Below are 56,264 nucleotides of genomic sequence, written 5' to 3' on the forward strand. Positions count from 1 at the left end.
TCGCCATCGGCAATGTCCAGCGACACCTGTCGCAGAACCTCGGTCTCGCCGAAGCGCTTGGTGATCTTGTCGATGCTCAGCCCGGCCATCATGATTCTCCTGCTGGTCAGGTGGTCATCTAAGGGGGCGGGCTTTCAGTTTTGTGACGACATATTAGTGAGATTAATGGCCGCTATCCTTTCGCCGGAAGGACCCGACAGAATGCGACCAAATCATCATCAGTTCATCGCCTTTGCCTATGTCGTGCGCGAAGGCAGCTTCTCGGGCGCGGCGGCGCGTCTGGGCGTCACGCAGTCGACCATCACCCAGCATGTGGCAAAGCTGGAACGGCAGGTGGGCACGCCGCTGCTGCTGCGCACCCGCGAGGGGGTATCGCTGACGCGCACGGGCCAGGAATTCTATGACCTGGCCGACCGGCTGGTGGCGCTGGACGCCGCGATTGCCGAGCGCGTCGAAGGGTTCGAGACCATGGAGCGCGGCCACCTGCAGATCATCGCCAACGCCCCCCTGCCCGCGCTGCGGATCATCGGCCGGTTCAGCCGCGCCTTTCCCGATGTCACCATCGAATTCGCCCTGCACGACTGGACCACCGCCCACCGGATCCTGCGCGACCGCCGCGCCGATGTGGGGGTGATCACCGACCCGCCCGAGGTCGAGGGCTGGGAAAAGGTGCCGCTTCAGGCGACACGCTATGTCGCCTATGTCCTGCCGGGGTCGGACAGCGCGCAAATGGCGGACATCCACCTGCGCGATCTGGCGCGGGACACGATCATCCTGCCCGAACACGGGTCGCTGACCGAACGCGTGCTGGCACGGGCGCGCCGCAAGCACGGCGTCGATTTCGCGCGGACCATCCGGATGGCAAGCTTTCCGCTGATGTGCGAGGCGGTGCTGCAAGGCGCGGGAACGGCCATTTTCCTGAGCGACAGCGGGCTGGTCGCGCGCGATCTGGTCGAGGTTCCGATCGTCGAGCTGGACCGCTATCACGAAACGGCCATCGTGGCGCCGCGGGACCGGGCCCGGCTGCGGCTTGTCGAAGCCTTTATCGCCGCGGCGGGGCAGCCGGCGCCGGGGGCTGGCGAAACCGTCAGCCGTCCCAGGTCATGGTCGTGAAATCCTCGCGAAAAGCGAAGCGTTCCAGATGCTTGTCGATCACGCTTTGCCCGGCGGGCACACGCTCGGGATCGTCGATATCCAGCCGCACGGTCAGGGCGGTGTCGTCCGCCTCGATCACGGCGACGCCCATCGGGAACTGACAGACCCCCTTGCTGGCGTCGTATTCAACTTCGATCTTGTGGGCGAAATGCTTGCACAATTGCTGCAGGTATTTCGAGGCATTGGGCGTTTCGAATCGCCCCTGAGAGACAGGCATCGCGTTCCCCTGTTGCGGTTGATCCGTGGCCTGTGTGCCGTGCGGCTGACAAAAAGGCAACAAAAACACTCGGATTTTGTCACACATCCCGAAATAGCGGCCCGGACCCGCCCGTGTGCCCTTGGATCGGCCGGTCACCATCGCTAGGGTCGCGCCATCCCTGCGGGCCGGGCCCGCACGAGACACTGCCAGACAGCCCGTTCCCCGAACCAGCTCTCCAGCCGAAAACCGAATACCTAGCTGGGGAAAAGCATGACACTGACAACCAAAACCAGGCTTTTGATGGCCGTATCCTGTCTGACCGTGACGGCTGCGCAGGCGCAAGAGGCCGCGCCGGTCGACCTGGGAACCATCCGCATCGAAGCCGCCGACGCGCAGGCGCTGCTGGGCAACGACACCGTCACCGAGGACGAGATCGAACAGCGCAACCCGAACTCCGTCGCCGATGTCTTCGTCGGTGAAAGCTCGGTCACCGTCAGCGGCGGCGCGGCCATCGCGCAAAAGGTCATCGTGAACGGGATCGAGGAAAGCCAGCTGTCGGTCACCATCGACGGCGCGCGCCAGAACAAGGGCGCGTTTCACCACACCGGCAACGTGCTGATCGACCCCGCGCTGCTGAAGAAGGTCGAGATCAGCAAGGGCCTGGCGCCCGCCGATGCCGGTCCGGGCGCGCTGGCCGGGGCCATCGCATATGAGACCAAGGATGCCGGCGACCTGCTGGAACCGGGCGACGATTTCGGCGGTCAGTTGACCCTGGGCACGGATACAAATGCCGGGGGCCTGCGGTCGACCCTGTCGATCTTTGGCCGCCAGGGGGGCTTTGAATACGTGCTGAGCGGCACCCGCCACGACAGCGACGATTACGAGGATGGCGACGGCACCACGATCCAGGGCACCGGCGCCGATCTGACCGACTATATCGCCAAGCTGGCCTATGAAAGCCCGACGGGCCACCGGTTCAGCTTTGCCTCGTCCAAGACCGAGGATACCGGCGAGCGCATCGGCCAGACGCGCGGCGGGCTGACCTTCATCCGTCCCGACTTTGCCAGCGTCGTCGGGTTGGACAGTGAACTGGTCGAGGCGCTGGCGCGGCGCACCTCGCACACGCTGAGCTATCGCAACACCCGCCCCGAGGGCTGGTTCGCCCCCGAGGTACAGCTGACCTGGAACGAGCAGAAGGTCGATGTGATCGGCTCGGTCGGGACCAACACCAGCTTCAGCGGGACGTTCAAGAACGAATTCCAGCTGGGCAACGGCACGCTGACCGCCGGGCTCGACTTTTTCCGCGACACCGCGGAAAGCGATGCCTCGACCGGCGACAGCGGCAAGGAAACGCACAAGAATGTCGGCCTGTTCGCACAGGCGCGGCAGGACCTCAGCGACCGGGTCTCGGTGTCCTATGGCGCGCGCTATGACGTGCAGGATTTCGAAGGCGCCGATGGCAGCGATTTCGATGACAGCGGTGTCAGCGTGAATGGCGCGGTCGATGTCATCCTGACCGACACGCTGACCTTCAACGCCGGTATCGCGTCCAGCTGGGGCGGGTACGAGCTGGGCGAGGCCGCGCTGGTCAATTTCCGCACGCCCTGGTCCTATGACGGGTTCGGCACCGCGCGGGCGCGCGCGGGCCGGGTCGGGCTGCGGTTCGACAATGGCACCTGGCAGGCATCGGGCGCGGTCTTCCGGACCGAGGTCGACAATATCCACAACGTCTTCGGCTCGGACCGGTCCGAGACCCAGAACCTCGTCTCGCGCGGGTATGAGGCATCGCTGGGCTATCGCACCGACCGCGGCTTCGCGCGGCTGAACTATACCTATGCCGATGTCGATCTGGATGACGAAACGATCACGACCACGTCCTATTACCTGGGCCGTCCGATCGGGCATCTGTTCGCGCTGGAAACCGGCTGGGACATGCAGAACGGCTGGATGGTCGGCGGCTCGGCCGAGCTGGCGCTGGACAATGACGACACCGAGATCGAGCTGGACGGCTACGAGGTGTTCAACGCCTATGTCAGCTACACCCCGCCCAGCATGGAAAACCTCGAGGTGCGGTTCGATGTCCGCAACATCTTCGACGAAACCTATGCCAAGCGCAGCTCGGACGGGCTGGATGCGACCAATGTCGTCGCCCTGACCGAGCCCGGCCGGACCTTTGCCCTGACGGCCAAGATCCGCTTCTGAGCGATCTCGCGGGGGCGGCGATCCGTGCCGCCCCCGCAACCCCACGGCCCCGGCGGCAGGCGTCCCAGATTGGGGTTGCACCCGCCCCCGCACGCATCCTAATCAGGAACAGAGTTTCCACAGCCACTCCGTTCCGGATCAGCCAGCTCTTTCAACTGAATCGGGACGTCCACCATGAAATCCGCCCTTTTCGCAGGCTGCATCGTGGCCCTTGCCGCAACAGCCACCTTTGCCGAAATCACCGTCACCACCGCAACCGGCGCCGTCACGCTGGCCGCGCCGCCGCAGACGGTTGCGGCCTATGACGTTGCGGCCATCGACACGATGACCGCGCTTGATATCGCGGTGACGGGCGCGCCCGCGACGCTTTATGTCAGCTATCTGGACAGCGTGGCGCAGGATGCCGCGCCGGTCGGCACGCTGTTCGAACCCGATTACGAGAAACTGGCGATCCTGGCGCCCGACCTGATCGTGGTCGGTTCGCGCAGTTCGGAACTGGCCGACCCGCTGTCGCGCGTGGCGCCGGTGATCGACATGTCGATCGCGGGCACCGGCATCCTGGACCAGACCCGCGCCCGCATCGCAGCCTTTGGCACGCTCTTCGGCAAAGAGGACCGCGCCACCGCGCTTGCCGCCACGCTGGACCAGAAGCTCGGCGATGCAAGGGCGGCTGTCCATGGCAAGGGCAACGCGCTGATCGTCCTGACCAACGGAAACAAGATTTCCGCATTCGGCGAAGGCTCGCGCTTTGGCTGGCTGCACACCGATTTGGGCCTGCCGATGGCGGCACAGGGGCTGGCGGCGGAAACCCATGGCCAGGCGATCTCGTTCGAGTTCATCGAACAAACCGACCCCGACTGGCTGATCGTCATCGACCGGGGCGCCGCCATCGGGCAAGAGGGCGCGGCCCAGGCCACCCTGGACAACCCGCTGGTGGCAAAGACCCGCGCGGCGCAATCGGGGCAGATTGTCTATCTGGATGCGGCGCCGATCTATGTCGCCGGTGGCGGGGCGATGTCGGTCATGCGCACGCTTGACGAACTGACGGCCGCCGTCGGGGGCTGAGCTTGCGGCTTTGGCTGATCTGCGGCGTTGCGCTTGCGGGCCTGTGCCTGGCAAGCCTGGGCCTTGGCGCGGCATCCCTGTTTGATGGGGATGGCGGCTGGCTTCTTGTGGTCAGCCGCATCCCCCGCACCGCCGCCGCCCTGCTGGCCGGGGCCGGGCTGGCGCTGGCCGGTGTGGTCGTGCAGCAGGTGGTGCAGAACCGGCTGGTCGAACCCGCGCTGACCGGCACGCCCGAGGCCGCGATGCTGGGCCTGTTGGCGGTGACGCTGATCGCGCCCGGGCTGGCGGTTGCGGGCAAGATGCTGATCGCGGCGGTCTGCGCGCTGATCGGCATGGCCGGGTTTCTGGCGCTGGCCCGCCGCGTGCCGCCGCAGGACCCGATGCTGCTGCCGATTGTCGGCCTGATCTATGGCGGCATCCTGGGCGCGATGACCGTCTATGTGGCCTGGACCGCGGATCTGATGCAGTTCCTGGGCATCTGGCAGATGGGCGAGTTTTCGGCGGTGACCCAGGGGCGCTATGAATGGCTTTGGGTGATCGCCGCGCTGGCGCTGGGGCTTTATCGCATCGCCGATCGGATCACGATCCTGGGGCTGGGCCGGACACAGGCGCGCGCGCTGGGGCTGAACTATGGCCAGACCCGCATGCTGGGGCTGGTGATCGTTGCGACGCTGACCGCGCTGGTGCTGGTGACGGTGGGCAATTTCCCTTTTGTCGGGCTGGTCGCGCCCAATCTGGTGTCGCGCTGGCGGGGTGACAACCTGCGGGCCAACCTGCCGCTGATCGCCTTTGGCGGGGCGGTTCTGGTGCTGAGTGCCGACATCATCGGGCGGCTGGTCGTCCACCCGTTCGAGATCCCCGCCGCCACGGTCATCGCCGTCTTCGGCGCCGCCGTCTTCCTGTGGCTGCTGCATGCCGCCCCGAGGCGCGCATGACCCCGACCGCGATCAAGCTGACCGGGCTGGCATGTGCGCTGACGGCGCTGTGCCTGGCGTTCCTGCTCTGGGGGCTGCGCGGACCGGTGGGGTTCATCCTGGAGCTGCGGGCGATCAAGCTGGCGGCGCTGGTCTGCGTGGGCGCGGCCACGGGGGCGGCCACGGTGTTGTTCCAGACCATCGCGCGCAACCCGCTGATGACGCCGGGCATCGTGGGGTTTGACGCGCTGTTCGTCCTGACCCAGACGCTGCTGGTAGCGACGCTGGGCGGGGTGGGCGTGGCGCAATTGCCGGACGGGCTTCGGTTCGTGGCCGAGGCGGGCGTGCTGATGATCGCCGCCACGGTGCTGTTCGGCGCCCTGCTTCGGCGCGATGCTGCCGATATCACGCGGATGATCCTGACCGGCGTGATCCTGGGCGTGCTGCTGCGCGGGCTGTCGTCGATGGTGCAGCGCCTGCTGGATCCGTCGGAATTCGCCGTGGTGCAACAGGCGATGTTCGCCAGTTTCGGACAGGTCGGCCGCGGCCAGTTGATCGCCGGCGCGCTGACGCTTGGCGCCGCGCTGGCCATCGCGATGCGCCATGCCGCCGCGCTGGATGTGGCGGCCCTGGGCCGGGATACCGCCCGCAGCCTGGGATTGCGCCATGACCGGCTGATCCTGATCAGCCTGCTGTTGGTTTCGGCGATGGTCTCGGTCTCGACCGCGCTGGTGGGGCCGATCACCTTTTTCGGCCTGCTCTGCGCCAGTTTCGCGCGCGCCTGGATGAACACTCACCGCCACGCGGTTCTGATCCCCGCCGCCGCGCTGATGGGGGCGGCGATCCTGGTCTGCGGGCAGTTCGTGTTCGAACGGCTGTTGCGCAGCGGCTCGACCCTGGCGGTGGTGGTCGAATTCTTTGGCGGGCTGCTGTTTCTTGTACTTGTATTGCGAAAGGCCCGGGCATGATCGAAACCGCGCATCTGGATCTGCATATCGGCGACACGCAGATCCTGAACGACATCAGCCTGCGCATCGAACCGGGCGTCATCACCGGGCTGATCGGCCCGAACGGCGCGGGGAAGTCCACGCTGCTGCATTGCCTGGCCGGGCTGACCCCGGTGACCGGCGGCACCGTGCGCATCGACGGACAGGACCCGTTCAGCGCCGATGACACGGCACGCGCGCGCATGGTCGCGCTGTTGCAGCAATCGCCCGCCATCGTGTCACGGCTGCGGGTGCATGAACTGGTCGCCTTTGGCCGCTGGCCGCATCACCAGGGGCGGCCGGGCCCGGACGATGCCCGCCATGTGGACGAGGCGCTTGAGGCGTTTGATCTGACGGCGCTGGCCGACCGGCCGCTTGAGACCCTGTCGGGGGGGCAGCGGCAACGCGCCTTTGTCGCGATGACCTATGCCCAGGATACGCCCTGGATCCTGCTGGACGAACCGCTGAACGCGCTTGACCCGCGCCATGCCCGCAACCTGATGGCGCGGCTTGACGGGCTGGCCCGCACGCGTGGGCGCAGCATCGTGATCGTCGTCCATGACATCAACGCCGCCGCCCGCTGGGCCGACCGCATCGTCGCCATGAAAGACAGCCGCGTCTTGGCCCAGGGCCCGACGCAACAGGTGCTGACCCCCGCGACCTTGCTGGACTGTTTCGACACCCCGTTCGACACGATCCCGCACAAGGGCCGCACCCTGGTCGTTGCGCAATAGCAGCGTCCGCCACGGCCAATCGGCCTGTTATTTGGCGAAAGCTGCTCAAATAGGCGGCAATCCCGTCCGATTTCAAGCATTATAAGGAATAAAACTTGAGTGAGAGGAAAATTACTCAAAGGCTTTTCCGTGCGGAAAACCGCCAAGACCCTTATCGCGCGCGAACGCTGACAGGGACAACCGGAGGACGCAAACCAAAAATCACGACGCATCGCTGCATGCGCATCAACGGGAGCTATGACATGAAGACATCCACCACCGCCCTTTTCGCCGCGGCCATCGCGCTTGTGCCGCTGGGCGCCGCGGCACAGGACAGCGACGATCCGATCGTCATTCCGATTCACAACTGGTCCAGCCAGATCGTGATGTCGAATGTCGTCGGGCAGATTTTCGAAAGCATGGGCAACAGCGTCGAATATGTGACCACCGACAGCCAGGCGGTCTATGAATCGGTGCGTCTGGGCGACGTGACGCTTGAGCTCGAGGTCTGGGAAGGCGCGTTCGGCGCCTCGTTCAGGGCAGCGATGGAAAAGGGCGGGATTGTCGATGTGGGCGATCACGATGCCGTCACGCGCGAGGATTGGTGGTACCCGATGTGGACGAAAGAGGCCTGCCCCGGCCTGCCCTCGTGGGAGGCGCTGAACGACTGCGCCGCGCTGTTCGCCACCGCCGAAACCGGCGACAAGGGCCGGTATCTGGATGGCCCGGTCGACTGGCTGAAACACGGCCAGGAACGGGTCGAGGCGCTGGGGATGGATTTCGTTGTGGTCAACGCGGGCTCGGCGGCGGCGCTTTGGGCCGAGATCGGCGCGGCCGAAGCCGACAAGCGCCCGGTGGTGGTCTTCAACTGGACCCCGAATTTCGCCGAAGCCGTCTGGCCGGGCGAGTTCGTGGAATTCCCCGAATGGGTCGATGGCTGTGACAAGGACCCCGCCGTGGGGCCGAACCCCGATGCGCTTTACGACTGCGGCAACCCGGCCAAGGGCTATCTGAAAAAGGCCGCCTGGGACGGGATGGCGGAAAAATGGCCCGCCGCCTATGCGGTGCTGGAAAAGATCAGCTTCACCAACCCGCAGATCGCCGAGATGGCCAAGCTGGTCGATGTCGACGAGATGGAACCCGAAGAGGCCGCCGAGGTCTGGCTGGAGGAGAACCAGGATGTCTGGAGCGGCTGGCTGAACTGATCGCCCCTCATCCACGAAACCCCCGCCCGGCATCCGTCGGGCGGGTGCCAGCAAACGGGATCTTCGCATCATGGCCGCCAACCCCCCTGTCATCGCCGCACGCAACGTCTGGAAGATCTTCGGCAAGGCGCCCGAGGCCTATCTGCGGTCGCTGCCCGCCGGCCGCAGCTTCGACGAGATCCGCGCCGACGGCTATATCGCCGGTGTCCGCGATGTGTCGATCACCGTCGGACGCGGCGAGATGCTGGTCATCATGGGCCTGTCGGGGTCGGGAAAATCGACGCTGGTGCGATGCTTTTCGCGGCTGCACGACATCACCGGCGGCACGATCGAGGTCGACGGCACCGATATCGGGTCACTGTCGGAACGCGCGCTGATCGACCTGCGCCGCAGCAAGATGGGCATGGTGTTCCAAAGCTTTGGCCTACTGCCGCATCGCACGGTTCTGGACAACGTGGCCTTTCCGCTGGAAATGCGCGGCCAGGACCGGCATGCGCGCCGCGAACGCGCGCTGGAAGTGATCCGGCTGGTCGGGCTGGAGGGGCGCGAGGACTATTTCCCCCGTGAATTGTCGGGCGGCCAGCAACAGCGCGTCGGCATTGCCCGCAGCCTGGCGATCGAGCCCGACATCTGGTTTCTGGACGAGCCGTTTTCGGCGCTGGACCCGCTTATTCGCCGCGAGATGCAGAACGAATTCCTGCGCCTGCAGAAGATGCTGCACAAGACCATCGTCTTCATCACCCATGATTTCGACGAGGCGCTGCGCCTGGCGGACCGGATCGCCATCATGAAGGACGGCGCCATCGAACAATGCGCCACGCCGGACCAGATCGTGCTGAACCCGGCCACCGAATATGTCCGCAAATTCACCGAAGATATCGACAAGGCGCGGGTGGTTCATGCCGGTACGCTGGCCGATCCCGCGCTGCGCGCCGAAGGCGCGGCGGTGGATGCGGACGCCTCGGTCCACGATCTGGCCAGGCTGCTGATCCAGGATCAGCGCAGCACGATCCCCGTCGAACGCGCGGGCCGCCCCGTGGGCGCCATCCGCCGGGACGAGGCGCTTGGCATTCTGGTCGGGGCGCGCTGATGGCGCACTTGCCCGCGCAGACGACACAGACCGCGCGGCGCCGCGGCGCGCTGGCCCTGACCGGGGCGGCGGGGGCGCTGATGCTGTTGCATTATGCCGGGCTGTTGCCCGCCGCGCTGCACAGACTGCCGCCGGAACGGGTGCCGGATCTGGCGGTCTGGCTGGATGCGCTGTTCAACTTCGTCAAGGACGATTTGGGGCTTCTGGCGCTGACCCGCTGGCTGACCGAGCCGCTACAATGGATGCTGGATGTGACCGCCAATCTGCTGTTCGGCAAGCGGCGCTGGCCCGGGATCGGCCCGATCCCCTGGACCGCCATCGCCGCGGCGGCCACGGTGCTGGGCTATCACCTGGGCGGCTGGAAGCTGGCGGCGCTGGCGGGCGGGACATTCGCCTGGACCGCGCTGGTGGGCCAGTGGGACATCGCGATGCAGACCATGTCGGTGCTTGTGATCGCCGCGCCTGCGGCCTTTGCCATCGGGCTGCTGCTTGGGATCGCGGCATGGAAATACGCCTGGATCGACCGCGCGCTGAAGCCGATCCTGTCGGTGCTGCAAACCCTGCCCTTCTTCACCTATCTTCTGCCGGCGGTGATCTTCTTCAAGGTCGGGCCGACCGCCGGGGCGGTCGCCACCACGATCTATGCCATCCCGCCGATGATCCTGATGACGACGCTGGGCCTGCAAAAGGTCAGCCCCGAAATCGTCGAGGCCGGGCAGATGAGCGGCTGCACGCGGCTGCAACTTCTGCGCCATGTCTACCTGCCCGCGGCCAGGACCGAGATCCTGGTGGGCATCAACCAGGTGATCATGCTCTGCCTGGCCATGGTGGTGCTGACCGCGTTCATCGGCATGCCGGGGCTTGGGGCCAAGCTGTTGGCGATGATGGGCAGTTTCAAGCTGGGCCGCTCGTTCGAGATCGGCGTGACCATCGTCCTGCTGGCGGTGACGCTGGACCGCATGTCCAAGGCCTGGGTCGCGCGCCAGCCCATGCATCACGAACGCGGCACGCCGTTCTGGCGGCGGCATTTCGCGCTTCTGGCCGGTCTGGGGCTGTTCGTCCTGTTCTGCATCGTCGCGCAATTCGTCGACCTGGCCGCCGAAATCGGCCGTCGGCAAAGCCTGAGCATGGGCAAGGAGATCGACACCGCGATCAAGGCCTTTCTGAATATCGGCTGGGTCAAGGCGACGACCGGGTTCCTGCGGGCGTTTCTGAATGTGCAGGTGCTGATCCCGTTCCGCAACTGTCTGCTGTGGATCCCGACGCCGGCCTTCATCCTGCTGATCGCGGCCTTTGCCTGGTGGCTGGGCGGGCGCCGGCAGGCGGTGATCGCGGGGCTGTTCTTTGCGCTCGTGGCGCTGTCGGGGTGGTGGGACCGGTCGGTGATCACGCTTTATTCGGTGATCTCGGCGGTGGCGCTGGCGATGCTGATCGGCCTGCCGGTCGCGGTGCTGGCGGCGCGGTCCGCGCGGTGGTCGAACCGGGTGCTGCTGATCTGCGACACGGCCCAGACCTTTCCCAGCTTCGTCTATCTGATCCCCGCGATCATGCTGTTCGGCATCACCGATATCGCGGTCATCTTCTCGATCCTGATCTTCGCGATGGTGCCGCTGGTCCGTTATACGATCGAAGGGCTGCGCACCGTCCCGCCCGAGGTGATGGAGGCCGCCGACATGTCCGGCGCCACAAGGTGGCAAAAGCTGGTAAAGGTCCAGCTTCCGCTGGCGCTGCCGACCATGGCGGTGGGGTTCAACCAGGCCATCATGTTCGCGTTCTTCATGGTCATTATCGCGGCCTTCATCGGGACGCAGGATCTGGGACAGGAATTGCAGCGCACCCTGGCGGGCACCGATCTGGGCAAGAATTTCGTGCTGGGCATCTGTGTGTCGCTGATGGCGCTGACCTTCGATCTGACGATCCTGAACTGGGCGGCCGCGCGCAAACGGCAGCTGGGGCTGGGCTGAGGGCCTCGCGCCCGCGTCATCCTTTGCGCATCATCACCGCCAACAGGTACAGCCCGCCGATGAAGCCGGTCGTCAACCCCACGGGCAGGACCGCGCCCAACGGGGCGGACTGGCTCAGCAGATCGGCGCCCATCAGCAGCGCCGCACCGGTCAGCGCCGCCGACAAAAGCGGCACATCCGGCGAGCGGGTCATCCAGCGTGCCAGTTGCGGCGCGGCCAGCGCGACAAAGGCGATGGGCCCGGTCGCCGCCGTCCCGATCGAGCTGAGCCCCACCGCCGCCAGCACCAGAACCGCACGGCGCCGGGCAACCGGCACGCCCAGCTGGCGCGCCATATCCTCGCCCATTTCGATCATCGACAGATCCCGCGCCATCCCCAGAACCACCGGCGCGAACAGCGCCAGCCCAACGCCGACGGTCGCCACATGATCCCAGTTGCGCGCCGCCAGCGACCCCGCCAGCCAGACCTGCGCGGCGGTCACCATGTCGATCTCGCCCATGGCCAGAAGCATCGTGTTGATACCGCCCAGAAACGCCCCGGCCCCGATGCCGACCAGCACCAGCCGGTACCCTGCCCCCGCTGCCCGGCCCCGCCGCGCCAGCAACAGAACCGCCAGCGCCGCCGCCAGCCCCGACCCCACGGCGGTCAGCGCCGTGCGCAGCGGATCAAGGCTGCCCAGCACGATCTGAACCACCGCCCCCGTCGCCGCCCCGGTGGTAAAGCCGATCACATCGGGCGAGCCCAGCGGGTTGCGCGAGAGCGACTGGAAAACCGCGCCCGCCATGCCCAGCGCGGCCCCCACACCCGCCGCCGTCAGCACGCGCGGCAACCGCACCCGGCCAAGGATCCGCGCCGCGACCGTGTCGCCATCGCCCAGCAGGGCACCCGCGATTTCGGGCAGCGAAAGCGCCAGCCGCCCCGTCCCCAACAGCTGGATCGACAGGCCAAGCACCAGCACCAGAAGCCCCGCCCCCACCACCAGCGCGCGGGGACGCCAAAGCAGGCTCAGCCCCCCGATCCGCAGCAGGTTCACACCCGGGGGTCTCATGGGCGCGCCAGGTTGAAGCGCCGCACCACATGGATGAAGAACGGCCCGCCCAGCAAGGTGGCGACGATCCCGGCGGCCAGCTCGTTCGGGGCGACCACGACCCGCCCCGCGATGTCCGACACCAGCAACAGGACCGCGCCGGCCAGCGCCGACAGCGGCAGCGCCCGCACGCTGCGTGGCCCGACACAGGCCCGCGCGACATGGGGCGCCACCAGCCCCACAAAGGCGATGGGCCCGGCCGCAGCGGTGGCCGCGCCCGCCAGGGTCATGACCGAAAGACAGCCCAGCCCCCAAACCCGCCGGGGGTCCAGGCCAAGCACCCGGCCCAGATCCTGGCCCAGCGCCAGCGCATCCAGCGCCGGGGCCAGCAGCACGGACAACACCCCGCCCGCCAACAGCGCCGCCAGCATCACCATCCCCACCGTCAGGCCGCGCCCCTCCAGCGCGCCGGCGCCCCAGTTGCGGAAAATGTCCAGCACATCCGGCCCGGCATTCAGGATCAACAGCCCCGAGGCCGAGCCCAGCGCCACCGAAAGCCCCGCACCGGCCAGGATCAGCCGGACCGGATCGGTCCCGCTGCGATGCGCCCGGCCCAGGAAAAACACCGCCGCCCCGGCCAGCCCCGCGCCCGCGATGGCGCACCAGATATATTGCAAGATCCCGCTCAGCCCAAAGGCCATGGCGCCAATCACAACCGCAAGCGCGGCGCCGGAATTGACACCCAGAAGGCCCGGCTCGGCCAGCGGATTGCGCGTCAGCGCCTGCATCAATGCCCCCGCCAGGCCCAGCGCGGCCCCCGCCCCCACCGCAAGCACGGTGCGCGGCAGCCGCAATTCGCGCACCACCAGATGCAGGTCATTGCCGGGGTCATAGGATGTGAAGGCGCCCAGAACCTGCACCGGCGGCACGGGCCGCGACCCGACCGCCAAGCTCAGCACCGCCAGAACCGCCAACGCGGCCAGCGCCATCAGGCCCATGCGCAGCACGGCGGGTTACTCGGCCAGTTGCGCGACGACGGTATCGATCATCTGTCGGCCGGAATAGTAATCCACACGAAAGGAACTGGGCCCCAGGGCATAGACCCGCCCGTCCCTGACCGCTGGCAGATTGGCCAGCACCGGGTCCGCCATGAACGTGCCGATATCGTCGGCATCCGCGGCCAACAGGAAGATGCTGTCGCCGGTGATCGCGGCGGGCAGATTCTCGTGCGAGATGAAATCGAACTCGCGCGATTGCTGCACGGCACCCGACATTTCGGGCGGAATGCCGGTGACGGTAAAGCCCATCTCGGCCAACACACGGGCCTGGGCGCTGATGGGTTTGCTGACCCCATAGGTGCCGAAGAAATTATAGGACACGATGCTGACGCTGCCCGCGGGATGGGCGATGCGTTCAGCGGCGGCATGGGCATGGTCGGTGAAATCCTGCACGACCGCACGGGCCTGATCCTCTTGCCCGGTGACGCGTGCCAGCGTCGCGGCCAGATCCTCCCACGGATTCACGCCATAGTTCAGTATCAGCACCGGATAGCCCATCGCCGCGATCTCGGGGGCGAAGGGCAGAACGCTGTCGCCGCCGGTTTCCGAAATGACGACCAGATCGGGTTCGGCCAGGATCAGCGCCTCGATATCGAATTCCAGATCGCGATAGAGCGGCACCACCCCGTGGTCATGCGCCACATCTGCCCATTGGGTGAAAAACCCGTCATCGTCGGTCAGCGGACCGTCGGCGGCCGATGCGGTGGCCGCAACCGGCGCCCCGATGGCCAGAAGCGTGCCGGTCAGGCTGGGCGAGGTCGACACGATGCGCTGCGGCGGGGCGTCCAGCGTCAGGGTGCCGGTCGCGTGGTCGATGCTGCGCGGCCAGCCCTCGTCCGCGGCAAGCGGGGTCGCGGCAAGCAGCAGCAGGGAAAGAAGCGTTTTCATACGGCCTCGTCGCGGTCCATCATGTCCTCCAGGGTCAAGCCCTCGGCGCGGGCGGCCTCGTATGCGGCCAGGCGCTGGCGGTCCAATTCCGTGCTGCACATGCCGTGTTTCCAGTACCCGGTCACCTGAAGCGCCGCGGGCGGCAGGCCAAGCTTGCGGAAATGGGTCCGCAGAAGCCGCATCTCGCTGCGCTCGCCCGCCGCCCAGATCGTCCAGTCCTGGGGGGAGGTGATGGCGCTGGCGGCAGCGGCAAAGAGCCGCCCCGTTGTGCCCGCCGCCATGGCCGCGTCGCGCAGCATGAAATGGCGCGCGACCCCCGGCACCCTGGGCAGGGCGTCCATCGCCGCGCGGTCGCAGCCCTCGACCCAGATCGCGCCGGGCACACCCTGGGGCCAGGCCCGCAGGATCGAAAACACCGCCGGAATCGCGGTGTCGTCGGCGAAAAGCGCCGCGCGCTTGCCGGGGGTGAATGGCGGCACGAAATGGGTGCGCGGCCCGGTCATCCACACGCGGTCACCCACGCGCAGATCGCGCAGCCAGCGCATCGCGGGGCTGTCATCGTCATGCAGGACGACGTCGATCTCGACCTCGCGCCGGGTCGGATCGAAATGGCGGATGGTATAGATCCGGCTGAGCGGGCGGGCCGCGGCAAGGTCATCGACCTCGATCCGGACGGCCAGGTTCGGTACCGTCCATTGCTGCGGATCGCTTGTATCGACGCGGCCCGTCACCCGCGCAATCGACGGATAGGGGCTGGAAATGCCGGTCACATCCAGCGTCGTGCGCTGCATGTCGCGCATGTGGTCCTTCTGATCGAGGATGGCTTTGCGGTCCTCGACCCGGTGCGTGTGCTGTTCCATCTCGGGCTTTCCATCGGGACCTGTGTCAAAGGTCCGGTCATGGTTGATCTGGCTGGCTGCTTGCAGGACAAGGCCCCGAGTGGCTGCGTTCATATTGCATAGCGCGTTCCACGATGCAATACGGGAGGCCATCCGCCCGAAACCGGCATGGAGCCACCATGACAAACCGTTTGAGCGCCCAGGACGTGACCCTGCGTTACGACGACCGCGTGATTTCACGGGCGCTGTCGCTGGACATCCCCGATGGCGCCTTCACCGCCATTGTCGGCCCGAACGCCTGTGGCAAATCCACCCTGCTGCGCGCGCTGGCGCGGCTGATGCCGCCGCAAAGCGGTCAGGTCACGCTGGATGGCAAGGCGATCAGCCGCCTGCCCTCGCGCGAGGTGGCGCGGCGGCTGGGGCTGTTGCCGCAAAGCCCGTTCGCGCCAGACGGGATTACCGTGGCCGATCTGGTGGCGCGCGGGCGATTTCCCCATCAGCGGTTTCTGCGGCAATGGTCGCCACAGGATGCGCTGGCCGTGGACCGCGCCCTGGCCGATACCGGCACCAGCCACCTTGCCGACCGGCCGCTTGCGGACCTGTCCGGCGGGCAGCGGCAGCGGGTCTGGATCGCCATGGCGCTGGCGCAAGAGACCCCGATCCTGCTGCTGGACGAGCCGACGACCTTTCTGGACATCGTCCACCAGGTCGACCTGCTGGAGATGCTGGCGCGGCTGAATGCCGCCGGGCGCACCATTGTCGCGGTGCTGCACGAACTGAACCTGGCGTTTCGCTATGCCGATCATGTTGTGGCGATGCGCGATGGCGCGGTGGTTGCGGCGGGCGCGCCGTCGCAGATCGTCACCGCCGAACTGATGCGACAGGTTTTTGACCTGGCGGCGCTGGTGATGCCCGATCCGCTGACCGGGCGTCCGATGGTGATCCCGCATGGCCGCCCGGATGCGGCGGGCGAAGCGGCTCAGATCTCGGGCTGATCGGGTTCCGACAGCCCGCCGGTTGCCCGGTTCACGACCCGCGCAACATCCAGCAATGCATGGCGATCCGACGGCGCGCGCAGCTTTCCCAGGTCCGTCACCGTGGTCAGGACACAGGCCACGGATCCCTGCGCATCCAGAACCGGCGCCGCCTGTCCCGTCACCCCCGACAGAAGGTGGCTTGTCAGCTCTGCCCAGCGGTCGCGGCGGATCGCGTCCAACGTTGCGCGTGTGGGGGGCGTGCCGCGAAACTCGGGCGGCTGCACGGCGCGCGCTTGTTCGATCAGGGCCCGCGGCAAACAGGACTGGAACACCAGCCCACAGGCCGAATTGTCCAGCGGCAGGACATCCCCCAACCCGACAGAGCTGATCGCGAACTGCGCGCTGCGATACCAGCGCACCATCACCGGCCCGCGATCGGTCCAGATCGCCACACCGCCGCTCATCGCGTGGCGTTCAGCCAGTTGCCGCATCTGCGCGCCCGCGATTTCCACCGCATCGACACGGCGCAGGGCGGCAATCCCCAGCGACAGCGCCCCGGGGCCAAGGTCATAGGCGCTGCTGAGCGGGTCCTGAACCGCCATCCCGTCCTTCAGCAACGTCTGAAGATACCGGTGGGCGGTCGACCGCCCGGTGCCGGTTCGGCGCGCAAGCTCGCCCAGCGGCAGGGGGCCATCGGCCCGCGCCAGGCATTCCAGAAACCGGATCGCCACCGAAACCGACTGGATCATGCTGCTGCGCCGTGGCCCGTCGGCATCGGATTTGTGCCTGGCGGTCTCTGCGGTGTCTGTCATCTGCTGGGACTTTCGCCTTGCCCGTGTTGGCGGCGACATTAGGCGACGGCGCCCGCGCCTGTAAAGGCGGCGAATGGCACGCGCCTTGTTGACATGAGGAACGCGTCATGCAATGCGAAACACATAAACGCCGCCAGCCATGGAATCCCCTGTGCCAGCCCAAGGCTTCGACAATGCTCCTTGGGGGACCTCATGCAACGCAGCACACACGCGCGGCTCACGCGCGGCACCAGCCTTCTGGCCATCACCATCGCGGCGGCGCCCGCACTGGCACAAGAGGGCAGCCCGACCTATGATCTGGGCGCGCTTTACATCACCGGCGAGAAGGTCGAACGCGACCTGAAGGACACCGCCTCGTCGGTGACGCTTTATACCGGCGAGCGGATCGAACGCGAAGACGCGGGCAAACCCAATGTGCAGGCCGTGATCGCGGGCACGCCCAACGTGGTCTATTCCGAAAACGTCAGCACGCCGATCATTCGCGGCAACAATTCCGAGGGGCCGCATACCGGCGCAAACGCGTTCTTCGGCGGGACGGTGCCGCGGGCGACGATCAACCTGGATGGCCAGTATCTGGATTACAACGCGTTCTATTTCGGGGCGACATCGGCCTGGGACGTGGGCAGCATCGAGGTCTATCGCGGCCCCCAGACCACATCGCAAGGTGCCAATGCCATCGGCGGCGCCATCGTCGTGAACACCAACGATCCCACCTTCGAACGCGAGGGCGCCTATCGGCTGGAATTCGGCGATTATGGCCAGCGACGCGGGTCGCTGATGCTGAACACCCCACTGGGGCCGGATTTCGCCGCGCGTCTGGCGCTGGACTACAGCGCGCGCGATACCTTCATCGACTATAACGGCACCGCCTTTGTCCAGAACGAGATCGGCCAGGATTTCGAAACCTTCAACGGCCGGGCCAAGCTGCTTTGGGCCCCGTCCGAGATCGACGGGCTGGAGGTCATGCTGACCTATAGCCGCACCGACAGCACCGCGCCCAGCTCCGAAGGGGCCTCGCCCGATTACGAGGATCTGGACTCCATCACCATGTTCATGCCCGGCTGGGATCAGACATCGCACACCGCGATCCTGGATGTGGGCTATGATTTCGGCACGTTCAAGCTGGACAACAAGACCCAGTGGAACACGCTGGATGTCGACCGGCGCGTCGGCATGGCCGGGGCCGGTGACGCCGATATCGAGCGCGAGAACTGGAGCAACGAGACAACGCTGACCTTCGGGGACACCGCCGACACGCTGAGCGGGGTTGCCGGGCTTTACTATGCGCGCACCACGCAGGACGACATCCTGGATCAGGGCGGCATATCGACCTTTGCCGATGAAAAGCACAACCTTGGCCTTTATGGCGAGGCAAGCTGGCGTTTTGCCCCGCGCTGGACCCTGACCGGCGGACTGCGCTATCAGCGCGACGAGATCACGCGCACCGGCGAGGTCTCGCCACTGTTTGCCAACAGCGATCTCGACTATGACGAGACATTCGAACAGATCCTGCCCAAGGTCTCGCTGGCCTATGACGTGACGCCCGACTGGACCGTCGGGGCGCTTGTGTCCAAGGGGTACAACCCCGGCGGTGTTTCGCTGGATTTCGTGTCTTCGAAAGAGTGGGAAGACTACGATGCCGAGACCGTCACCAATCTGGAGCTGTTCACCCGCGCCAGCCTGCTGAACGACCGGCTGTTCGTCAGCGGCAACCTGTTCCATGCTACCTATGACGATTACCAGTACAACGTGACGCAAACCGTGGGCGGCACGACCTATATCCACACGATCAATGCGGACAAGGCCAAGGCCTGGGGGCTGGAGCTGGCCGCCGACTGGCAGGCGACCGACGCGCTGCGGCTGAATGCCGGGCTTGGCCTGCTGGAGACCGAGATCACCGGCTTTGACGACGCACCGGGGTTCGAGGGCAATGAATTCGCCCGCGCGCCGGGGCGGACCCTGACGCTGGGCGCCGATTGGGCGGTCACGGATCGGTTCAATCTGGGCGGACAGATGCGCTATGTCGATGGCTATTATTCCGACACCGCCAACAGCGATATCTATCAGGTCGGGGGCTATACGCTGGTCGATCTGCGCGCCAGCTATGCGATCAATGACGGCGTGCAGCTTTACGGCTTCGTCAACAACATCTTCGACGAACGCACGCCGGTCCTGAAACAGGCCGCGCGCGGTACCGTGCCGTTCACCCAGGCGTCGATGACCTCGCCCCGGATGATCGGGATCGGCATCGAAGGGCGGTTCTAATCCGCGCGGTGGGGGCGTTGCGATGAAACGGCACGAACAGCTTTGCATCGGCATGTCGCTTGCCCCGACCTGGCTTTCGGGCGACGGCTGGCGCAGGCCGGACAGCGGGATCGCAGGGCTCTTCTCGTCGGAATTCGCGACCCGCATCGCCCAGCGGGCCGAGGCTGCGCATCTGGATTTCGTCTTTCGCCCGGATGCCAGCGCGCTGCCCGTCGCGCCGCTGGAACAAAGCTTTGGCTTTGCCAGCCTGGACCCGACCCTGATGCTGGCATCGCTGGTTCAGGCAACGTCGCAGATCGGGCTGGTCACCACGATTTCGACCACGTTCACCCATCCCTATACGATTGCACGGCAGCTGATGTCGCTGCATTGGATGAGCCGTGGCCGCGCGGGGTGGAATGTGGTGACCGCCCTGGCGGGGCATGAAAATTTCGGCCTGTCGGACATGCCCTCATCGGCGGAACGCTATGCCCGCGCGGCGGAATACGTTCAGGCGGTTCAGGCGCTCTGGGACAGCTTCCCGGCCGAGGCGCTGCTGATGGATGCCGGAACCGGCCGCTATGCCGACACGACGCTGATCCGGCCCGCCGATCACGCGGGCCCGGTTTTCGACATCGCCGGGCCGCTCAACATCCCGACCTATCCCGGCCCGCGCATCCCGGTGATGCAGGCCGGGGCGTCGCCGGGGGGGGTCGCGCTGGCCGGCCAGATCGCCGATATGGTGTTCGGCCAGACGCTGGACAAACCCACCGCGCTGGAAACATCCGCGCGGCTGGGTGCCGCCGCGGAACAGGCCGGGCGCGCGCCCGGCGCGGTGCGGCTGCTGCCGGGGCTGAGCCTCTATCTGGCCGAAACGCGGGACGAGGCGCGCGCGCTGTTCCTGGCGACGCAGGCCCGCGTCACGCGCGAACAGCGGATCGAACGGGTCCGCGTCGCCACGGGGCTGGACCTGAGCGATTGGCGCGACGATGCGCGGGTCACGGTCGCGGACCTGCCCGCCGATCACCAGCCCCGCCTGCCCGCACATCGCGACATCCTGCACGCGCTGATTGCCAGCGACACGCCCACCGTCGCGGATCTGCTGGCGCGGCCAGAGGTTCTGGCGTCCGTCCACTGGCAGGTGATCGGCACCGTCGACGATGCGCTTGCCATCATCGCGGACTGGTTCGACGCGGGCGCCATCGACGGTTTCGTGGCCGTGCCCGGCGGTTCCTGGGACTGTATGGAGCGGGTTCTGGGCCAGCTGATACCACGCCTGGCGCAGGCCGGTCTGTTCCGCAGCCGCTATCACGGGGACACGCTGGCCGATCACCTGTCGGATTGACGCCCCCCTGCCCCGCGCATAAAAAGACCCGCCATCACGGGCGGGCCCTTCCAGGTGGTCGCAGTTTGGCGATCAGGCGGGCTGCAATGCCGCGAACCGTTCATAGCCATAGCATTTCTGGGCCATATAGGGCAGGTGCAGCGGCAGCGTGCCGGTCATGTCATACAGGTCATCCTGGATCACCGCGTCGCCCGACACCGCCGCCGAAACGATCGACGGCTCGGACGTGGGAAAGAACCAGACCGTCCCGTCGCTGGCGCGGAAGACATCCATGCGCACGACCTCCAGCCCGACATGGCCCGCCGGCGGCGCATAGGTCATGCGTTCGCTGTTGACCGTCTCGGTCTCGACCTGCTTGCTGAACTCAGATTGCGTGGTCACGCTCAGCCCGAAGGTCATGCTGGCCTTGGCGGTGAATTCACCCACGGCGGCGCTGCTTTCGGTGGTGTGTTCGATGCTGGTCACGGTTTCCAGGAAGGTGCGCGAGGCGTTCATCTTCGACACCCGGCTGGATTCGAAGCTTTCGAATGTCTGGCCCTGCGGAATGACGCTGGTCACGGCGATGGCGCCGCTTTCGATCAGGGCCGATTCCGTGTAATCGGCGATATAGCGCGCCCGCAGTTTGAACAGCATATGGCCCACATTGCCGCCCAGCCCCAGGATGCGCACGCCTTCCAGCTTGGTGACTTTCGCGGTCTTGTCGTTCAGCGTCCCAACCCGCAGGCCACGCCCCAGGCTGGTGGTCAGATCGACACCATAGATCCGCCGTTCCTTGCGTTTCTTGTGATAGCCTTCGTGCACGACCAGCTTGTTGATGTATTCATCCTGCTGCAGGTCCAAAACCAGGCTTTCGCTGCCCTGCTTGTCGCCATGGCGCGAGCCGTTCAACAGGACGGCCTCGACCATATTGCTGGCGCGAAACCCGATCGAGCGGACGGCCTGAATGTCGAAATCGGTGCCGTGATCGCCACCAATGGCAATTGTCTGAATAGTCATCTTGATACAATCCGTTTGCTGTAATGCGGTTCAGGGTTCATCAGGACCGGCATTGCACCGGCCTTGTGATCAGATGACGTTTCGCGATGCGGAATTATTCGCGCTAAAGGCGAGTTATTTTGCAAATGACCTCCGGGACCCCCGCCCCACCACGTGTAGGCGCCACCGCCCCCCTCGACAGATCGATTAGCCCTGTGTTCCCGCCGGAATTTCGGGCAAGAATGACCGCGACCGGATATGGATGGACAAGGGTGATGGCGCCAGAACTTCCCAGATTGCTGAGCGAATACATGACGCTGGCCCAGGACCGGTTGCCCGACGCGGTCACGGCCTATTTCCTGAATGGGGCGGGCGCAGAAACCACAATGCGCCGTAACCGCAGCGATCTGGACCGGGTGGAACTTCTGCCGCGCGGATTGTGCGACCTGCGGGGCGGGCACACGCGCCTGCGGCTTTGCGATCAGGATATGGCAAGCCCGATCCTTGTCGCCCCGATGGCGTTCCAATCCTTGCTGCATCCGGACGCCGAGCGCGGCACCGCTGCCGCCGCCACCGCCCAAGGGCTGGGCATGGTCCTCAGCGCGCAGGCCAGCCAGCCCATGGAACGGGTCCGCGCGGCCGGGGACGGTTGCAGTTGGTTCCAGATCTATTGGCAGGGCAGCCGTGAACAGACCCTTGCGCTGGCCGAACGCGCCGCAGCGGCGGGGTTCGGGGCCGTCACGCTGACCATCGATGCGCCCGTTTCCGGGGTGCGGGATCACGAGATCCTGACCGGCTTTCAACCGCCACAGATGCAGGATCTGCCCAACCTTGCCGGACTGTCACAGCCCCGGTTCACCCCGCTGTCCGAGGGCGAGTCCGCGTTGTTCGACCGGATCGCGCATATTCTGCCGGTCTGGGAAGATGTCGCCTGGTTCTGCGGCGCATCTCCCTTGCCGGTACTGATCAAGGGCATCCTGGCCGCCGATGATGCGGAACGCGCGGTCATGGCCGGGGCTGCGGGCGTGATCGTTTCAAACCATGGCGGACGGGTGCTGGATGGGGCGGTCTCGACGATCTCGGCCTTGCCCGGGGTCGTCGCCCGCGTCGATGGTGCCGTCCCGGTGCTGATGGATGGCGGCATCCGGCGCGGGGTCGATGTGTTCCGCGCGCTGGCCCTTGGGGCGCGGGCGGTCCTGGTGGGCCGCCCTGTGGCCTGCGGTCTGGCCGTCGGCGGCGCACAGGGGGCCAGCCACGTTCTGCGCCTGTTGCGCGACGAGCTTGAAATTGCGATGGCGCTGGCAGGCTGCGCGACGCTGGATCAGATCACACCCGACCGGGTGCGTCACCGGTTCGGTGCTAGCCCTTCTTGATGCTGTAATTCAGCGGGATCATCAGTGTGAAGCTGTCGCCCGACAGATGCCCGGGCGGGGTTGGCAGCTTGTCCAGATCATCGAACACTTTCAGCGCCGCCTGATCCAGAACCGGGTAGCCCGAAGAGGTTTCGACCGCGCGGCTGATCACATTGCCATAGCGGTCAATGGTGAATTTCACCCGCACCTCGCCCGCGATCCCTTTCTTGCGGGCGAGTTTGGGATAGGTCTTGGCCTTGGCGATCCGCAGAACGACGGATTTCTGCCATTCGGTGATCTGCTCCAGCTCCTCTGCGGTCAGCCCCTCGCTGCTGGCCTGAGCCTTGTCGGCCTGCGCCTCGGCCTCGATCCCCGAAACAGAGGCTTGCGCGGCATCGGCGGCGGTGGCGCCCAGGGAAGAGGGTTCTTCGATCTGTTCCTCCTTGAATTCGGCGGCGGTCTCATGCGCCGTTTCCTCGGTCTCTTCAACCGGGTCGGGCGAGGCGACGCCGAACTTCAGATCGTCTTCGGGATCGACATAGGGGGTCTGGTTCAGGATCGGGTCGTCATTGGCCTGGGCCGGGTCGACCGCTTCAGGGCTTTCGGTGACGGTCGGGGCCTCTTCGGCCTCGGCCATCTCGGCGCTGTCTTCGCCTGCATCCGATGGGGCGGCGATGATATCCGACAGATCGAACATAATGGCGCCCTGAACGCCTGTCTCCGTTTGCCGAAGCTCTGGCGGGGGCGCGGGCGCGCGGGACAGCAACAGCGCAGGCACCGTGAAATGCGCCCCGGCGCTGACCGCAACCGCCGTCAACGCCACAAGCGAAAAGCCGGTGCCACCGCGATAGGCCAGGCTCATCACTCAGGCTCCGGGGCCGATTGCGCGGGTTCGGCGGGGGTGGTGGCTTCGTCCAGCCCCACCAGCCCGACCTTCAGGTAACCTTCGGCGCGCAGCACGTTCATCACCGCGATCAGCTCGCCATAGGGCACCGATTTGTCGGCGCGGATGTAAAGCCGCTCGTCGCGGTTAAGCCGCGTGGCGATACCGACCTCCATCACCAGCGAGTCCAGCGTCGCGTCGGCCTCACCCACGGACAGGCTCAGATCCTCGGCCAGCGTGATAAACACAGGCTCCGAAGGGCGCTGCGGCGCCTCGGCCACCGCCACGGGCAGCTCGACCGGGATGTCGACCGTCGAAAGCGGCGCGGCGACCATGAAGATGATCAGCAGAACCAGCATCACGTCGATGAAGGGCGTGATGTTGATCTCGGCGTTTTCCACCAGATCGTCGCCGTCATCGGCGCCCAGACGCGCACCCATCTGACTACTCCGCCGCCTGGGGAAGCGGTGTGACCGGCTGGGTCTTGGCCGCATGCGCGGCCAGATCGAGGTCACGCGACAATGTGCGCTGAACCAACGCCGCCGCATCGCCCAGCATCACGCGATACCCGCCGATCCCACGCACCAGGAGGTTATAGAAAATGACCGCCGGGATCGCGGCCACAAGCCCGATGGCGGTTGCCAGCAGCGCCTCGGCGATACCGGGCGCCACGACGGCCAGGTTGGTTGTGTTGGTCTCGGCGATCGAGATGAAGCTGTTCATAATGCCCCAGACGGTGCCGAACAGACCGATGAACGGAGCCGTCGATCCAGTGATGGCCAGGATCGGCGTGCCCACGCCCATGCCGCGTGCCGCCCCGGTTTCGATCCGCGACAGGGCGCTTTCGGTGCGCTCCTTGATCCCGGCCGCGCTGGCATCGCCGGACCGCTCCCGTTCGGACAGGGCCGCGCGGACCATGCTGCCCAGAACGCCGCGCCGCCGGGCGAAGATCGCGCGCGCCGCGTCCAATGATCCTGCGCGCTCCAGCCGCGCGAAGTTCTGGCGCAGGCGTCGCTTCGCTGCCGCCAATGTCACCAGTTTGGCGATGAAAACGGCCCAGACCAGAACCGATGCCACGGCAAGCGAGATCATGACCGCCTTCACCACCACATCGGCGGCCAGGTACATGCCCACGGGCGACATGTGATCGTGCCCGGCCTCGGCCAGCCAGGCGCCAACGGTGGCGCGCCCGGCGGCGATCATGCCGTCGGCCTGTTGGGCCGCCGCAGGCGTTGCCAGCAGCGCGGAAAGGGGAAATATCAAACGGTGCACGGTTAAACCTCGGTCCATTGGCGGATCATGTTGTGATAGATGCCGGTCAGGCGCACGACCTCGGCGTCGTCGGTTCCCAGTCGCATCGCCAGCTCCTGGATCGTCTGGTCCAGATCGAACAGGATCGTGCGCTGTTCGTTCGAGCGAACCATGCTTTGCAGCCAGAAGAATGACGAAACCCGCGCCCCGCCGGTGACCGGCGTCACCTCGTGCAGCGAGGTCGACGGATAAAGCACCATGTCGCCCGCCGGCAGTTTGACCTGCTGCGTGCCGTAGTGATCTTCGACATAAAGCTCGCCGCCCTCGTATTCTTCGGGCTCCGAGAAGAACAGCGTCATCGACAGATCGGTGCGCAGCTGTTCGCCATTGAAGGGGTTGGTGCGAATGGCGTTGTCGACATGCACGCCGAAAGTCTCGCCGGATTCATAGCGGTTGAACATCGGCGGCAGAATGCGCTGCGGCAATGCCGCGGACAGAAACAACGGGGTCTGGCCCAGCCGCTGAAGGATCAGCTGCCCCAGCTCGCGCGCGGTGTCGCCGGTGGGCGGCAGTTGCCGGTTGTTCTTGACCTGGCCCGACTGTGCGCCTGCGGTCTTCTTGCCGTCTTCCCAATCGGCGGCATCCAGGCGCGCGCGGATCGCGCGGACCTCGTCCTTGTCGAAGACCCGGGGAATGGTGATCAGCATGCGCGCTCCGTTCTGCAAGGGGGCGGGGACGGCCATGATGCGCCGTCCCCGCCTGTGGGTAAAAAGACCTTAGAACTTCATTTCCAGCGCGGCCCAGATCTCGCGTCCGGGACCGACATAGGTGAAGGGCTCGCCCGAGCGATAGGCCGTGTCGTAGTAGGTCTCGTCGGTCAGGTTATCGACGCCGAAGCGCACTGCGGCGGTGTCGTTTATCTGATACGAACCCACCAGGTCGAAGGTCCAATAGGACGGCAGGCTGTTCTCGTTCGGAACGGTCGTGCCAAGATCGCGCTTGCCCATGAAGTTCGCCTGAACGCCAAGCATCAGCGTGTCGGTGAAATCATAGGTGGCCAGCAGGTTGAACTGTTCATGCGCGATGGTTGCCAGCGGCAGGCCGACCGCTTCGTCATCGTCGCTTTCCAGAACCTCGCTTTCCATGAACACCGCACCGCCGAACAAGCCGAACCGGTCCGACACCTTGCCCGCGACGCCCAGCTCGATGCCGCGCATGCGGTATTTCAGCGTGTCCTGCGTCACCGATGCACCGCGCGGGCCGATATCCTCGCGCGCATTGCTTTTGGTCGTCTGGAACAGCGCCGCGGTCAGCAGCAGATGCTCGTTCAGCTCGTATTTCGCGCCGAATTCATAGGAGGTGTTGCGCTCGGGCGCCAGGTCCTGGCCGCCCTCGTCAAGACCGCCGTAGGAGCCACCACCGGCTGCGATCTCCTGCCCCATCGGGTTGGTCGACGTGGCCGCCGCCGCATAGAAGCGCAGGTCCTCGCGCGGTTTATAGGTCACGCCAATATTGCCGTTCAGCATCGTGTCCTTGCGGTCATAGACATAGGCCGAACCGTCGCGGGCAAAGCCGCTGCGCTCGATATCATAATGATCGACCCGCAGGCCGCCATTGACCGTCCATTGCGGCGTCAGGTCCACCGTGTCCAACACATAGAACGACGCGGTATCCACGCGCGTTTTGGTGAAGGTGTCCTGCCGCACCGGCGAGGCACCGGCCCAACAATCCGACGGATCGGGATCGATCACCGAAACGGTACAACCCCGCTGACCTGCGGGCGGCTGGTAGTCTTCGGATGTCAGGTTGTCATAGCCGGTGTATTTCACATCCTCGCGCGACAGGCTCACCCCCGTCACCCATTGGTGGTTCAGACCCATCCAGTCCGATCGGCCCGCCAGTTCCAGGTCGTTCGAGATGACATCGGTTTCCTGATAGCGGCTCTTGAAGCTCAGCCCGACGGTCCAGTCCTCGGGGTTGGTCGAGCCGTTGTCGGTGACGCTGCTGGGGGCGGTCAGCACGAAATCGTTGATCGAGGTCGATGCCCGCAACGTGTTCGTCAACGTCAGATCGGGCGCGATGTCCCAGATCAGACGACCGGTGGCGATATGCTGTTCGACCTTCTGGAAATCCCGGCCGTCGACACCATAGAACGTGTCACGATCCACGCCGAATTCTGTGACCGGGCCATTGGGAATGTCGATGCCGTCGCCAAGATCCCCATCGGCGACATAGGGCACGCCCCAGTCCGGTGTCTGTTCGATCTTGGTATAGGTATAGTCCGCCTCGACCGTGACCGAGGGCGAGAAGCGATAGCGCAGCGCCCCGGCAAGACCGGTCCGATCATCCTCAACGTTTTCACGTCCAGCGATCTCGCCCTCCTGCAGCAGACCGTTCAGACGGAATTGCAGCTTGTCGTTTTCGCCCCAGTTGAAATCGATGGTCTGGCGCTTGGTGCCTGCGCTGGTGACCTTGGTCGTGGTGTGGAAGAAGTCGACATCCTGCGGCTTCTTGGACGCGATGTTCAGCGCGCCGCCGGTGGTGCCACGCCCGCCAACGGTGCCCGCCGGGCCCTTGATCACCTCGACCTGCTCGGTGTTGAAGGTCTCGTGCACCGAAATGCCGGGATCGCGCACGCCATCGACATAGATGTCGTTGTTGGCCTTGAAGCCGCGGATATAGATGTTGTCGCCAAACGAGCTACCGCCTTCGCCGAAACCAAGCGAGATACCCGGCGTGCTGCGCGCCAGTTCGCGGATCGACGTGGTACCGGTGGTTTCCAGCGTTTCCTGGGTGATCGCGGTCACGGTGCGGGGGATGTCCTTGACTTCGCCCGGCAGCTTGGAATTGGTCAGGCGGTCGGCCTTGAACGGCGCATCGGGGTCGGCGTTCGGGTTGGTGCCTGCGCGCGCGCGGGCCTCGGCGGCTGCGGCGGCTTCGGCAGCGGCGCGTTCGGCAGCCTCCTGTTCGGCGCAGACCGGCGTGCCGGCCAGTTCGGGTGTGCAGACCTGCGGCGCCTGTACCGTGCGTTGCGGTGCTGTCGCATTGCGCCGCGGCGTAGCCGCCGCGCGCGGTGCGGGTGCGGGCGCTTCGGTCGTTTCGACCTCGACCGTTGGCAGAACGATCACCCCGCCTTCGGTTTCCTGTCCATATGCATGTCCGGCAAAACAGGCGGCCGTCAGTGATGCACCGAAAAGTGTAGCCTTCGCGCCGTTACGGCCCGTCGGGGCCGCGTGCGACCCCTGTCTCAATGTGCGCATTTCCATATCCCTCGTTCAGTTTTTTGTTCCGCAACAGACAGAACGTTTTTGTACGAACTGCTGTCTGAACCGAGGTCGTGGATGGCGAATCGTAGTTGCGGGCTTTTAACCTACAAAATTTGTAAGAAAAAGCGAAAGCTTACTGGAAACCGGATGAAACCGCCCTGTTATCAAAAGCCTGCGCTCCCCGTGCCAAGACGGTTTTCAGCCCGGCAGTGCCGCCAGCAGCGCGGGGATCTGTTTCTTCAGCTTGAAGAACCCGCGGTCCGCATGTGGCCAGACCAGCGCGTCATAGGGGCGAAGCACCTGGTGCAGGGTGATCCCCTGGGCGCGCAGGGTCGCGCGGGCCTGATGCAGGCCGTCGGCCACGAACCCCGTCGGGACATGGGCGGTCACGACATCGCGCGTGCCCGCGCGGTGGGCCGCCTGGGCGATGGCCCGCCCCCACCCGTGGCCGACATGGGTGTCGCCGCCAAGCGCGTCGCAGGTCGCGCGGACAGCAGCCTGGGCAAATCCCGATGCCTGGGGCGAGACGATGCCCAGCATGCCCGCGTGATCCTTGCACCCCGGCAGCCCGTGCAGGCAGTCCTCCTCGGTCACCAGCCGCAGCATCCCCTGCCCGGCGACCACGCTGCGCGGGCGCAGCGGGGTCCGGTCATGCGCCACCCGTTCGGTCAGCGGGGCCGCCGCTTCGTTCAATTGTCCTTGCGGAAAGAAACGCCCACCGGTGAACCGCGCGATATTCTCGGCCGTCGCAAGATAAGGTTTTCCGCTGGTATGCAGCCCGGCCACCCAGCGCCAGCTGAGCGTGTTCGAGGCCGGATCGCCATCGCTCAGATTGTCCAGGAAAAACGCCGCGCCCAGTTCCCACGGCAGGCGCAGGGTGAAGATCCAGATCGACGCGAACCACATGCGCGCGTGGTTGTGCAGATAGCCGGTGTCGCGCAGTTCGTTGCACCAGTGATCGAAACAGGCGATGCCGGTCCGCGCATGGATCGCATCGGCGTAGTCGGCGGAGAGATCTGACTGGTGCTGAGCCAGCCCGTGCCGATAGGACGCCCAGACCGTCGGGTGCTGTTCCAGCCAGCCCTTGAAATATCCGCGCCAGAACACCTCCTGGATAAAGGACATCGCGGCATCGGCGGGGTGGTGGGACAGCACGGCCTCCAGCACCTCCCACTCGGACAACAGGCGATGACGCAACCAGGGCGAGATCTGCGCGGTGACGGATCGGGTTCCCGCCGACAGGTCGAAATTGCGCCCCTCGCGATAGGCGCGCCCGGCAGCGGGCAGGAACTCGGCCAGCCGCGACAGACCGGCGGCGCGGGTTGGCACGAACCTCATGGCTTGTCCGCCTTGTCCTTGGCCAGATGCCGGTCGCGGCGGCACCGGGCCGAGCAATACCTGACCTCGTCCCAAACGGTTTCCCATTTCTTGCGCCAGGCAAAGGGCCGATGGCAGACGACGCAGGTTTTCGTTGGCAGATTGGCTTTCTTCATGTGTCCCATCAGCTTGCGGCGGCGCCAAAGCGGCCCGCCGGCGCCCTGATCCGATTACGCGACAAGCCCGCCACCGGATCACCGGGCGCGGTGCGGCGCAGGGCCCGGGATTTCCCCGCGCCTTGTCTTCTGCGCCGCAAAACCCATTTTCCTTAGCGAAGGAGTGCACATGGATCGAAACACATCCGGCCTGCGTCATGCGCGCGTGATCGAGGGGCATCTGCAATGGCTTGACGGGTTCACCTCGGCCGCGCTTGGGGTGCTGGCGGTGGCGTCGGGCATCTATACCTATCTGGGGGTGCGGGGCCTGTTGGACGATGGCGGCGCGCTGTCGCTCTTTGCCTCGGTCGCCTATAGCGCGGCGGTGTCGACCGGCATCTTCGTCTTCTGGTCGTATCTGATGCGCCTGCTGCCCGCGATGCGCAGCGCGGCGTCGCGGTTGTGGCTGGTGGGGGCGATGGGGCTGGGATCGGCGGCGATTGTCGCGATGTCGTCTTGGCTGAACGCCGCCGCGTTGGCGGGGTCGGCAGCGGTCGAACAGCATCTGGCCCGCACGGTACAGGAATACCAGGCCTCGCTGGAACGCGCGCATGAGATCGCGTTGCAGGGACAGGCGCTGCGGCTGGATGTCGGGCGCACGCGCCAGGGGTTTCAGGACCTGTCGCAGCAAGAGGCCGTGGGCGGGCTGTCGGGGCTGGCCGGACGCGGCGCGGTCTTTCGCATCCTGACCCAGAAGGCCGATGAGCTTTCGGCGCTGGAGGAGCTGATCGCCGCCCAGGAAGCCCCCGTCGCCGCCGCCTTTGCCGAGGGCAACGCGATCCTCAGCCGGATGCGCGCGCTGACCGTGGCGCCGGGACCGGTCGATGATCGGGGCGTCGAATTTTCCGAGGAATCCGTGCGTCTGGCCGGTGTGATCACCGCGCTGCGCCAGCTGTCTGTCGCCGGGCTGGTGGACCGCACGGCGCGCGACCTGTCGCAATCGGTGATCATGCCGCAACTGGATGCCAGCGATGCGGGCGGCCAGGCCGCGCAGCAGGCAACGATCTCCTCCCTGCTCGAGGTGCTGGCCCAGCGTGCGCAGACGCTCCAGGCCGCCGCAGCCGAGGTGCTGGCGTTGGAGCCCGCGGCCGAGGTCGTCTATACACCCATTTCGACCGCCGATGCGGTGATCCGCTATGCGGGCAATTTCGCGCCGTCCTGGGCCGGGGCCATCGCGATTGACCTGTTGCCCGCCGTTCTGGTGTTGATCGTCGCGGTGGCGCAGGCGGCGATCCGGACGGGCCGCGAGCCCGCCACGCCCGAGGATGCCATGACCGTCGCCGAGCTGCGCGCCGCCGTCATCGCCCTGCGCCAGGTCGAGGCCGCCGAGGTGCGGGGCGTCGAGCCTTCCCAGCCCGAAGAGGAGGACGCGGACGAGGCATTCGGGCCGGTCCCGCTCAGGAAACCCGGCGGTGAGTGAGGGCAGCGCGCCGCGCGCGGCCACGCCGCATCGCCTGTTGCGTTGGCTTCTGGGGGGCCAGATCGGCATCGCGCTGTTGCTGGTGCTGTTCGACCTTGGCCCGGCCCTGCCGCGCATGTTGCAGCCGACATCTGCGCCCGAGCTGGACCAGCCCACCCGACCCGGCGACCAGACCCGCCATTACCGCCCGCGCGACCCGGCCAATCCCGGCCCGGGCATGAGCCCCGACATGCCGCGCCGGTTGATCGCCGAGCCTTTGCGGATCGACGACCAGGCCGCGCTGCATCTGCGCGGTGCGATCACCCCCGGCGACGGGGCGCGGATCGCCGCGGAACTGCGCCAGCAATCGCCCGCCATCGTGACGCTGGACAGCCCCGGCGGCAGCGTGACCGATGCGCTTGAACTGGGACGCACCCTGCGCGAGATCGGCGCGGAAACGCGGCTGCGCGACGGGGCGGTCTGCATGTCGGCCTGCCCTTATGTCTTTGTCGGTGGCACGACCCGCCGCGTGGCCGAAGACGCGCGGTTCGGCGTGCATCAGCACAGTTTCGGGGAATCCACCATCCTGCCCGCGTTTCTGGCGGTCGAGGATATTCAGCGCGGCCAGGCGGGGGTTCTTGATCATCTGGACGACATGGGCATCGACCTGCGGATCATGGGTCCCGCCATGTCGACCCCCGCAAACGAGATCTATATCCTGACCCCCGAAGAGCTGTCGGATTGGAACGTCGTCACCGACTGAACCGCACGCCCTAGCTGTCCAGAACGATCAGATCGCGCGCGGCCACCGAACAGGCCACATCGCTGCCGATCTTCGGCGGCGGCTGGTCGATGCGGTTGAACGTATCCAGCAGAATGGGCGCCCCGCCCCACCGGGTTTCGATGCGGATGACCGAGCCCAGAAAATGCACATTCTCGACCGGGCCGGTAAAGGTGATCTCGCGCCCGGAATCGGCGCCCAGGCGGATCGCCTCGGGCCTGAGGGCAAGCGGCACGGTGCCCGGCGTCAGCGCCCGGCCCAGCGTGACCTCGGCCTCGCCGATGCGCACGCGGCCATCAGCGGGCGCAAGCACCTGCCCGTCGATCAGGTTCAGACGGCCCACGAACTCGGCCACGAACCGGTTGGCGGGGGTCGAATAGATGTCATAGGGCGCGCCGACCTGCTGGACGATGCCGCCGCTCATCACCACGACGCGGTCGGAGATCGACAGCGCCTCTTCCTGGTCGTGGGTCACGAAAACGGTGGTGATGCCCAGACGGCGCTGGATCTCGCGGATCTCGTCGCGCAGGGAAATCCGGATCTGTGCGTCCAGCGCAGACAGCGGCTCGTCCAGCAACAGAACCTGCGGCTGTACCGCAAGCGCGCGCGCCAGCGCCACGCGCTGTTGCTGACCACCCGACAGCTGGAACGGGTAACGCGGGCCGAATGCGCCCAGCCCGATCAGGTCCAGCATCTCGGCCACGCGTTCCTTGCGCGCGCTTTTGGACATGCCCGTCACCCGTAGGCCAAAGGCGACGTTCTGCGCCACTGTCAGGTTCGGAAACAGCGCATAGGACTGAAACACCATACCCACATTGCGCTGGTTCGGGCGCAGGGCGGTCACGTCCTGCTCGCCGATGCGGATCACCCCGGCGGTGGGCGTCTCGAACCCCGCGATCATCCGCAACACGGTCGTCTTGCCGCAACCCGACGGCCCCAGCAGCGAGATGAACTCGCCCCGTTCGATATCCAGGTTGAAATCCTTGACCACCCGGGTCTGCCCAAAGGATTTCTGAAGCTGTGCGATTTGAAGAAATGACATCAGGACCTCTTGGCGCGGGCATGCGCGGAAAAACGGCTGAAGAATTGCATGAGCCCCATGCAGAACCAGGTGATCGAGAACGCAATGACCGCCAGCGCGGCGGGTTCATAGGCGCGGTTAGCACCGATCAGCTGCATGTATGGCCCGAAGGCGGGACGGTTCAGCAGGGCGGCCAGAACGAATTCGCCAATCACGATGGCAAAAGTCAGGAACGCGCCCGACATGATGGCGATCACCATGTTCGGCATGATGACCCGCGCCAGGATGGTGACCCAGCCCGCGCCCAGGATCTGCGCGGCCTCGGTCAGGGTGCGCACGTCGATGCTGCGCAGCCCGGTATCCACCGCGCGATACATGTATGGCAGCGACAGCGTGGCGTAGCCCATCATCAACAGGAAATCCGTGCCGCGGGCCGAACCGGTCAGCGGCAACCAGGACGAGGTGTTGTAAAGCCGGATATAGCCGAAGACGATCACGATGGGCGGAATGACCAGCGGCAGCAGGGTGATGAATTCGATCACCGGACGCAGGCGCGGAAAGCGCAGCCGCACCCAATAGGCCGTGGGCACCACGATCAGCACCCCCACCAGGATGGTCAACAGCGCCATAACGACGGAATAGCCAAATGTCTCGCGGAATTTCGGGTCCTCGAACACCCAGCGATAGGCGTCGAGCGAATATTCCCCCCGCCGCTTGCGCAGCGAAAACTCAAGCGTGCCGATCAGCGGCAGCGCGAAATAAAGCAGCCCCAGAAGGAAGGCCGCCCAGGACCAGAATTTCACCTTCATTGCGTCCACCTTTCGGTGCGCGCCCGCAGCCAGACATAAAGCCCGTTGGCTATGCCGGTCACGACGATCATGCCAAAGGCCAGCGCATAGCCCAGATGGGGGTCCTGCAACACGTCACCGCGGATCTGGGCGAACAGCACGATGGGCACGATCGACAGCGACGAGCCCGTCAGCGCATAGGCGGTCGCCACGGCCCCAAAGGCATTGGCGAAAAGCAGCGCGAATGTCCCCAGAAGCGACGGCGTCAGGATCGGCAGCACCACCATACGCCAGTATTGAAGACCCGTGGCCCCCAGAATATCCGACGCCTCGCGCCATTCCTTTTTCAGCCCGTCCAGCGCGGGGGTGATGATCAGCACCATCAGCGGGATCTGGAAGAACAGGTAGACCAGCGTCAGCCCCCAGAAGCTGAGCAGGTTGAACCCGAAGGCATAGATGTTCACCCCGAACCATTCGCGCAGCAGCACCGTCACCAGCCCCACCCGCCCCAGCGTGGCGATAAAGGCGAATGACAGCGGCACACCGGCGAAATTCGACGCGACTCCGGAAAAGGTCATTGCCGGGCCACGGATAAACTTCGGCAAGGCGCCCAGCGTGATCGACGCCGCGATGGCAAAGCCGATCAGGCAGCCCAGAAAGGCCGTGGCAAAGGAAATCCGGATCGAGATCCAATAGGCCGACAGGATCGACGGCTGAAACAGGTTGCGCACATTGGCCAGCGTCGCATCGCCCTCGGCCGTCTGGAACGCACCGACGACGATATACATCGTGGGCAGGATCAGGAACAGGATCGCGAAGATCGCGAAGGGGACCAGCCCCAGCCAGGCCAGCGGCAGCGCGTCGCGGCGCGTTTTCGGTTCGGTGATGGATGCCATGGCAAATGGCCCCACCCGGGTCAGACCGGATGGGGCAATGCGTTTATTGCACGTTCGCGCCGACGACGCTGTCCCAACCGCCGGTCACGACCGACTTGTTGGCGGCTTGCTCATCCAGCGTCGGGAAGGTCGCGGCCTCATACGCCTCGGCCGGGGGCAGCGCGTCCAGCAGTTCCTGCGGGATGGCGCCATTGGCGGCCAGGTCGTTGAAGCGGATCGGGTGGCAATAGCCTTTCAGCCAGCCCAGCTGGCCCTCGTCGGAATAAAGGTATTCCATCCACAGCTTGGCCGCGCTGGGATGCGGGGCATAGGCGCTGATCGCCTGGACATAGACGCCCGCGACGACGCCCGATTTCGGCACCACGACCTCGAGCGGCGGGTTGCCTTCCAGCGTGTCGCGCCAGGCCAGACCGTTATAGTCCCAGGCGATGACGATGGGCGTCGCGCCCTGCGCCAGCGTACCCGCCTTGCCGATGACCGGCACGAAATTGCCCGCCTCGTTCAGCGCCTTGAAGAAATCGAGGCCCGCCTGACCCGAACCTTCGCCCGCGGCACCGCCCTGGGCCATGCCCGCCGCCATCACCGCCAGGATCGCCTGGTTCGATGCGCGCGGGTCACCGGCCAGCGCAACCGCATTGGCGTATTCCGGCTTCAGCAGATCGCTCCAGTCCTGCGGCACGTTCTCGACCAGGTCGGTATTCACCACGAAGGACAGCACACCGTAATAGTCGCCGTACCAGTGGCCGTCAGCATCCTTGGCGCTGTCGGGGATCGTGTCCCAGGTGGCAACCTTGTGCGCCATGGTCAGGCCTTCGCCCTTGGCCTGGGGCCCGAATGCGAAACCAACGTCCAGCACATCGGGTGCCTGCGGGCCGGTATTGCCCTTGTTGGCGCGCACAGCTTCCAGTTCGTCCGCCGAACCCGCATCGGGGTTCAGTTCATTGACCTCGATATTGGGATATTTCGCCTTGAAGTTGGCGATCACGTCGCCATAGCCGCACCAGCTGTGCGGCAGCGCGATGGTCGACAGCATCCCCTCGGCCTCGGCCGCGGTGGCCAGCTCGGACATGTCCTGCGCCGCTGCCTGAGTCGCAGCCGCCGCCACAGCGAAGGCCGTGGCCTTCAGCATGGTTTTGATCTTCATTTCATTCTCCCCTGTTGAACGGCGCGCTAAATGTGCCGCTTTGTTTGGAATTTTTTTGACCTATCGGACGAATTTGACCCCAGCGCATGTCAGATGACAAGCACATTCCGCGCCAAAGACGCCAGCTGCACAAATCTCGTGCTTGTTTCGCCCGCGTTGGGCCGGGGCATGCCGCGCCACCGGTCATCGGGACCGGGGCGCGGATGGTTACTTGCCCTTCAGCGCCGCAGACAGCGCCGCGCCCAGAGCGCCGGTGGACGCCGCCCCCTGGGGCGAGGCGCTTTTGGGCGACCGCGACCTACCGCCCTTGGGCGCGCCTTTGGCGTCGTTTTTCTGGTCGGGGGCGGATCGCTGGCCACCATCCTTGCGCATGCTCAGCCCGATCCGCTTGCGCGGGATGTCGACCTCGGTCACGCGGACGCGGACCACATCGCCGGCCTTGACGACCTCGTGCGGGTCCTTGACGAACCGGTCGGCCAGCTGGCTGACATGCACCAGCCCGTCCTGGTGCACGCCGATATCGACAAAGGCCCCGAAGGCCGCGACATTGGTGACGGTCCCCTCAAGCAACATGCCGGGCTTCAGGTCCTTGATATCCTCGACCCCGTCGGCAAAGGACGCGGTCTTGAATTCGGGGCGCGGATCGCGGCCGGGCTTAGCCAGTTCGTCCAGAATGTCGCGCACGGTCGGCAGGCCGAACCGGTCATCGACGAAATCCTGCGCCCGCATCCCGCGCAGCGCCTCGGGCTGGCCCATGATGTCGCGGATATCGCGCCCGCAGGCCCCGACGATGCGGCGCGCCACGTCATAGGCCTCGGGGTGGACGGACGAGGCATCGAGCGGATCGTCGCCATTGCGGATGCGCAGAAAGCCCGCGCATTGCTCGTATGCGCGCGGGCCCAGCCCCGATACATCCAGCAGCCCCTTGCGCGAGGCAAAGGCGCCATGCAGGTCGCGATGCGCGACAATTGCCGCCGCGACCGACGGGCTCAGGCCCGCGATCTGCGCCAGCAGCGGGGCCGACGCCATGTTCAGGTCGACCCCTACGCCGTTCACCGCATCCTCGACCACGCCTTCCAGCGCCTGGGTCAGGCGGCGCTGGTCGACATCGTGCTGGTACTGGCCGACACCGATGCTTTCGGGCGGCACCTTGACCAACTCGGCCAGCGGATCCTGCAGGCGGCGCGCGATGCTGACCGCACCGCGCAGGCTGACATCCAGATCGGGGAATTCCCGCGCCGCCAGTTCCGATGCCGAATAGACGCTGGCGCCCGCCTCGGAGACCACAACCTTGGTGGGCTTGGCGCCCTCGATCAGCTTCAGCGTGTCGGCCACCATCCGCTCGGTCTCGCGGCTGGCGGTGCCGTTGCCGATGGCGATCAGCTCGATCCCGTGCCGCCTCACCGCCGCCGCGATCCAGGCCTGTGCCCCGCGCAGATCCATCTTGGGCTGGAACGGATAAAGCGTCGCGGTCTCGACCAGCTTGCCCGTCGCATCAACCACCGCCGCCTTGACGCCGGTGCGGATGCCGGGATCCAGCCCCAGCGTCGGTTTGCTGCCCGCCGGGGCCGCCAGTAGAAGATCGCGCAGGTTGCGGGCAAACACGGCGATCGCCTCTTCATGGGCGCGGCCGCGCAGATCGCCCAACAGGTCGACATACATCGTCAGCGACAGCTTGACCCGCCAGGTCCAGGCCGCTGCCGCGCGCAACCACTGATCTCCCGGCCCATCGCCCTTGATGCCGATTTCGGCGCACACGATGTCCTGCGCGCGCGCCGCCCCGGTTTCAGGGTCGGGTGCGATGTCGATGGTCACGATCTCTTCCTTCGCGGCGCGCAGGATCGCCAGCGCCCGGTGCGACGGGATCTTTGCCCAGGCCTCGGTATGCGCGAAATAGTCGGAGAATTTGACGCCCGCCTCTTCCTTGCCGGGCAGCACGCGCGCCGAAACCAGCGCCTCGGCCTGCATGAACTCGCGCAGGCGGCCCAGCAGGCTTGCGCATTCGGACAGTTCCTCGGCCAGGATGTCGCGCGCGCCGTCCAGCGCGGCGGCGGCGGTTTCGACCGCCTCGCTCACATAGCCTTCGGCCAATGTCGCGGGATCGGCGCCCCGGTCGGCTTCGATGGCGCGCAAAAGCGGCTCCAGCCCGTTTTCGCGGGCGATCATCGCCTTGGTGCGGCGCTTGGGCTTGTAGGGCAGATAGATGTCTTCGAGCGTCGATTTGGTTTCGGCCTGCGCGATCATCTTCGCCAGCTCGTCGGTCAGCTTGCCCTGCCCGCGGATCGATTCGACAATCGCGGCCCGGCGCTTTTCCAGCTCGCGCAGATAGGACAGCCGGTCGTTCAGCACCCGCAACTGCGTATCGTCCAGACCGCCTGTCACCTCCTTGCGATAGCGCGCGATGAAGGGCACGGTCGCGCCTTCGTCCAGAAGCGCGACGGCCGAAGCGACCTGTTTCTCGCTGGCGGCAATCTCGGTGGCGATGGTGCGGGCAATACGGTCGGCTGTGTGATCCAAGGGCGTTCTCCTGCTCGTCGGAAGACCGGTTTACCCAAGCCCCGCCGCACCGCCAAGACCCGAGTGACATCATCGCGTGCGAAAGGCGCGGGTCTGCCGACAGACGGATCAGGCAAGCTGCCCCTGCCGGGCCACGGCGCGCCCCCGGTCCAAAAAAATTCAATCCGCAGAATAATTCCGGCTTCCCATGCGTAAAGGTCACGAGTGATGCGCGCCTTTGCCTTGCAAGAAGCATGTGAAATTGAAGCCAAGGACTTGAAATCATTATGAATAACATGACGCCAGACAACAAATCCACGACCGAGGCGCAATATTCCGTTTCCCCAGGATTGGCAAAGCGGTTGGCGTCGCTGGATCTGTCCCTGGCGTTTTCATCCTATCAATCGGGACTTCTGTACCTGGCCGGGGTCAAGCCCGATGGCGGGATCAACATCCATCAGATGGCTTTTCCGCGCCCGATGGGGGTGCATCGGCACGGCGCGCACGGGCTGTCGATTGCGGCGGGGGATCAGATCCTGCACCTGCAGAACGTGCTGGATCCCGATGAGCGGATGAACAGCATCTTCGACGCGGGCTTCATGCCACGCCAAAGCGAGTTTACCGGGCATCTGGACCTGCACGATCTGGGCATTGATGCCGACGGCCGGTCGATTTTTGTCAACACCCGCTATAACTGCCTGGCGACGCCCGATGCGCGCCACAGCTTTGCCGAGGTTTGGCGCCCGCCCTTCATCACGGCCCAGGTGGACGAGGACCGCTGTCACCTGAACGGCCTGGCGATGCAGGATGGCACGCCGCGCTATGTCACCGCGGTCAGCCGCTCCGACACGGTCGATGGCTGGCGTGACCGGCGCATCGATGGCGGCATCATCATGGATGTGCAAACCAATGAAATCGTCTGCCAGGGCCTGTCGATGCCGCATTCCCCGCGCCTGCATGACGGGCGGCTTTGGGTGCTGAATTCCGGCAAGGGCGAACTGGGCGAGGTGGTCTTCGACGACGACGGGCACGGCCGGTTCGTGCCGCATGTCTTCTGCCCCGGGTTCGCGCGCGGTCTGGCCATTCATGGCCGCTTCGCCTTCGTCGGTTTGTCCAAGCCACGCTACAAACGGTTCGAAGGGCTGGAGCTGGACGCCCGCCTGTCCCAGGCCGACAGCGCGCCCTGGTGCGGGATTCAGGTGATCGACCTGACCACAAAGACCTGTGTGGACTGGCTGCGCATTGATGGTGCCGTGGCCGAGCTTTACGACCTGGAGCTTTTGCCCGGTCATCTGTGCCCCCTGGCCATTGCGCCCGGCACGGCCGAGGCAACGTCGCTGATCACGACTGCCAAAGCGCATTGATCCAAAAACATCAAAACAGACCAAAATAATTTGACCGTGAGGGACAAAATGAAAACCTTTTTCCGTAAAAACCCGATTTTCACCCTGCGCGGCGGGCGCATGACCAAATACAAGGGCCGGGTGGCAAGCTTTGCGCCGATGATTGGTCAGGTATCGACCGTGGCAATTGGGGCGGCCTTGATGCTGGGCGCAGGCGCCACGCTGGCTGGAAGCTGTGTGGATCAGGACGGCGGGGCGTTCATCTGCTCGGGTCCGGCAAATGACATCACCCCTGAGGACACAATCCTGATCGACGAGCCGGTGAGTCCGACCACGATCACCACAGAACCGGGGTTCGGGCATAATGCAACCGGTGATGCCATTCGAATTCGGGATGCGGGTACCGTCACCTTTACCGACGCAAACGGCTCTCAGATCACGGGTGGGGAAGACGGCATTGACACGCTCACCGATGACGGGATTTCGATCACAACCACAGGGCACGTCGCGGGGGGCAATGATGGCATCATTGCCCGGAACGTCAGCACGGGCGCCATGTCGATTGATGTTGTCGATGTGACGGGCGCAACGGGACGCGGCATCTTCGCAAACAACAGCGATGGACGAAATGACAACCCGCCCATAACGGATTTAACCATCACCGCATCGGGAACCGTTCAAGGCGCGACTGATGGGATTGTCGCGAGCCTTGGCGTCGCTTCTGGTGCCTTTTACTTCCCGGCCTCTGGTGACCTGAGCATCAATGTCGTGGATGTGATCGGCTCGGATGGTATTGGCATCCACGCCGTCAACACGGGCACGGATCTGTCCGTCACGTCGATCGGACAGATTGGCGCCGCACAACACGGTGTGCTGGCGATCAATCAGGGGCAAGGCGCAACACATGTTGACGTGGCCCGTGTGACCAGCACCGCCGCGGACGGCGTTCGCGTGATCAACGAAAGCCTGACAACCGACCTGTCCATCACGGCGCCGGGCACAGTGGCGGGTAATCAGAACGGCATCTATGCGATCAATACCGGCACCGGCGCGCTGACCATCGACGTGGCCGATGTCAGCGCCGATAACGGGCGTGGTATTCAGGCGGGAAACTATGGCACGGACCTGTCCATCACCGCAACCGGCACCATTGCGGCAGCACAGGATGGCATTTTTGCTCAGAATGTTGGGACCGGCGCGCTGACCATTGACGTGGCGGATGTGACCAGCACCTCGGGGAAGGGCATCGACGCCTCCAATGGCAGCGCAGGTACCGATCTGTCCATCACATCGACCGGGCACATTCAGGCCGCACAGCACGGCATTCTGGCAATCAATCAGGGAACAGGTGCGCTCAGCATCGATGTGGGCGATGTGACCAGCACAGACGAACACGGTATCAGCGCGGTCAATTCAATCCAGGGCACCGACTTGTCCATCACGGCTTCGGGCGCTGTGACGGTCGATGACGACGGCATTTACGCGTCCAACTCTGGCAGCGGAGCGCTGACCATTGACGTGACCGACGTCAGCTCGGCAAACAGTCTGGGCGTTCAGGCCAGAAACAATGGCACGGACCTGTCCATCACAGCGACCGGCGCAATTCAGGCCGCGCTGGATGGTATTAGTGTCGATCATACCGGGACGGGCGCCGTGAGCATTGACGTCACCGATGTTACCAGCACAGGCGAAGACGGCATCTTCGCATACCTCGACAGTGGGGCGACCGGTCTGACCCTCACGGCATCGGGCAGCATCACTGCATCGGACGATGGCATTTTTGTCGAGAACCTTGGATCAGGCGCGACGACCATCAATGTGGTCGACGTAGCCAGCGCGACCGGGGATGGCATCGTGGCATTCAGCAGCGCTCCGGGCACCGATCTGTCGATCACCTCCACCGGCACCATCGCGACGGTGCAGTCCGGCATCAAGGTCGATAACCGCGGATCAGGGGCGTTGACCATTGATGTAAGCGACGTGATCAGCACGGACGGAAAAGGCATCGAGGCCATCAACAGAAGCACTGGCACCGATTTGACCATCACGGCCTCGGGGACTGTCAGCGCGTCGGACACGGCGATCGAGGCGATCAACGACGGAAGCGGCACGCTGTCCGTCGCGGTCAACACCGTGCACAGCGACGAAGGCTATGGAATCGAAGCGATCAATGACAACGAATTTGACAGCGACCTGCTGATCTCTGCCACAGGTCATGTCAGTGGGTTCAAAGGCATCTTCGCCGATCAGGGCAACAGCGGGGTGCTGAGTATCGATGTCGCCGACGTCACCGCCACAGGGGGCCATGGTATCTTGGCAACCAGCTTCGGCGCGGACATGACCATCACCGCTTCCGGGACGATCACCGCGTTCGAGAACGGGATCGACGCCGAGCAACGGGGGGACGGTGATCTTACCATTGACGTCGCGGATGTGACCGGCGGTTCCGGCGGCGCCTCTGGCTATGGCATTTACGCGACAGGCGATGATGAGACGACGCGCATGACCATCACGTCATCGGGTCACGTCACAGGCACGACCGGGGGTATCACGGCACAAACGAATGGGGGCGACAGCGATATGATCCTTGACGTCGTGGATGTCACCGCGACAGGCGGCAACGGCATACAGGCGGATCATCGCGGCGCGGATCTTTCGATCACGTCTTCGGGCACGGTGACGGGCAGTCAAACCGGAATTGCGGCGTTTCATTCGGGCGACGGGGCTTTGACGATCAATGCGACAAATGCCCTGGGCACGAATGGCCGCGGCATTTTCGCCCAAAGCTACGGAACCGATATTTCGATCACGGCAACCGGGGACATTGCCGGTGAAGATGGGGGGATCGCCGCCCTCAACTATGGAACGGGTGTAACCAGCGTAACCGTATCCGGCAACGTTTCCAGCACCGATGGCCCCGCCATTCAGGCGACATCCCAGACCACCAGTACAATTGAGCTGCTGGATGGTGCGGTTGTTGACCCGGCAAGCGGACAGGCGATTGTGAATGGCAGCGACGCCGGCACGCTCATCTTGCGGGACGGATCGCGCCTGACCGGCAGCGTGGTCATGAACCGTGGCGCCGACACGCTGATCATCGAAGGCGGTGCGGATATTCGTGACGCCACCCTGTTCAATGGCGGGGATGACGCCGATGACGCCCTGGTGTTTTCAGGCTTCACAGGCACGTTCGACAGCGCGGTATTCACGGGCTGGGAAAACCTGACGGCACAGGATGGCAGCAGCCTGACACTGGACAGCACGGACACGGGCGGCCTCGACGCCATCCTGATCGACACCAACGCCAGTATCGTCGCCAGCAATGCAGGCTTCGCTTTGGACGGAGAGCTTCAGGTCAACGCGACCGGCCGCTTTCTGGCCGGGGCGGCTGGGGCGGGGGATGCCTCGTTCGCCCGGACGGTGCTGAACGATGGCCTGATTAGCGCCGCCGATGGGGCAAGCGGTGACCGGCTGTCGTTTGGCGCGGATCTGACCGGCAAGGGCACGATCGGGCTGGACATCAACCTGACCGAGGGCACCAATGACGCGGTCTTCGTGGCGGGCAACACCGCCGGGGCGCGTCAGGGGATCGAGCTGACCAAATCGGGCCGCACCGTCGATGCGGCGCAGACATTCACGCTGGTCACGGTCGCCGGAACCAGCAGCGCGGCGGATTTCCGGTTGGTCAACGCCGATTTCGTCACCAATGGCGGCGTACAGGCGATCAGCGACGGCGAAATCGCCTATCTTCTGGAACATGATGCCGTGGCGGGAACATTCGTTCTGAACCCCTTTGCCAAGGGGGATCTGATCGACAACCCGGGCGGCGCGTTCCTGGCCGCGGGGGCGGAACAGTTCAGCACGCATCTGACCTTTGGCTCGGCCTTGGGCCGGGTGATGGGCGCAACGCCGCGCGACGGCCGCGGCACGCAAACGGTCAGCCGCGCGCTGCACGAATTTTCCACCGCGACCCTGCCACCGGTCTGGGTCCAGGCCACGGGCCAGCGCAGCAGCTATACGGCCGACGACCGCGAGGTCGATACCGATATCGCCGATCTGCGCTTCGGGGCGGCCTTGCCGCTGGCGGATGTGTTCGGCGGGCGACTTGTCGGGGGGCTGGAATTCGGCGTCAGCCGAATCTCGAGCGATGTGGAAACCGCATTGACCCGCGCGGCGATCGATACCGATGCCCATGATGTGACGCTAAGCGCCCTGTGGGTCGCGGACGACTATTTCTATACCGATGTCCAGCTGCGTTATGCCCGCTTCGACAGCCAGGTCACCCCAAGGGGTGGTAAAGCGGTCGATGTGAACGGCGACGGCTATGGTCTGTCGGTCGAGATGGGCAAGCCGTTCGAGTTGCAAAACGGTCTGACGCTTATTCCGCAGGCGCAGATCATGTACAGCGATATCGATATCGACGATGTGGCGGACTTGGGCGGGGGCGGGTTGAACGGATCGGTTTCCGATGGCGATAATCTGACCGGCCGTCTGGGCCTACGGGCGGAAAAGAACCTTTCTGGCGGCTCGGTGCTGTTCGGACAGGTCGACTATTTCCATGCGTTCGACAATACGACGGCGGTCGATTTCGGCGCAGAGACCATTACCACCGCGCGGGACCGAAGCTCTGTCGCGCTGACGTTGGGTGGGCAGATGGCGATTTCGCAGAACACGACGCTGTTCGGGGAAGTCACCGGCGCAACCGGCTTCGGCGGCTCGAACGAGCACAGCTTCGGCGGCAGCGTGGGCTTCCGTATCGAGTTCTAGGATATCGCACACGACGCCGTCCGTAATCCGAGGCACCGGGAAATCCGACCAGCGGGACGACAAGGCGGCGCCTGATGCCGAAATGAAACAGCGCGTCTGACCACGGCGATTGCCGTGAACGGGCACCCAATAACGGGGTGCCCGTTTCGCTTTCGCGTCCCCGGAGCCACGCCCGCTGGCAAGCACGGCGCCTGCCCTTCGCACGTCTGGCCCGACCCGATCTGAAAGCCGCGCAACCTTATACCAAAGTCCACGATCGTGCGCGCACCCGTTGATCGTAGTATTGTATCCGGGAGGAGGTCGTCATGGTGGAATGGAATCACATCGAGGAAATCGCGCAGGTCCTGGATGGTCACGCGACGGGGCGGGACAGTTATGTGGATGCTTCCTGGCGGCGGTGTGTCGAGCTCTACGGGATGGACCCGACGCGCAACGAGCCGGCCCACATCGTCACCGACAGCGAATTCCGCACGCATCGCGAGCAGGCCGAATGGATGATCGGCGCGGCACGGTCGAGCCTGCAAAGCCTGTTTCGTCAGGTGGCGGGCCAGAATTACGTCCTGTTGCTGACGGATGCCAAGGGCGTATGCGTCGACTTCTTCGGTGATGAGCTGTTTGTGGACGATTTGCGCGGTGCGGGGCTTTACCTGGGGTCGAACTGGTCCGAAGATCTTGCCGGAACATGCGGCGTCGGGGCCTGCATTGTCACCGGCGAGCCGGTCACCGTGCATCAGGACGACCATTTCGGAAACGCGCATACTGGGCTGTCCTGCACATCGGCACCAATCTATGACAGTCTGGGGCAGCTTGCCGCGATCCTGGATATCTCGTTGCTGCGCTCGCCGACACCGAAAAGCAGTCAGAACCTTGCAATGTCGCTTGTGACGGCCGCGGCGCGGCGGGTCGAGATGGCGAACCTGATGGCAGCCAGCCGCCGGGAATGGGTTCTGCGGTTTTCATCAAGCCCAGAGTTCCTCGATGTGGACCCGGAAGCGGCCGTATCGCTTGACGGTTCGGGACGGGTGATCGGGGCCACGCGTGCGGCAACCCGGATGCTGTCGCGGGGCAAGAGCCTGATCGGTGAACGGATTGACGGCCTGCTGGGGTTGAGCGTCGATGACTTGCCCGACCTGATGCGCGACCGCCCCACCGAGGAACGGGTCGTGGCGCTGGAGGATGGCGGCGCCGTGTTCGGGCATGCGATCGCGCCACAGGCCCCGCGCAGGACCCAAGCCACGCAAAGCGCGACCACCGTCAGTTCGCGAAGCGGCGTTCTGGCAACCCTGGCGGGCGGCGATCCGACCCTGGTCCGCCTGTTGGCCCAGGCCGAACGGCTGGCACAGACGCAGGTGCCGCTGATGATCTGCGGCGAAAGCGGCAGCGGCAAGACAAAGCTTGCCCGTGCGATTCACATGGCCTCACGGCGCGGTGGCTTCCTTGCGCTGGATTGTGCCGGCACGCGCCCCGGGGATCTGCGCGAAGCGCTGGCCGAGAAATCCGGTCAGGGTACATTGCTGCTGCGCCGTGTCGAAGATTTGCCCGCGGAAACCGCACGGGTTCTGGCGGGCCTGCTGGACGCGTATCCCGACATGCGCCCGATATCGACCACCTGCCATGCGCCGTCCGATCTGATGTCGCATGAAAATATGCCATCGGCCCTGTATTTCCGGCTGTCGGGGTCGGTGCTGGAATTGCCGCCCCTGCGCGAAAGGCAAGATCTGGGCTGGCTGATCGAACGCATGCTGCGGCGACGATGCGGGGGCGAGATGCGCCTGACACCTTCGGCGCGGACCGAGTTGATGGCGCGCGACTGGCCGGGGAACCTGCGCGAACTTGGCAATGTGCTGGATGTTGCCTGTGCGCTGGCGGAAACGATGGTGATTGACCTGCCGGATCTTCCGGCCGCCCCCCGGGCGGGCGCGGAAAAGCTGGATCTGGAGTCGGTTCTGGACGCTTGCAACTGGAACATGGCCCGTGCGGCGCGCCGTCTGGGCGTCAACCGGTCAACCGTTCTGCGCCGCATCCGCAAGGAAGGGTTGCGCGCGCCGGACTGATGTGTTGCGCGGCGTTGCGTATGCAACATGCTGCGGCGCCGCAACCAAAGAGACAGCCGAAAGTTCCAGTTTCCTGTGTCACCAAGGCCGCGCGTTTCGCCACTGTCTGCTCATCACATTGCTGATGAGGAGGAAACGCAATGCTCGACTCGACAGTCACCGCACAGGTGCAACAGACGCTGGACAGTCTGAACGCCGCCTTGGAACAAGGCGACGCCCAGGCCGCAAGCGCGCTGTTTGCCACCGACAGCTATTGGCGCGATCTGGTCGCCGTGACATGGAACCTGAAGACGGTAGAGGGGCCGTTGGGTGTTCAGGACATGCTGTCGGCGCAATTGAAACACACCAAACCGCGCGATTTTGCCATTCAAGAGGGCGAGCTTCCAGCCGAAGATGGCGATGTCATCACCGCATGGATCACCTTCGAGACCGCTGCAGGCCGGGGATGGGGGCTGATGCGCCTGAGGAATGGCCTGATCTGGACGCTGCTCACCGCGTTGCAGGAGCTGAAAGGTTTCGAGGAGAACCGGGGCAAGCGCCGTCCCAAGGGCGTCGAGCATGGCGCTGCCAAGGACCGCAAGTCATGGAAAGAAAAGCGCGAGGCCGAGGCGGCCGACCTGGGTTACGGCACGCAGCCCTATACGGTGATCGTGGGCGGCGGCCAGGGGGGCATCGCCCTTGGCGCGCGGCTGCGCCAGCTTGGGGTGCCGACCATCGTTCTGGACAAGCACGACCGGCCCGGCGACCAGTGGCGCTCGCGCTACAAGTCGCTCTGCCTGCATGATCCGATCTGGTATGACCACCTGCCGTATATCAAATTCCCCGACAACTGGCCGATCTTCACGCCCAAGGACAAGGTGGGTGACTGGCTGGAAATGTACACCAAGGTCATGGAAATCAACTACTGGACCCGGTCCGAGGTCCAGAGCGCGCAGTACGACGAGGACACCGGGACCTGGACCGTCAAGGTGAACCGCGATGGCGAAGAGGTCACGCTGCGGCCGACGCAGCTGGTGCTGGCGACGGGAATGTCGGGCAAGCCGAACATTCCGGAGTTTCCGGGGATGGACAGCTTCAAGGGCACCATCCAGCACAGCTCGCAGCACGAAGGCCCGGATGCCTGGACCGGCAAGAAGGTGGTCGTCGTGGGATCGAACAACTCGGCCCACGATATCTGTGCCGCACTTTGGGAGGCAGATGCCGATGTGACGATGGTGCAGCGCTCGTCCACCCATATCGTGCGCTCGGACACCCTGATGGAGATCGGCCTTGGCGCGCTTTATTCCGAAGAGGCCGTGGCCAACGGCGTGACGACCGAAAAGGCCGATATGATCTTTGCCTCGCTGCCCTATCGGATCATGCACGAGTTTCAGATCCCGCTGTATGATCAGATGCGCGAACGCGACGCCCAGTTCTATGCCGGGCTGGAAAAAGCGGGCTTCGAACTGGATTGGGGCGACGACGGTTCGGGCCTTTTCATGAAATACCTGCGGCGCGGCTCGGGCTATTACATCGACGTGGGCGCCAGCCAGTTGATCATCGACGGCGCCGTGAAACTGGTAAAGGGGCAGGTCGAACGCTTTGACGAGACCGGCGTTGTGCTGACGGATGGCACACATCTGGACGCCGATCTTGTGGTCATGGCGACCGGCTATGGTTCCATGAACGGCTGGGCTGCAGACCTGATCAGCCAAGAGGTGGCAGACAAGGTCGGCAAGGTCTGGGGCCTGGGCTCTGACACCACCAAGGACCCCGGCCCGTGGGAGGGCGAGCAGCGCAACATGTGGAAGCCGACCCAGCAGGAGAACCTGTGGTTCCACGGCGGCAACCTGCACCAGTCGCGGCACTATTCGCTGTACCTTGCGCTGCAACTGAAGGCCCGGATGGAGGGTTTGGGCACGCCCGTCTATGGCCTGCAAGCGGTGCATCACCTGTCGTGACGCCCCCTGGCGGCGCGCCAGACGACGGCGCGCCCATACCCTGGCGGTGTCCTGCCGTCAGGGAAACCCATCACTTGAAAACGGAGAAATCCACATGAAAGCAGCACGTTGGCATGGCGTGAAAGACATTCGCGTTGAGGACATAACCGAGCCGAAACCGGGCAAGGACGAGGTCAAGATCAAGGTCGCATGGACCGGCATCTGCGGCAGCGATCTGCACGAATATCTCGCCGGGCCGATTTTCGTGCCCGTGGACGAGGATCACCCGCTGAGCCATGACAAGGCCCCGATCACGATGGGGCACGAATACTGCGGCACGATCACCGAACTGGGCGAAGACGTCACGGACCTTGCTGTCGGCGATCGTGTTGCCATCGAACCGATCTTCGCCTGCGGTGAATGCCCGGCCTGCCTCGAGGGCAAGTACAACCTTTGCGACTCGCTGGGGTTCGTCGGGCTGTCCGGCGGGCATGGCGGCTTTGCAACGCACAGCGTCGTCCCCGCGCGCATGGTCCACAAGATGCCCGATGGGCTTTCGATGGAACAGGGCGCCTTGGTTGAACCCGCCGCCGTCGCCCTGCACGCTGTCCGGCTGTCCAAGATAAAGGCCGGCGACAAGGCTGCGGTCTTCGGCGCGGGGCCGATCGGGCTGTTGGTGGTGGAATCGCTGCGCGTTGCGGGTGCGTCCGAAATCCATGTTGTCGAACCCTCCGAGGTGCGTCGGCAAAAGGCGCTGGATCTGGGCGCCACCGCGGTGATCGACCCCACCGCAACGGACGCCGTCGCGGCGATCCGCGAGGCGACGGGAGGTGTTCACGTGACCTTCGAGGTGACCGGCGTACCGCAGGTGCTGCCTCAATGCATCGACGCCACCCGCCACGAGGGACAGGTTCTGGTCGTGTCGATCTGGGAAGCCGAGGCCGCATTCCAGCCCAATACGATCGTGCTCAAAGAACGTCAGCTGCAGGGCACCATTGCCTATCGCAATGTCTATCCTGCGGTCATGGCGCTTATGACCCAAGGCTATTTCAGCGCCGACCAACTGGTCACGAAGCGGATCGCCCTGGATGACATCGTGACCGAAGGTTTCGAAGCGCTTGTCGCCGAGAAATCCCACGTGAAAATCCTGGTTCAGGCGCCCGACTGACACCCCAGAAACGGAAACCCGGCCGCCCCGATTGACGAAGGGCGGCCGGAGCCAGCCCCCATAGGAACGCGCAGCTGTTTGATGAGAATTTGCGTGGGCGAGCTTATAGAAATTATTGTGGTGCATCCGGGCATTGACCGTCCCAAGACCCCCTGATGGGGCGCTTTGGGTCAACCATTGCTTCAGAATGCGGTTTTGGCACATGGGTTCTCTGTACAAACGACAACCGTGCACAAGCGGCCTTACTCCAGTCTCGCTGGTCTGACGACACATGAATATGCTAACTGATCAAATGAAGGCCAAAACCTGAACAGAGCGAACCTATAGACGCGGACTCTTAGCGAGCAGGACAGGATCGCCACCCGTTATGATGCGCCACATGACCGTGACCAACGACATACCGCTTCCCCTTCGCAACGCCCGTGTTCACGAGGCGTATGGCCCCGGTGCGATAAGTTTTGCCGCGGTTGCCGCGGCGCGGGCCGGGTCGCTGCTGTGGGTCAGGGAATCGTGGCGGAACGAGATGATCAATCCGGTGGGGCTGTCGGATTTCTTCGACCCGTCGAAGCTGCTGTTGGCCCAGACCAAGGACCAGACCGAAACGCTGGCCGTCGCGGAAGAGGCGCTCAAGGACGGGGCGGTGCCGCTGGTCGTCATCGAGATCAGCCGCCCGCTCGATCTGCGCGAGGGGCGGCGGTTGCAGCTTGCCGCGAAGGCGGGGAAATCGACGGGACTGTGCCTGATCCCCGACGGCATGGGCAGCAACGCAGCGGAAACCCGATGGCACTGTATGCCGGTTTTCGACGCAGGCGACTCGACTCTGATGCGCTGGGAAATTATCAAGAACAAATCAGGAACATTGAGGGCCTGGCATGTTCGATGGGATGCAACGGCGCGTCGTCTCCATGTGGTTCCCCCGGCTGGCGAGCGACCGGGCTCTGCGGGCGCGCCCGGTTGACGGCCCCTTTGCACTGACGCTCAAACAGGCGAATGCAGAACGGCTGCATTGCCTGAATACCGCGGCTGAGCGGCAGGGGCTGCACCGTGGCATGACCCTTGCCGATGCACGGGCTTTTTGCCCCGGTCTGCTCAGCCGTCCGGCCGATCCCGCTGGGAACACGCGGTTCCTGCATGTGCTGCGCCGGTGGGCCACCCGTTATTGCCCCTGGGTCGGGCTGGAGGGCGATGACGGCCTGGTGCTGGACATCACCGGATCGGCGCATCTGTTCGGGGGCGAAGCCGCATTGCTTGCCGACATGCGCCAGCGGCTGGCTCGGGCCGGGCTGACCGTGCGCCTCGGGCTGGGGGATACGCGCGGCGCGGCCTGGGCACTGGCCCATTTCAGAGAAGGGACAGCAGAAGCCGGGGCGCCCCATGCGGCTTTGGCGGGCCTGTCCGTTGCGGCGCTGCGGATCGAAGACGATACCGTAACTGCCCTGCAACGGCTGGGGCTGCGCACAATCGGCGCGCTGGAAAACGCGGCCCGCGCCCCGCTGGCCCGGCGCTTTGGCCCGGACCTGTTGCTGCGGCTGGATCAGGCGCTTGGCCGTCAGCCCGAACAAATCACCCCGCTGGCCGAACCACCCCATTACGGAGTCCGCCTGAGCCTGCCCGAGCCGATCGGCCTGTTTGACGATGTAATGGCGGCCACATCCCGCCTGCTCGACCAGCTTTGCACCAAGTTGAAAGCACAGGAAACCGGCGCGCGGGTGCTCAGCCTGACGCTGCGCCGTGTCGATCAGGAAGCACAAACGGTCGAGTTGCGCCTGGCCAGCCCGATGCGCGATGCCGCACGTATCCTGCCGCTCTTTGCGCGCGGTCTGGGCGAGGTCGATGCGGGCTTCGGCATCGACCAGATACGGTTGGAGGCGGTACAGGTCGAGCCGCTGCCCGTGCATCAGGTCAGCCATGTGTCGTCCGGTCGGGCGGATCAGCTGGACGATCTCATCACCCGGATCGGTACGCGGATCGGGCTGGAAAACGTGCAGCGTTTCCTGCCCGCCGACAGCCATATCCCCGAACGCAGTTTTCTGATCGCGGCGGCGGCCTGGTCCGAGCCGGGCGGGTCCTGGGTGGCCACGCGCCCCCGCCCTGTGTGCCTGTTCCCGCCGGAACCTATCGCCGGAACCGCGGCGCGCCCACCCCGTCACTTTCGTTGGCGGCGTATGTCGCTCAGCACGGCGCGGGCAACGGGGCCGGAACGGATCGCCCCGGAATGGTGGCTGCCCGATGACAACTGGCGCAGCGGGATGCGGGACTACTGGCATGTGGAAACGCGGCAAGGGCGGCGGCTCTGGTTGTTTTACACGCCGCAAAACCCGGGTTGGTTCGTGCAGGGGGAATTCGCATGATCGAAATCCTGCGGGAGGATCGCGCCGTGACCCCACCGGGGGATTTCAGCCCGCGTGGCGGCTATGCCGAACTCTGCGTGACCTCCAATTTCACCTTCCTGACCGGGGCGTCCCACCCCGAGGAGCTGGTCGTCCGGGCGGCAGAGCTTGGCCTGTCCGCCATTGCCATCACGGATCGCAATTCGCTGGCGGGCGTGGTGCGGGCCTATCGGGCGCTGAAGGAACTGCGGCGGGGCATGGAAGACGCCATCCGCATCCGCTCGCAACACCGGGTCGACCAATGCTCACGCCAGGAGGTGGGGCAACCCAGCCCGATCACGCGCCCGGACGCGGTGCATCTGCCCAAGCTGATCGTGGGCTGTCGGCTTGTGCTGCGGGACAGTACGGTGGATTGGATCGCCCTGCCGCGCGACAGGGCCGCCTATCAGCGGCTGACGCGACTTCTGACCCTTGGCAAGCGGCGGGCGGAAAAGGGGGCGTGCCATCTCGACCGGGCAGACCTGTTGAACGGGTGCGGCGGCATGATCCTGATCGCGTTGCCGCAAGGGGGGCTGGACGATGCCCTGCCGGACATCCAAAAGATGCAGCGCCGCTTTCCCGGCCATGTCTTTCTGGGGGCCGCGCCGCGTTATGACGGATCGGATTGCGCCTGGCTGGATCAATGCGCGCATCTGGCGCTTAGGGCGTCTGCGCCGATGGTCGCCATCGGCGATGTGCTGATGCACCGCGCCAGCCGTCGCCAACTGGCCGATGTGCTGACCTGCATGCGCGAGCACATCACCATTGATCAGATCGGCACCCGCGCCCTGCCCAATGGCGAACGCCGCCTGAAAGGCCACGCCGATATGCTGCGGCTTTTTCGCGATCACCCCGCCGCCTTGCGCCGCACGCTGGAGATCACCGCACGCTGCAGCTTTGATCTGAGCGAGCTCAGCTACGAGTACCCCGATGAGATTTCCCAGGGCGAAACCCCGCAGGCGCGGCTAGAGCGGTTGACGCGGGATGGGTTGAAGCGGCGCTATCCGACAGGGGCGCCGCAGCGGGTTCATGACCTGATGGACAAGGAGTTGAAACTGGTCGCCGAACTGGGCTTTCCGGCCTATTTCCTGACCGTTTACGACATTGTCCAATTCGCCCGCTCAAAAGGCATCCTGTGTCAGGGGCGCGGCTCGGCGGCCAATTCGATCCTGTGTTACCTGCTGGGCATCACCGATGTCTCGCCCGATCAGATCGCCATGGTGTTCGAACGGTTCATCTCCAAACACCGGGGCGAGCCGCCCGATATCGACGTGGATTTCGAACATGAACGCCGCGAAGAGGTGATCCAGTGGATTTACGAGAAATACGGCCGCCACCGCGCGGGCCTGTGCGCGACCGTGATCCATTTCCGATCCCGCGCGGCGATCCGCGAGGTGGGCAAGGTCATGGGCCTGTCACAGGATGTGACAGCGGGCCTGTCGGGGCAGATCTGGGGCCATTCCAATGGTGGGGCAGACCCCGACCGGATCAGGGAGCTGGGCCTTGACCCCACCGACCGGCGCCTGGCGCAGACCATCCGGCTGATCGGCCAGATCATCGGCTTTCCACGCCACCTGTCCCAGCATGTGGGCGGTTTCGTCATCACCAAGGGGCGGCTGGACGAGCTGGCCCCGATCGAAAACGCGGCGATGGAGGATCGTACCCTCATCGAATGGGACAAGGACGACATCGACACGCTTGGTATCCTCAAGGTCGATGTGCTGGGGCTGGGGATGCTCAGCTGCATCCGCAAGGCGTTCGAGCTGATGCACGAGCATGAAGGCCAGACGCTGACCATTGATACCGTTCCGCAAGAGGATGGCGCGACCTATGACATGCTCTGCCTGGCCGACGCGGTTGGGGTGTTTCAGGTGGAAAGCCGGGCACAGATGAATTTCCTGCCACGAATGAAGCCGCGCACCTTCTACGATCTGGTGATCGAGGTCGCCATCGTCCGCCCCGGCCCAATCCAGGGCGGCATGGTGCAACCCTATATCAAGCGGCGGCAGGGGGTGGAAAAGATCGAGCCCTTCGGCCCCGCGCTGGAAGCCGTGACGCGCCGCACCCTTGGCGTGCCGCTGTTTCAGGAACAGGCGATGCAGATCGCCGTGGTTGGCGCGGGCTATAGCGCGGAAGAGGCGGACCACCTGCGCCGGTCCCTTGCTTCCTTCCGGCGCATGGGCACGATTGGCGAGCACCGCGAAAAGTTCATCGCCGGAATGCTGACCAACGGGTACAGCCACGAAGTCGCCGAGCGCTGTTTCGGCCAGATCGAGGGGTTTGCCGATTACGGTTTCCCCGAAAGCCACGCGGCGGCATTCGCCATGCTTGCCTATGTCTCGGCCTGGCTGAAATGCCATTACCCGGCGGTCTTTGCCTGCGCGTTGCTGAATTCCCAGCCCATGGGGTTCTATGCCCCCGCTCAGATCGTGCGCGACGCCCGCGAACACCAGGTCGAGGTCCGCCCGATCTGCGTCAATGCCAGCCATTGGGACAACACGCTGGAACGTCGCGGCGACGGGGCGCTGGCGCTGCGGCTGGGGTTCCGGCAGATCAAGGGCTTCAAGGAAGAGGATGCCGGCTGGATCGTGGCCGCCCGGGGCAATGGTTACCCTGACCCGGAATCCGTCTGGCTGCGTGCCGGGGTGGCGCCGGCTGTGCTGGAACGTCTGGCCAAGGCCGATGCCTTTACCGATATGGGCCTGACCCGGCGCGATGCGCTTTGGCAGGTACGCGCGATCCGTGGCCAGGCGCCGCTGCCCCTGTTCAATGATCCGATTGACGGGGAAAGCATCAATGAGCCGCCAGTCGCCCTGCCCACGATGCATCTGGGTGAAGAAGTGGTCGAGGATTACGTCTCCATGCGCCTGACCCTGCGCGCCCACCCGATGGAATTGCTGCGTCCGACCATTCCCGGCCTGATCCCCCATGACAAACTTCCCAAGATCCCGCTTGGCCGGGTCAGTGTCTGCGGCCTCGTCATCACCCGCCAGCGCCCGGGCACCGCGTCAGGGGTGATTTTCCTGACGCTGGAGGATGAAACGGGCGTGTCCAACGTGGTGGTCTGGCCCAAGATCTATGAGCGGTTCCGCCGGATCGTCATGGGCGGGCGGCTTTTGCGCGTGACCGGCCACCTGCAACGCGAAGGCATCGTCGTGCACCTGATCGCCCAGCAGATCGAGGACCTTTCCCCCCGGCTCTCCGATCTCGGCCACCCAATGGACAGCGCCATCGGCCAAACCACCCCCAAAACAGACACCGCCCCACGCCCCCTGCCCGCCCCGCGCGCCATGCATCCACGGGATCAGGCCAAACGGCTGTTCCCAAGCCGCGATTTTCATTAGGTTCAGGGTTCATAACCAATAGATGACGAGAGCAGCGAGAGCGATTGCTGAGAGGAACACCTTGGAGCATCGGTCGTATCTGGTCGCCAGGCGCCGCCAATCCTTGAGCCTGCCGAACATGATCTCGATCCGGTTTCGCCATTTGTAGCGGCGCTTGTCGTATTTAACCGGCGTCTTGCGTTGCTTTCGTCCAGGGATACAGGCGCGTATCCCCTTGTCCTGCAATGCTTCTCGGAACCAGTCGGCGTCGTAGCCGCGATCCCCGAGCAGCCATTTGACGTTTGGCAGGCGACTGAGCAACGCCCGCGCGCCGATGTAGTCGCTCACCTGTCCTGCGGTGACGAACAAGTCGATTGGGCGTCCCTGGCTGTCACAGACGGCATGCAGTTTGGTGTTCATTCCGCCCTTGGTCCGACCGATCAGGCGGCCACGCCCCCCTTTTTCACGGCCATGCTGGTCGCTGTTCGGTGGGCCTTGAGATATGTCTCGTCAATCATCACGGTATTCTCTTCAGCATGCTCCGCAGCCAGGCCGACCATCATCCGGGCGAAGATGCCTTTCTCGCTCCAACGCCCCCACCGGCTGTAGAGCGTTTTGTGGGGGCCATAGGCTGCGGGAGCATCGCGCCACCTTAAGCCATTGCGGTTGATGAAAATAATTCCGCTCAAAACCCGCCTGTCGTCAACACGGGGCTTGCCATGGGACTTCGGAAAGAAGGGTTACAGACGCGCCATCTGCGCGTCGGTCAGCCAGAAAAGATCGCTCATGTTACCGCTCCGTTTTGGAGCCCTGAATCACGCCGCGCGGCGGAAATCAATGCATCCTGACCCTAG

The 56,264-nt window shown here is 65.1% G+C and carries 43 protein-coding genes and 1 pseudogene (1 of these 44 cut by a window edge); 23 read left to right on the top strand and 21 right to left on the bottom strand.

Going from position 1 to position 56,264, the window contains the following annotated elements; translation table 11 throughout:
• Nucleotides 1-89, bottom strand: partial view of an ABC transporter ATP-binding protein gene (locus tag CLM60_RS19095; protein WP_095590792.1) — the beginning only. Its footprint begins 1,072 nt before the window's first position; only the first 89 of its 1,161 coding nucleotides appear in the window; its start codon is at nucleotides 87-89; its stop codon lies off the left edge, out of view.
• 112 nt (nucleotides 90-201) lie between these two features.
• Between CLM60_RS19095 and CLM60_RS19100 the strand changes: the two genes are divergently transcribed.
• A complete protein-coding gene (locus tag CLM60_RS19100; RefSeq protein ID WP_095590656.1) occupies nucleotides 202-1,113 on the top strand; it encodes a LysR family transcriptional regulator in 912 nt (303 codons plus the stop codon).
• Here the strand turns inward: CLM60_RS19100 and CLM60_RS19105 are convergent.
• Entirely contained in the window at nucleotides 1,088-1,372 is a 285-nt protein-coding gene (locus CLM60_RS19105; protein WP_095590793.1) for a DUF2218 domain-containing protein, read from the bottom strand. The two genes, CLM60_RS19100 and CLM60_RS19105, sit on opposite strands and share 26 nt — an antisense overlap.
• A gap of 252 nt (nucleotides 1,373-1,624) precedes the next feature.
• On the opposite strand from CLM60_RS19105, the gene CLM60_RS19110 reads away from it, so the two are divergent.
• The 8 genes from CLM60_RS19110 to CLM60_RS19145 all read left to right on the top strand — a co-directional run bounded on the left by CLM60_RS19110 (nucleotide 1,625) and on the right by CLM60_RS19145 (nucleotide 11,493).
• A complete protein-coding gene (locus CLM60_RS19110) occupies nucleotides 1,625-3,556 on the top strand; it encodes a TonB-dependent receptor domain-containing protein (protein ID WP_095590657.1) in 1,932 nt (643 codons plus the stop codon).
• Between the two features lie 174 nt (nucleotides 3,557-3,730).
• On the top strand, nucleotides 3,731-4,621 hold the full coding sequence (locus CLM60_RS19115; protein WP_095590658.1) for a siderophore ABC transporter substrate-binding protein: 891 nt from the start codon (nucleotides 3,731-3,733) through the stop codon (nucleotides 4,619-4,621).
• A gap of 2 nt (nucleotides 4,622-4,623) precedes the next feature.
• On the top strand, nucleotides 4,624-5,556 hold the full coding sequence (locus CLM60_RS19120; RefSeq protein WP_095590659.1) for an iron chelate uptake ABC transporter family permease subunit: 933 nt from the start codon (nucleotides 4,624-4,626) through the stop codon (nucleotides 5,554-5,556).
• Entirely contained in the window at nucleotides 5,553-6,503 is a 951-nt protein-coding gene (locus CLM60_RS19125; protein WP_095590660.1) for an iron chelate uptake ABC transporter family permease subunit, read from the top strand. The genes CLM60_RS19120 and CLM60_RS19125 overlap by 4 nt, the downstream gene beginning before the upstream one ends.
• Nucleotides 6,500-7,255 carry an iron ABC transporter ATP-binding protein gene (locus CLM60_RS19130; protein WP_095590661.1) on the top strand — a complete coding sequence of 252 codons (756 nt, stop codon included), beginning with the start codon at nucleotides 6,500-6,502 and terminating at the stop codon, nucleotides 7,253-7,255. The genes CLM60_RS19125 and CLM60_RS19130 overlap by 4 nt, the downstream gene beginning before the upstream one ends.
• Nucleotides 7,256-7,497: 242 nt before the next feature.
• On the top strand, nucleotides 7,498-8,439 hold the full coding sequence (locus CLM60_RS19135) for an ABC transporter substrate-binding protein (RefSeq protein ID WP_095590794.1): 942 nt from the start codon (nucleotides 7,498-7,500) through the stop codon (nucleotides 8,437-8,439).
• A gap of 70 nt (nucleotides 8,440-8,509) precedes the next feature.
• Nucleotides 8,510-9,529 carry a quaternary amine ABC transporter ATP-binding protein gene (locus CLM60_RS19140; protein ID WP_095590662.1) on the top strand — a complete coding sequence of 340 codons (1,020 nt, stop codon included), beginning with the start codon at nucleotides 8,510-8,512 and terminating at the stop codon, nucleotides 9,527-9,529.
• On the top strand, nucleotides 9,529-11,493 hold the full coding sequence (locus tag CLM60_RS19145; protein WP_095590663.1) for an ABC transporter permease: 1,965 nt from the start codon (nucleotides 9,529-9,531) through the stop codon (nucleotides 11,491-11,493). The genes CLM60_RS19140 and CLM60_RS19145 overlap by 1 nt, the downstream gene beginning before the upstream one ends.
• A gap of 16 nt (nucleotides 11,494-11,509) precedes the next feature.
• Here the strand turns inward: CLM60_RS19145 and CLM60_RS19150 are convergent, their stop codons facing one another.
• From CLM60_RS19150 to CLM60_RS19165, 4 genes are read right to left on the bottom strand one after another with little or no spacing between them, the layout of a single operon-like run.
• Entirely contained in the window at nucleotides 11,510-12,541 is a 1,032-nt protein-coding gene (locus tag CLM60_RS19150) for a FecCD family ABC transporter permease (protein WP_095590664.1), read from the bottom strand.
• Complete coding sequence (locus CLM60_RS19155) at nucleotides 12,538-13,518, bottom strand: FecCD family ABC transporter permease (protein ID WP_095590665.1); 981 nt, start codon at nucleotides 13,516-13,518, stop codon at nucleotides 12,538-12,540. Before CLM60_RS19155 ends, CLM60_RS19150 begins: the two co-directional genes overlap by 4 nt.
• A gap of 15 nt (nucleotides 13,519-13,533) precedes the next feature.
• Nucleotides 13,534-14,466, bottom strand: a complete 933-nt coding sequence (fepB, locus tag CLM60_RS19160) for a Fe2+-enterobactin ABC transporter substrate-binding protein (RefSeq protein WP_095590666.1) — start codon at nucleotides 14,464-14,466, stop codon at nucleotides 13,534-13,536.
• Nucleotides 14,463-15,419 (bottom strand): siderophore-interacting protein, encoded by a 957-nt coding sequence (locus tag CLM60_RS19165; protein ID WP_245848493.1) that lies wholly within the window; start codon nucleotides 15,417-15,419, stop codon nucleotides 14,463-14,465. Before CLM60_RS19165 ends, fepB begins: the two co-directional genes overlap by 4 nt.
• Before the next feature lie 65 nt (nucleotides 15,420-15,484).
• Here CLM60_RS19165 and CLM60_RS19170 point away from each other — a divergent pair, with 65 nt between their 5' ends.
• A complete protein-coding gene (locus tag CLM60_RS19170; protein WP_095590667.1) occupies nucleotides 15,485-16,300 on the top strand; it encodes an ABC transporter ATP-binding protein in 816 nt (271 codons plus the stop codon).
• Here the strand turns inward: CLM60_RS19170 and CLM60_RS19175 are convergent.
• The gene (locus CLM60_RS19175; protein ID WP_217983306.1) at nucleotides 16,285-17,094 is read right to left on the bottom strand and encodes an IclR family transcriptional regulator; all 810 of its coding nucleotides are present in this window, start codon (nucleotides 17,092-17,094) and stop codon (nucleotides 16,285-16,287) included. The two genes, CLM60_RS19170 and CLM60_RS19175, sit on opposite strands and share 16 nt — an antisense overlap.
• Nucleotides 17,095-17,286: 192 nt before the next feature.
• Between CLM60_RS19175 and CLM60_RS19180 the strand changes: the two genes are divergently transcribed.
• Both CLM60_RS19180 and CLM60_RS19185 read left to right on the top strand, forming a co-directional pair.
• Nucleotides 17,287-19,359 (top strand): TonB-dependent receptor, encoded by a 2,073-nt coding sequence (locus CLM60_RS19180; protein ID WP_095590668.1) that lies wholly within the window; start codon nucleotides 17,287-17,289, stop codon nucleotides 19,357-19,359.
• A gap of 22 nt (nucleotides 19,360-19,381) precedes the next feature.
• Nucleotides 19,382-20,683 (top strand): NtaA/DmoA family FMN-dependent monooxygenase, encoded by a 1,302-nt coding sequence (locus CLM60_RS19185; protein ID WP_095590669.1) that lies wholly within the window; start codon nucleotides 19,382-19,384, stop codon nucleotides 20,681-20,683.
• Between the two features lie 72 nt (nucleotides 20,684-20,755).
• Here the strand turns inward: CLM60_RS19185 and CLM60_RS19190 are convergent, their stop codons facing one another.
• The gene (locus CLM60_RS19190) at nucleotides 20,756-21,679 is read right to left on the bottom strand and encodes a jacalin-like lectin (RefSeq protein WP_095590670.1); all 924 of its coding nucleotides are present in this window, start codon (nucleotides 21,677-21,679) and stop codon (nucleotides 20,756-20,758) included.
• 254 nt (nucleotides 21,680-21,933) lie between these two features.
• Between CLM60_RS19190 and CLM60_RS19195 the strand changes: the two genes are divergently transcribed.
• A complete protein-coding gene (locus tag CLM60_RS19195) occupies nucleotides 21,934-23,031 on the top strand; it encodes an alpha-hydroxy acid oxidase (protein WP_095590671.1) in 1,098 nt (365 codons plus the stop codon).
• Here CLM60_RS19195 and CLM60_RS19200 read toward each other — a convergent pair.
• The 7 genes from CLM60_RS19200 to CLM60_RS19230 all read right to left on the bottom strand — a co-directional run bounded on the left by CLM60_RS19200 (nucleotide 23,018) and on the right by CLM60_RS19230 (nucleotide 29,903).
• Complete coding sequence (locus tag CLM60_RS19200) at nucleotides 23,018-23,872, bottom strand: energy transducer TonB (protein ID WP_095590672.1); 855 nt, start codon at nucleotides 23,870-23,872, stop codon at nucleotides 23,018-23,020. The two genes, CLM60_RS19195 and CLM60_RS19200, sit on opposite strands and share 14 nt — an antisense overlap.
• Nucleotides 23,872-24,333, bottom strand: coding sequence for a TonB system transport protein ExbD (exbD, locus tag CLM60_RS19205; protein ID WP_095590673.1), 462 nt, complete (start codon nucleotides 24,331-24,333; stop codon nucleotides 23,872-23,874). The genes CLM60_RS19200 and exbD overlap by 1 nt, the downstream gene beginning before the upstream one ends.
• 4 nt (nucleotides 24,334-24,337) lie before the next feature.
• Nucleotides 24,338-25,165 carry a tonB-system energizer ExbB gene (gene exbB / locus CLM60_RS19210; RefSeq protein WP_245848495.1) on the bottom strand — a complete coding sequence of 276 codons (828 nt, stop codon included), beginning with the start codon at nucleotides 25,163-25,165 and terminating at the stop codon, nucleotides 24,338-24,340.
• 2 nt (nucleotides 25,166-25,167) lie between these two features.
• Nucleotides 25,168-25,851, bottom strand: coding sequence for a Fe2+-dependent dioxygenase (locus CLM60_RS19215; protein WP_095590675.1), 684 nt, complete (start codon nucleotides 25,849-25,851; stop codon nucleotides 25,168-25,170).
• A gap of 69 nt (nucleotides 25,852-25,920) precedes the next feature.
• On the bottom strand, nucleotides 25,921-28,272 hold the full coding sequence (locus CLM60_RS19220) for a TonB-dependent receptor (RefSeq protein ID WP_245848497.1): 2,352 nt from the start codon (nucleotides 28,270-28,272) through the stop codon (nucleotides 25,921-25,923).
• A gap of 336 nt (nucleotides 28,273-28,608) precedes the next feature.
• Complete coding sequence (locus CLM60_RS19225) at nucleotides 28,609-29,748, bottom strand: FAD-binding domain-containing protein (RefSeq protein WP_095590676.1); 1,140 nt, start codon at nucleotides 29,746-29,748, stop codon at nucleotides 28,609-28,611.
• Nucleotides 29,745-29,903 carry a DUF2256 domain-containing protein gene (locus CLM60_RS19230; protein ID WP_095590677.1) on the bottom strand — a complete coding sequence of 53 codons (159 nt, stop codon included), beginning with the start codon at nucleotides 29,901-29,903 and terminating at the stop codon, nucleotides 29,745-29,747. The genes CLM60_RS19225 and CLM60_RS19230 overlap by 4 nt, the downstream gene beginning before the upstream one ends.
• A gap of 169 nt (nucleotides 29,904-30,072) precedes the next feature.
• On the opposite strand from CLM60_RS19230, the gene CLM60_RS19235 reads away from it, so the two are divergent.
• Both CLM60_RS19235 and CLM60_RS19240 read left to right on the top strand, forming a co-directional pair.
• On the top strand, nucleotides 30,073-31,362 hold the full coding sequence (locus tag CLM60_RS19235; protein ID WP_095590678.1) for a hypothetical protein: 1,290 nt from the start codon (nucleotides 30,073-30,075) through the stop codon (nucleotides 31,360-31,362).
• Nucleotides 31,355-32,104 (top strand): COG3904 family protein, encoded by a 750-nt coding sequence (locus tag CLM60_RS19240; protein ID WP_095590679.1) that lies wholly within the window; start codon nucleotides 31,355-31,357, stop codon nucleotides 32,102-32,104. Before CLM60_RS19235 ends, CLM60_RS19240 begins: the two co-directional genes overlap by 8 nt.
• A gap of 10 nt (nucleotides 32,105-32,114) precedes the next feature.
• Here the strand turns inward: CLM60_RS19240 and CLM60_RS19245 are convergent, their stop codons facing one another.
• The 5 genes from CLM60_RS19245 to CLM60_RS19265 form a co-directional block, all read right to left on the bottom strand.
• Nucleotides 32,115-33,164, bottom strand: a complete 1,050-nt coding sequence (locus CLM60_RS19245) for an ABC transporter ATP-binding protein (RefSeq protein ID WP_095590680.1) — start codon at nucleotides 33,162-33,164, stop codon at nucleotides 32,115-32,117.
• Nucleotides 33,164-33,952, bottom strand: coding sequence for an ABC transporter permease (locus CLM60_RS19250; protein WP_095590681.1), 789 nt, complete (start codon nucleotides 33,950-33,952; stop codon nucleotides 33,164-33,166). The genes CLM60_RS19245 and CLM60_RS19250 overlap by 1 nt, the downstream gene beginning before the upstream one ends.
• Complete coding sequence (locus tag CLM60_RS19255) at nucleotides 33,949-34,827, bottom strand: ABC transporter permease (RefSeq protein ID WP_095590682.1); 879 nt, start codon at nucleotides 34,825-34,827, stop codon at nucleotides 33,949-33,951. The genes CLM60_RS19250 and CLM60_RS19255 overlap by 4 nt, the downstream gene beginning before the upstream one ends.
• A gap of 43 nt (nucleotides 34,828-34,870) precedes the next feature.
• The gene (locus tag CLM60_RS19260; RefSeq protein ID WP_095590683.1) at nucleotides 34,871-35,971 is read right to left on the bottom strand and encodes an ABC transporter substrate-binding protein; all 1,101 of its coding nucleotides are present in this window, start codon (nucleotides 35,969-35,971) and stop codon (nucleotides 34,871-34,873) included.
• Between the two features lie 207 nt (nucleotides 35,972-36,178).
• The gene (locus tag CLM60_RS19265; protein WP_095590684.1) at nucleotides 36,179-38,488 is read right to left on the bottom strand and encodes a Tex family protein; all 2,310 of its coding nucleotides are present in this window, start codon (nucleotides 38,486-38,488) and stop codon (nucleotides 36,179-36,181) included.
• Nucleotides 38,489-38,763: 275 nt separating this feature from the next.
• Here CLM60_RS19265 and CLM60_RS19270 point away from each other — a divergent pair, with 275 nt between their 5' ends.
• From CLM60_RS19270 to CLM60_RS19305, 8 genes are all read left to right on the top strand, one after another.
• The gene (locus CLM60_RS19270) at nucleotides 38,764-39,831 is read left to right on the top strand and encodes a TIGR03032 family protein (protein ID WP_217983308.1); all 1,068 of its coding nucleotides are present in this window, start codon (nucleotides 38,764-38,766) and stop codon (nucleotides 39,829-39,831) included.
• 48 nt (nucleotides 39,832-39,879) lie between these two features.
• Nucleotides 39,880-44,577, top strand: a complete 4,698-nt coding sequence (locus CLM60_RS19275; RefSeq protein WP_095590686.1) for a beta strand repeat-containing protein — start codon at nucleotides 39,880-39,882, stop codon at nucleotides 44,575-44,577.
• Nucleotides 44,578-44,882: 305 nt separating this feature from the next.
• Nucleotides 44,883-46,631, top strand: a complete 1,749-nt coding sequence (locus tag CLM60_RS19280; protein ID WP_095590687.1) for a sigma-54-dependent Fis family transcriptional regulator — start codon at nucleotides 44,883-44,885, stop codon at nucleotides 46,629-46,631.
• A 140-nt stretch (nucleotides 46,632-46,771) separates the two neighbouring features.
• Nucleotides 46,772-48,571 carry an NAD(P)/FAD-dependent oxidoreductase gene (locus tag CLM60_RS19285; RefSeq protein ID WP_095590688.1) on the top strand — a complete coding sequence of 600 codons (1,800 nt, stop codon included), beginning with the start codon at nucleotides 46,772-46,774 and terminating at the stop codon, nucleotides 48,569-48,571.
• A gap of 94 nt (nucleotides 48,572-48,665) precedes the next feature.
• Nucleotides 48,666-49,718, top strand: coding sequence for a 2,3-butanediol dehydrogenase (locus CLM60_RS19290; RefSeq protein WP_095590689.1), 1,053 nt, complete (start codon nucleotides 48,666-48,668; stop codon nucleotides 49,716-49,718).
• Nucleotides 49,719-50,097: 379 nt separating this feature from the next.
• Nucleotides 50,098-50,676 (top strand): ImuA family protein, encoded by a 579-nt coding sequence (locus CLM60_RS19295; RefSeq protein WP_095590798.1) that lies wholly within the window; start codon nucleotides 50,098-50,100, stop codon nucleotides 50,674-50,676.
• Complete coding sequence (locus CLM60_RS19300; protein WP_095590690.1) at nucleotides 50,591-52,069, top strand: Y-family DNA polymerase; 1,479 nt, start codon at nucleotides 50,591-50,593, stop codon at nucleotides 52,067-52,069. Before CLM60_RS19295 ends, CLM60_RS19300 begins: the two co-directional genes overlap by 86 nt.
• Nucleotides 52,066-55,431 carry an error-prone DNA polymerase gene (locus tag CLM60_RS19305; RefSeq protein WP_095590691.1) on the top strand — a complete coding sequence of 1,122 codons (3,366 nt, stop codon included), beginning with the start codon at nucleotides 52,066-52,068 and terminating at the stop codon, nucleotides 55,429-55,431. Before CLM60_RS19300 ends, CLM60_RS19305 begins: the two co-directional genes overlap by 4 nt.
• A 9-nt stretch (nucleotides 55,432-55,440) precedes the next feature.
• Here the strand turns inward: CLM60_RS19305 and CLM60_RS19310 are convergent.
• A pseudogene (locus tag CLM60_RS19310) lies at nucleotides 55,441-56,198 on the bottom strand (IS5 family transposase).
• Nucleotides 56,199-56,264: the final 66 nt, after the last annotated feature.

This window comes from Actibacterium ureilyticum (assembly GCF_002285435.1).
In the GTDB taxonomy this organism is placed as follows: Bacteria; Pseudomonadota; Alphaproteobacteria; order Rhodobacterales; family Rhodobacteraceae; genus Actibacterium_C; species Actibacterium_C ureilyticum.

What these genes read in the sequence shown, in the direction of transcription:
- CLM60_RS19225 (WP_095590676.1), bottom strand. Translation starts at nt 29,748, where the DNA reads ATGAGGTTCGTGCCAACCCGCGCCGCCGGTCTGTCGCGGCTGGCCGAG.
- CLM60_RS19140 (WP_095590662.1), top strand. Translation starts at nt 8,510, where the DNA reads ATGGCCGCCAACCCCCCTGTCATCGCCGCACGCAACGTCTGGAAGATC.
- CLM60_RS19285 (WP_095590688.1), top strand. Translation starts at nt 46,772, where the DNA reads ATGCTCGACTCGACAGTCACCGCACAGGTGCAACAGACGCTGGACAGT.
- CLM60_RS19255 (WP_095590682.1), bottom strand. Translation starts at nt 34,827, where the DNA reads ATGGCATCCATCACCGAACCGAAAACGCGCCGCGACGCGCTGCCGCTG.
- CLM60_RS19100 (WP_095590656.1), top strand. Translation starts at nt 202, where the DNA reads ATGCGACCAAATCATCATCAGTTCATCGCCTTTGCCTATGTCGTGCGC.
- CLM60_RS19115 (WP_095590658.1), top strand. Translation starts at nt 3,731, where the DNA reads ATGAAATCCGCCCTTTTCGCAGGCTGCATCGTGGCCCTTGCCGCAACA.
- CLM60_RS19165 (WP_245848493.1), bottom strand. Translation starts at nt 15,419, where the DNA reads ATGAACGCAGCCACTCGGGGCCTTGTCCTGCAAGCAGCCAGCCAGATC.
- CLM60_RS19130 (WP_095590661.1), top strand. Translation starts at nt 6,500, where the DNA reads ATGATCGAAACCGCGCATCTGGATCTGCATATCGGCGACACGCAGATC.
- CLM60_RS19260 (WP_095590683.1), bottom strand. Translation starts at nt 35,971, where the DNA reads ATGAAGATCAAAACCATGCTGAAGGCCACGGCCTTCGCTGTGGCGGCG.
- CLM60_RS19110 (WP_095590657.1), top strand. Translation starts at nt 1,625, where the DNA reads ATGACACTGACAACCAAAACCAGGCTTTTGATGGCCGTATCCTGTCTG.
- CLM60_RS19105 (WP_095590793.1), bottom strand. Translation starts at nt 1,372, where the DNA reads ATGCCTGTCTCTCAGGGGCGATTCGAAACGCCCAATGCCTCGAAATAC.
- CLM60_RS19290 (WP_095590689.1), top strand. Translation starts at nt 48,666, where the DNA reads ATGAAAGCAGCACGTTGGCATGGCGTGAAAGACATTCGCGTTGAGGAC.
- CLM60_RS19185 (WP_095590669.1), top strand. Translation starts at nt 19,382, where the DNA reads ATGAAACGGCACGAACAGCTTTGCATCGGCATGTCGCTTGCCCCGACC.
- fepB (WP_095590666.1), bottom strand. Translation starts at nt 14,466, where the DNA reads ATGAAAACGCTTCTTTCCCTGCTGCTGCTTGCCGCGACCCCGCTTGCC.
- CLM60_RS19200 (WP_095590672.1), bottom strand. Translation starts at nt 23,872, where the DNA reads ATGAGCCTGGCCTATCGCGGTGGCACCGGCTTTTCGCTTGTGGCGTTG.
- CLM60_RS19170 (WP_095590667.1), top strand. Translation starts at nt 15,485, where the DNA reads ATGACAAACCGTTTGAGCGCCCAGGACGTGACCCTGCGTTACGACGAC.
- CLM60_RS19215 (WP_095590675.1), bottom strand. Translation starts at nt 25,851, where the DNA reads ATGCTGATCACCATTCCCCGGGTCTTCGACAAGGACGAGGTCCGCGCG.
- CLM60_RS19155 (WP_095590665.1), bottom strand. Translation starts at nt 13,518, where the DNA reads ATGGGCCTGATGGCGCTGGCCGCGTTGGCGGTTCTGGCGGTGCTGAGC.
- CLM60_RS19250 (WP_095590681.1), bottom strand. Translation starts at nt 33,952, where the DNA reads ATGAAGGTGAAATTCTGGTCCTGGGCGGCCTTCCTTCTGGGGCTGCTT.
- CLM60_RS19280 (WP_095590687.1), top strand. Translation starts at nt 44,883, where the DNA reads ATGGTGGAATGGAATCACATCGAGGAAATCGCGCAGGTCCTGGATGGT.
- CLM60_RS19270 (WP_217983308.1), top strand. Translation starts at nt 38,764, where the DNA reads ATGACGCCAGACAACAAATCCACGACCGAGGCGCAATATTCCGTTTCC.
- CLM60_RS19180 (WP_095590668.1), top strand. Translation starts at nt 17,287, where the DNA reads ATGCAACGCAGCACACACGCGCGGCTCACGCGCGGCACCAGCCTTCTG.
- CLM60_RS19175 (WP_217983306.1), bottom strand. Translation starts at nt 17,094, where the DNA reads ATGACAGACACCGCAGAGACCGCCAGGCACAAATCCGATGCCGACGGG.
- CLM60_RS19295 (WP_095590798.1), top strand. Translation starts at nt 50,098, where the DNA reads ATGACCGTGACCAACGACATACCGCTTCCCCTTCGCAACGCCCGTGTT.
- CLM60_RS19125 (WP_095590660.1), top strand. Translation starts at nt 5,553, where the DNA reads ATGACCCCGACCGCGATCAAGCTGACCGGGCTGGCATGTGCGCTGACG.
- CLM60_RS19305 (WP_095590691.1), top strand. Translation starts at nt 52,066, where the DNA reads ATGATCGAAATCCTGCGGGAGGATCGCGCCGTGACCCCACCGGGGGAT.
- CLM60_RS19235 (WP_095590678.1), top strand. Translation starts at nt 30,073, where the DNA reads ATGGATCGAAACACATCCGGCCTGCGTCATGCGCGCGTGATCGAGGGG.
- CLM60_RS19145 (WP_095590663.1), top strand. Translation starts at nt 9,529, where the DNA reads ATGGCGCACTTGCCCGCGCAGACGACACAGACCGCGCGGCGCCGCGGC.
- CLM60_RS19300 (WP_095590690.1), top strand. Translation starts at nt 50,591, where the DNA reads ATGTTCGATGGGATGCAACGGCGCGTCGTCTCCATGTGGTTCCCCCGG.
- CLM60_RS19150 (WP_095590664.1), bottom strand. Translation starts at nt 12,541, where the DNA reads ATGAGACCCCCGGGTGTGAACCTGCTGCGGATCGGGGGGCTGAGCCTG.
- CLM60_RS19135 (WP_095590794.1), top strand. Translation starts at nt 7,498, where the DNA reads ATGAAGACATCCACCACCGCCCTTTTCGCCGCGGCCATCGCGCTTGTG.
- CLM60_RS19190 (WP_095590670.1), bottom strand. Translation starts at nt 21,679, where the DNA reads ATGACTATTCAGACAATTGCCATTGGTGGCGATCACGGCACCGATTTC.
- CLM60_RS19230 (WP_095590677.1), bottom strand. Translation starts at nt 29,903, where the DNA reads ATGAAGAAAGCCAATCTGCCAACGAAAACCTGCGTCGTCTGCCATCGG.
- CLM60_RS19275 (WP_095590686.1), top strand. Translation starts at nt 39,880, where the DNA reads ATGAAAACCTTTTTCCGTAAAAACCCGATTTTCACCCTGCGCGGCGGG.
- CLM60_RS19245 (WP_095590680.1), bottom strand. Translation starts at nt 33,164, where the DNA reads ATGTCATTTCTTCAAATCGCACAGCTTCAGAAATCCTTTGGGCAGACC.
- CLM60_RS19195 (WP_095590671.1), top strand. Translation starts at nt 21,934, where the DNA reads ATGGCGCCAGAACTTCCCAGATTGCTGAGCGAATACATGACGCTGGCC.
- exbD (WP_095590673.1), bottom strand. Translation starts at nt 24,333, where the DNA reads ATGGGTGCGCGTCTGGGCGCCGATGACGGCGACGATCTGGTGGAAAAC.